Here is a 57,671-nt window from a genome sequence, read left to right as displayed (position 1 = left end):
TAAAAGATTAAAAAAGTTTAGGATAAAGATCATGGAATTAGTACAACGAAATACTTGTTTTGCGGGTGAACAGCGCATTTATCAATTGGATTCTTCAAGTCTAAAAACCCCAACAAAGTTTGGTATTTTTCTGCCAGAAACAGCCTTGCAAGGCCAAGCGTGTCCTGCATTGTTTTATTTGGCGGGATTAACCTGTACTGAAGAAACCTTTGCCATTAAAGCGCATGCTCAGCGTTTAGCTGCGCAGCTTGGCCTGATTTTAATCAGCCCTGATACTTCTCCACGTGGGGAACAGGTGGCGCAAGGCGATCATTGGGATATTGGGCAAGGCGCAGGCTTTTATATTAATGCAACGGAACAACCTTGGGCCGAGCATTATCAAATGGAACGTTTTATCACTGAAGAATTGTATTCGTTGGTACAGGCTAAATTTCCGGTACAAAAGGGTGCGATTGGCATATTCGGACATAGTATGGGCGGTCATGGTGCATTAACTTTAGCGTTGAAGCATCCTGACCTGTTTAAATCGGTTTCTGCTTTTGCACCGATTTGTGCGCCGAGTCAGTGTCCTTGGGGCGAAAAAGCCTTTAGTCAATATCTAGGTTCAGACCGTCAGCAGTGGCTTTCGCATGATGCTACGGCTTTAGTGCAAACTAAAGGGGCTTTGTTTAAAGCCATTTTGATTGACCAAGGCATTGATGATCAATTTTATAGCCAGTTAAATCCGATGTTGTTTCAGCAAGCGTGTGAGCAAGTTGGGCAGCCACTCGAACTGCGTGAACATGTTGGCTATGATCATGGGTATTATTTTATTCAAAGTTTTATGGACGATCATTTGCAATTTCACGCTGTCCAATTGCAAACAGTAGTTCATTAATTTAAAAGCCAGTGGTTAAAAAAAATATTGAGGCATAGCTTGCTTTGATATACGTATAAATAAAGCATGGTGATGTGCATTGCCATGCAAATGAATAAATTCGACATACCAAAAAAAATAATTTAGGGTACTTATGCAAAATTCACAAATGGAAACGCCGCTTCCGCCAGAGCTGCCCGTGATGAATCCACCGAGTCTATTTGGTGAGACAGAACAGGCTGATGTTTTGGGACGAAATTATCATTTTAGGTTTAAAGGTAATGCGTCTGAATATTTCGGTATTTGGATTGTGAATATCTTACTGACGATTGTCACGCTTGGACTTTATGCGCCTTGGGCAAAGGTCCGCCGTTTACGTTATTTTTACGGTAATACTTGGGTATTTCAGCGTCGTTTTGACTTTACTGGTTTGCCTACAAAAATTTTAGTTGGACGCATCATTGCGCTAGTGGTCTATGGTGGTTTCTCTTTTGCTGCAAAATATTCTTGGGAAGCTTTCTTAGCGGGCTTTGTCCTGATCTTTTTCGCAGTTCCTTGGCTCATTCGATCTACGATTCGTTTCCGTGCTCGCAACAGTAAGTTTAGTAATAGCCGATTCTTTTTTTCTGGGACAAATAAAAGCGCATATTGGTGCTTTGTTAAATGTCTTGCGGTAGTTGTCTTTACCCTCGGTTTGTTTACACCTGTTGCGGTTTGGCTATATAAACGTGAATGTCTGAATCATTTGTATCTTGGTCAGTTGAAATTTAATCTGAATAATACGTGGGGCGATTATATGCGCGCCATGTATGTGCCTTTATTTCTGTTTATGGGCTTTGGTGCATTGCTGGCAGTGATCTTTGCAATACTGTTTGGTAGTTCAGATGGTTTAAATGACGCATCTTATGTCTTCATTATTTTTGGGATGTATTTGATTGGCTATATGTTTATTTGGCCACTCACAGCTGCACGTATTTTTATTACCACTTGGAATAACACCACGTTGAGTCGCAGTCAGTTTCATACGGACTGTAATCAATGGCGTTATGCATGGATTGTCTTGAGTAATTGGTTGGCTAAAGTGATTAGCCTCGGTTTACTGACACCATGGGCAGTTGTACGACTATATAAATATCAGACTGAATCTTTGCACTTAATGTTGGTCGATGATCCTGACCAATTACAAAATCAAATGCAGCAAGATCACAATGCAATTGCTGAAGAATTATCCGATATTTTTGACCTAGATATTTCCTTATAACGCAGGTGAATTACATGAAAACATCAGTAGTGAATGCAACCTATTATGATGGGAAAGTGTCAAAACCCTTTGTTGCTCAAATCAGTGCAGATGGGGAACATGCTGTGATTGTGCGTTATGGTCAAGACCTAGAACAAACGCAGCACTACACCTATCAAGATATGACGCTGATCGGTGCTTTAGGTGATATTCAGCCAGTGATTGAGTTAAAGGATGATGCTCGTTTAGAGTTTCATCAACCTTTGCCAGAGTGGTTTAATCTCGACGTAAAGTCGCGTTGGCATTCGATTTGGAAGTTAGAACGGTCACCTTCTCTAATCATTTTTAGTGTGATTTTCGTGGTGGCGTTTGCTTTTGTATTGATTAAATGGGGTATACCTGCGGCGTCGCATGTGGTGGCCAATCAACTTCCTGAGACAGCGTTAAAGAGTTGGGGGGATCAGGCGGAAAAATATATTATCGATATGACTGAACCCACAAAATTACCACAAGCACGCCAAGACAAGTTGAAGCAAGAATATCAACAATTGGTGGCTGAAAATCGACCTGCGAAGTTGTTATTTCGTGGTGGTGGTAGCATCGGTGCAAATGCATTGGCGATACCCAATAACACCATTATCGTGACAGATGAGTTGGTTAAATTAGCGAAAAATGATTATGAGTTAATTGGTGTACTTGCACATGAGCAGGGGCATTTAGTTCAACGCCATAGTTTGCAGCAAAGTTTGTCAGGTTTAGGCATCAGTATTATTTTGTTGATGATAACAGGAGATGGTTCAGATATTCTCACCAGTTTACCGGTAGCTGCGGTGGGTGCGAGCTACTCACGAGACTTTGAATCTGAAGCAGATTTATATGCCTTAAAACAACTTTCAAAACATCAAATTCCAACGGCACATTTTGCAAACTTCTTACAACGTATGGAAGATGAAGCTGATGGTGAAACAACAAAAGAGAAAGGTACAAGGGATGAAACTGCCAAAGATCAGAGATCTTGGACAGACTTCTTTGAGTCACACCCAGCGACGAAAGCCCGTATTGATGCAGTTAGAAATTATCAATCACATCAGCATTGAGTAAAAGGCTTTAACAATATGGCCACGTAGACTACGGTTCACGTTGCCATGTTGCACTGAGTTCTTCTTGCCCCATGCGGATCAAATGATCTAAAACCACATGTTCCAATTGATCTAGATTTGCACTTGGATCTTGGGCTGAAATCACCACATCTAAAAATGCAACTTGTGGTAAAAGACTGACCTCTGCAGAGGGCAGTTGAATCTTGAATGCAGTATTTTCTCCAATGAGCTGTTCATTGACTTCAAATTTATGTTTCCAATGATTGACTAAGCGTTTAGCAACACGTGCTGCTTGGGCGGTGGTGATTTGTGTTGAACTTTTCATAAATGCAATTTTATTATTAAGCCGTCAGTCCTTTAACTTAGCAAAGTACATAGATGCTCGTTAAGTCTAAATATGCAACGCTGTGTTTCTATCCCTGAGATCTTTATCCATATTAATCACTGATGTTACGCACGCAAAAAATAATTTTGCATTTTTAAAATGATATTTAAGTCAATTCGACGGAGTCTTACATCTAGGGCTTAAATAAAGGGATTAGCCTTCGGCTGGAGGTACTCTTACGAAACGATGTTTCTCATTAGGCAAAATGAGATGCGAAGCTTCGCAAGGAAACCATCTTGCGGAGCAATGCTCCTCACCGCAAAACTCGCTCTCTAGCGTCTATTTATTTAGAGTATTGCAAAAAAAATTTGATGAGAAGTAGTGCTGTCTCAAACAAATGCGGATGACGTTACCGCGTATCTTTCTTTTATTTGAACCAATTACGCTTCTGATATTACTGCGTAACATCAGTTCATCCTAGGTTTTTTTATTATAGAGATCTCAATCATCAGTATCGAAAAAACGACTGAGGGCGTGGGCAGCGAATAGGGGGACAATTTGCTATAATGCGTCAATCACTCCCTTTTCAAAGCTAGGTTTTTCATGTCCAAGCCATTCTTAATCGCACCTTCAATTTTGTCAGCAGACTTTGCGCGCTTAGGTGAAGAAGTTGAAAACGTTCTAGAAGCCGGTGCAGATGTTGTTCATTTCGATGTCATGGATAATCATTATGTACCGAACTTAACTTTTGGTGCGGGCGTTTGTAAGGCATTGAAAAAATACGGCATTAAGGCGCCAATTGATGTGCATCTAATGGTTTCGCCGGTAGACCGTATGATTGGTGATTTCTTGGAAGCTGGCGCAGATATCATCACTTTCCACCCAGAAGCGACTGACCACATTGACCGCTCTTTACAGTTAATCAAATCTGGCGGTGCGCAAGCGGGCTTGGTGTTTAACCCTGCGACACCTCTGCATTATTTAGACTACGTTTTAGATAAAGTTGACCAAGTCTTGTTGATGAGTGTGAACCCAGGTTTTGGTGGTCAAAAGTTCATTCCAATGACCTTGGAAAAGCTGCGTCAAGCACGAAAAATTATTGATGCTTCAGGTCGTGATATTCGCTTAGAAGTGGATGGTGGTGTTACTCCAGCCAATATCCGTGACATTGCTGAAGCTGGTGCAGATATGTTTGTGGCTGGTTCAGCGATTTTTGGTAAGCCTGATTATAAAGCTGTAATTGATGACATGCGTTCAGAGTTGGCAAAAGTGCATGCTCAAGAGGCTTAAGTCTTTGGGTATAAGTTATTCCTTGCTTGTGGATAACTATATGGATAACTGTATGGATATCTGTGTAGATAACTATATGGATAACTTGGATAAATTATAAACGATTGTGCATCAATGGTTTAATAATTAGACGTATTAAGTATAAAAAGGACTCAATTGAGTCCTTTTTTTTATGGGGTAAAGTGTTTGAAGTGCTGTATGTTTATTAATCTATGGTAAATAATTAATCAGTTTAAAAAATAACTTTTATGTTTTAATTGGAAGATATGCGCTGATTTTTATGACAGCGCAATAAATTTAAAACTGTTGTGAATAACTGCACAATTAATTATGCTGTTAGCAACTATTGAGGTACGCTGCGACTGGCAAAACACATCATCGATCGCACTGGATAATGCTTTTAGATATTTCTGAATGTATCGTTCATGATGGATAAATCGGTCGAGCTGCATGTCATGTTGATACAAATGTCATGTGATTGCATTTGAATCGTAAATAATATCATCATGGTGTTTCATGCGGATTTCAGCTGAGCCGATTGCGTGATGTTTCTAAAGATGTGTTAATAGGGACATGTTGTCACATGTGCATCATTGGGTTGAATTAGGGTACTAAATTGTTCAATTTTTTGCGTAAGTATCTTGCCTTTGCTTGGCTCATGGCGTTTGTCATGGGGTGGAGCAGTGTGGTCGGTGCTCAGCAAAATTTTCAACATCAACAAATGATGAACGCAAATGCCCATCAGGCATCAGTTCATGCAGCACATGCTGATCCTTCGCATTTAAATATGACAAATTGCCATCAAAATCAGCGGCAAGCTGCTCCTGAGCATGCAGTACATCATGGCAAGCAAGCAACACCTGAAGTCATTTTAACGATGGATTGTCATCAATCTTCAGATGCGACATCTGCACTGCAAGATGGTCAGGCGCATCATTCAACAACACAAAGTACAGACTGTCAGGACTGTACACTCGCACATTGCCAAATCAGTACCTCTTATGTCGATAGCGCCTTGGTCGCATTGCAGACCTTCCATGTGCATCACTATGCAGAACCTCCTCGTTTCATTTTTGCTGGACAGCATTTAAAAGGCTTTTGGCAAGAAATTTTAAGACCTCCGCAAGCTTAACCTGAGTTTTAAATACGTTTTTTCGTTATTTTATAAAGGTTAAGTCATGTCTAGTTTATATAAATCATGCCTCGTGCTCGGGGTGTGTCTGCTGTCTCCAATGTGGGCGTTTGCAGCCATTAAAGAATATCATCTGAATATTGATGAAAAGACCATCAATTTGACAGGTAAAGCGGTCAAAAAAATCAGTGTCAATGGTCAGTTTCCAGCACCTTTACTGGAGTTTGAAGAAGGCGATGATGCGGTCATCCATGTGCATAATCAGCTCAAAAAACAAAATACCTCGGTGCATTGGCATGGTCTATTGCTGCCCGGTTTAATGGATGGTGTACCCGGTTTTAATGGTTTCAATGAAATTCAGCCGGATGGCAGCTTTACTTACAAATTTAAAGTCCGTCAAAGCGGAACCTATTGGTACCACGCTCATTCCAAAGGCCAAGAACAAGACGGATTGTATGGCGCTTTGGTAATTTATCCGAAAGGTAAACAAGCACTTGCCGCACATGAACAATCGCAACGTGATTATGTGGTCATGCTGTCGGATTTTCATGAATCATCTAGCGCTGAGATTATGGCAAATCTGAAAAAGTCTGCCGAATACTATCAAAATCAACGTGAAACAGTTTCAGATGTATGGACGCAAATTAAACGAACGGGTTTAAAAAACACTTGGCAAGATCGTTCGATGTGGAATCAGATGCGTATGCTGAAAACGGATTTGTCTGATGTCACGGGTTATACGTTTTTAGTGAATGGCAAAACACCACAGCAGAACTGGACGGGGATGTTTAAGCCCAATGAAAAAGTCAGACTTCGTTTTGTAAATGCTGCGGCTATGTCGTTTTTTGATGTGCGTATTCCTCAGCTCAAAATGACGGTGGTCAGTGCAGACGGTCAAGCGGTCAAACCAGTCGATGTTGATGAATTCCGTATTGGTGCAGCGGAAACCTACGATGTGATCGTAGAGCCTAAGTCTGCGCATTATCAGATTGAAGCTGAATCGATTGATCGGACAGGATTTGCGATAGGCACTTTACATGATGAAACGCAGCCTCAGCACTCAGGCATTCACATGCCAAAAGCTCGACCACGCGCTTTGTTGACCATGGAAGATATGGGCCATGGTTCAATGTCAGGTATGGATCATAGCAATATGGGACATACTACTACAGGCTCAACCCAAACTTCAGCAATCCAGCAAGCGAATGCTCATGAGCACAACGCGCATACTGAAAATCAGTCAAAGATTCAGCCGAATCAAGTACATGATCATGCCGCTATGGGGCATGACATGGACCATTCCCCAATGCCTGCGCATACTACTATGCAACATCCAGACATTCATAAACAGAACATGTCAGATACGGCGCATGCCAATATGGATCATAGTGTGATGGATCATTCATCAATGAACCACTCTTCAATGAACCACTCTTCAATGGATTCATCCATGAAACATGATACGCATGCAGCGATGGATCATGCACAGTCTAAAGGAGAGATGCATGCAGTTGAAAATTCAGCAACGGTTATGGGTTGGGCCAATGCTTCAACACCTGTCGGTGATAAGGCCTTGCAATATAGTGATTTAAAAGCGTTAACCCCGCAGCCTGATACACGTGAAGCGACGCAAGATTTGGTTATTCATTTGGGTGGAACGATGGAACGCTACATGTGGACCATGAATGGCAAAAAATTCAGTGAAGCCGAACCACTGCAGGTGAAATATGGTGAGCGAATTCGATTGAAATTTGTCAATGACAGCATGATGGCGCATCCGATGCATTTACATGGCATGTTTATGCAATTGGAAAATGGGCAAGTGTCTTCTGAAATGCCAAATAAACATACGGTGATTGTGCCGCCGGGGAAAACTGTCACGGCTCTGTTAACGGCCAATGAATTAGGGGAATGGGCGATTCATTGTCACTTGCTGTATCACATGTCTGCAGGGATGATGAATAAACTTGTGGTCGCAAATGTCGCGGAGAATACTAAAACAGCATCTGTGCCGAAAAAGGAGGTGTCTCATGCGCATCATTAAACCATGCACATATACGGTTCTAAGTTTAGCTTTGGCATCGGTCACTCAAATGACCATGGCGCAAGATGCACATCACAGCATGCCGATATCATCTCAACATGAATCGCATTCCTCACATGATTCGTCGCATCAAGTGATACAAACAAGGATCGAATCGAACAAGATGGAGCATACAGTAGAACATGTAGAACATGTAGAACATGCAAATACATCATCTATTGCGTCACGTGCTGCTTCTGCGCAGCATCCCATTGATCATAAGCGTGAACATGGTGGACAGATTTATCAAGCGACCGAAATAGACAATCGATGGCTCAATAATGCCGATGGCCGTGGAAGTTTAAAGACCGAAATTGAGAGTCGAATCGGGACCGATGAAAATAAGCTCTTCATCAAACTACATGCCGATAAAGCAGAATCTCAAGATGCAGATTATGCGGCTCAATTGATGTATAGCCGTATGATCTCCGACTTTTGGGATGCGCAAATTGGCGCACGTTATCGTGTCGATGAACATCAAGTGACGGACAAGGAACAGTTAGATGTTGTGGTGGGTCTGCATGGTCTGGCACCGTATTTCTTTGAAACTGATGCTTATCTATATCTTGGTGCAGATAAACAGGTGAGTTTTTCTTTGGAAACCGAACGTGATCTGCTGCTGACGCAAAAATTGATTTTAAAACCGTATCTAAACCTAGATGTGGTGCTGAGTGATGATTCTGCCTATGCACAAAAAACAGGACTCAGTTCTGTATGGCTAGGGCTAGAAACACGCTATGAAATCAATAAAAAGTTAATGCCCTTTATCGATGTTGCTTACAGCTATGAAAAAGGAAATCAGCATACGGCACGGCAAGCTGAAACTGGAAGTGAAAAACAATGGTGGTATGGCGCAGGACTTCGTCTGAAGTTCTAACAGTCAAATAGGCCAAATAAAGGGGGCATCATCAACAGGTTTTGGTGATGCCTTTTTTTATCTCTGAATTTGTCCTTTGAACAGACATGCTATGTTTTGGCGCAAATCATCTGCATAGAGTTTTACTCAACTGAATAACGCCCTGAATTTGGTCAAAAAATGTAAAGACTGCACTAAAATTCAGCATATTTGCTATACTGAGACAATATTCGGAGGAACGACCTCCCTTACATCTTTGATCAAAGCCAGTAAGAAAAATCGTCAGGACGACCTGACTCTACTAATATGGAGGAAGGCATCATGGCCTGGGTTGTTTTGGTATTCGCTGGTATTTTTGAAATCGTTTGGGCCTATTCGATGAAGCTCTCAGAAGGCTTTACAAAACTTGGCCCAAGTTTAATCACTTTATTTTTTATGATCCTGAGCTTTGGTTTATTGGCCTATGCCATGAAAACGTTGCCTCTGGGAACAGCTTATACCATTTGGACTGGAATCGGCGCGATTGGCTCTTTTCTCGTGGGTATTTTTATACTTGGTGAGCCTGCAACTGCTATGCGGATGTTAGCCGCGGTACTGATCATTTCTGGTCTAATTTTGATGAAGTTATCTTCAAGTTAATATGTTCTAAAGCACAGCGGTCATTGGCCCCTGTGCTTTTTTTTTGGGTAAAAATATGGCTTGGGTTTTATTAATTGTAGCGGGATTGCTTGAGGTGGTTTGGGCCTATTGTATGAAAGTCTCTGAAGGCTTTAGCAAACTGACGCCCAGTATTTTGACCATTGTTTTCATGATCGCAAGTTTCGCTTTGTTGTCTTATGCAATGAAATCCTTACAGCTAGGTACAGCCTATACGGTGTGGACAGGCATCGGTGCAGTGGGTTCATTTATCCTCGGCATCGTTGTATTGGGTGAGCCTGCCAATGCCATGCGCATGCTAGCTGCAGTACTGATTATTTCAGGACTGGTCTTGATGAAATTATCGTCCTCCTGAATAATGAAGTGTTGCGATTTTGAGCTTGGAGTATGTCATGCAACTTTCTTATCAGTTTTTAGATTCACCCGTTGGACAATTAAAACTTGTTGCACATGAAACCGCATTGGTGGCTGTTCTTTGGGAAAATGAAAACCCTAATCGTGTGCGATTGGCGGCTTTGGTTGAAGATCTGCAACACCCGATTTTGCTCAAAACCGCACAGCAATTAAATGAATATTTTGCAGGTAAAAGACAGCAATTTGACTTGCCGCTAGACTTTGAAGGCACCGCATTTCAGCAACAAGTTTGGCAAGCTTTACTGACGATTCCTTTTGGAGAAACTCGCAGCTATAAACAAATTGCAGAGCAGATCGGCAATGTCAAAGCCGTACGTGCTGTCGGTGCAGCCAATGGTAAAAATCCAATTTCAATTATTGCACCTTGTCATCGTGTCGTGGGCGCAAATGGAAAATTAGTGGGTTTTGCGGGTGGTCTAGAAAATAAAGAAATATTGTTAAAAATTGAGAAATTACAATAAAATAGAAAATATACTTATTTAAAATAATGAATCAAATTAATGAATATTTCTCAAATCTTTGCACCCTTCATTTCGACGTTGTGGTGGCTAATTCCATTGTTACTGATTGTGGGGGCAATCAAAGCATTTAAACCTTATTTAAAGGGGAAAATGGGGGAGTTTGCTGTCGCCGTTCATGTCAAACTTTATTTGAAAGACCATTATATATTGTTAAATGATTTGACCTTACCAGATGGCGAAGGAGCTACAACTCAAATTGATCATCTTCTTTTAAGCCCATTTGGTGTGTTTGTGATTGAAACTAAAAACTATAAGGGCTGGATTTTTGGGAGCGAGAGACAAAAACAATGGACGCAAAAGATTTATAAAAAAAGTTTTAAATTTCAAAATCCGATTCACCAAAATTATAAACATATGAAAGTGTTAGAACAGGTGTTGAGCGATATTGTGGATAAAGACAATATGCATTCTGTGATTGTTTTTATGCCTGAAGCGGTGTTTAAAACAGAGATGCCGTCGAATGTTTTTCGGGGTACAGCTTGGGTGGACTATGTTCAAACTTTTCAGCAACCCGTGCTCTCTGAAATGAAACTTAAACGAATTCAGTTGCGTTTAGAAAAAGAAATTTTAGAAAAATCGTGGAAAACAAATCGACAGCATGTTGAAGATTTAAATCAACGGCATAATTCATAAACTTCCTGTATGCTGTGGATTGTGAACAGTATCTGAATGATAAAAATAGACGGACAATAACAATGAACGACACGCTTCAACATCTTTATGAATCGACTTTAGATCATCCTGAGCAATACCAAGACTTTTATCAGCAACTTTTAGCCAGCCAAGTATATTGTTTGGGCGAGCGTGATGCTGAGCAGCATCTGCATTTTCAATTGATGGAAACGGAGCAGGGCGAGCAAGCCATTCCGTTCTTTCTGAGTCTTGCGATGCTTCAACAGGATGTTGGCGCAGATGCAGAGTTTGTCATGATCAGTGCGGAAAAATTATTTGCGATTACCAAAGGCGCAAGCTTGGTGATGAACCCGACTTCGGAACACCCAAAAGAGTTTTTGGCAGATGAGATCGATGCAATTTTAGAGTTTGCCAAACAACAAAGCCTTTGAACACTGTAGGCGTGTTCAAAGGCTTTGCGGCTACGCTGAGATATGTGTTTTAAAACTTACATACCGGCTTTGAGTTTTTCCACGATTTCATCGAGTGGTTTGACACGTTTTACTTCATCCCAAAGGACTTTGGCTTCTGGGTAATGTTTTGACATCATGCCGAGCCATTGTTTATAACGACCGACCATATTCATTTCTTTTTTATACGAACCATTTAAGAAACGAATTTGTAAGCCAAGTAGTTCATACCATGTAATCAGCGGCTCATCGGTATTACGACGAATACACTGTGTAATGTCAGGGGTGGTCACTGCAGCACGACCAATCATCAGGTCTTCACAACCCGATTCGAGTTGGCACTGTTTGGCATCGGCATTGTTCCAAATTTCACCGTTGGCAATCACGTTAATTTTCAATGCTTCACGAATGGGTTGCAACTGATCCCAAAAGGCAGGCGGGGTATAACCATCGGCTTTGGTTCGCGCATGGACTGTAACCCATGCAGCTCCTGCATCTTCGATGGCATGCGCATTTTCCATGGTGAAGTTACGGTCCATATAACCCAAACGCATTTTTGCCGATACAGGAATATGACTCGGAACAGCATCACGCACAGCTTTGACTAACTCATACACCACTTCTGGCTCATCTAGCAGAACTGAACCACCACGGTGGCGGTTGACGGTTTTTGCAGGGCAACCAAAGTTCATATCAATCGCAGGGGCACCAAGTTCTACCGCGCGTACAGCATTTGCCGCGAGCATAGTCGGATTGTTACCTAAGAACTGTACATGAACTGGTGTTCCTGCTGCAGTTTTGCCTGCATTGTTCAGTTCGGGACAATAGCTATGATAAATATGGTCGGGCAGGACAGAGTCCGTGACACGGATAAACTCGGTTACACACCAGTCAAAACTCCCCACATGCGTCAACACATCTCGCATAATTGGGTCGGTTAAGCCTTCCATCGGCGCAAGAACAAGTTTCACGGTCACACAGCCAAAAATTGAAAAACGGAGTTATACGTGGTTTTGAAAGGGATGTCTAGGTTTTGTGCTTTTGGTGACGCGGAATACGAAATCACAAGATTTTATGTAATTATTTGGTGAAATTAGGACCAAAGTCGTAATGTCTTGACTGACATAAAACTTAAACAATAAAATGAGTAAATACAGATGGATAGTAATAATAAGAAGATGGCTTTTACTGTTGTTTTTTAATGGAATCAACAACATATACTGTGCTTGAATCTTTTAAGATTTCATGTATGATGGCTGCAACTAGAAAAAAAGTATTGTTTCGTAAATTTTCTTTAAGTATCGCAGTGTTAGTCATAATCCTTCGTTTTTTACAGAAATGAAGTTCAATTCTTTATTATTTTCCAAGTTATAGTCAGTCATCATCCAATGGCTAAATCAACAAATTAATAGGTATTATTATGTCTAATACAGTTACTGGTACAGTTAAATGGTTCAACGAAACTAAAGGTTTCGGTTTTATTGCACAAGACAACGGTCCTGACGTTTTTGCTCACTTCAGCGAAATCACTGGTTCTGGCTTCAAAACTTTGCAAGAAGGCCAAAAGGTTTCTTTCAGCATCGCTCAAGGTCAAAAAGGCCCGAATGCTGTAAACATCGTTGCTCTATAATTTAGACGTAATGAAAAAAAAGCGCTGTATAGCGCTTTTTTTATGCCTGTTATTTCTGTGTGAATAATCAAGCTATAAAAAAGAGAGCCTTAGCTCCCTTCGTAATAAAACTTACTTCTTTATAAAACTTAAAATCATTTCATCGTCGACTTAGCGGCCCAAAACCATTTCTAAAATAAACTTAGAGCCAATAAAGCCAACTGCCAAGAGACAAAAACCAATAATGGTAAAGCGAATGGCTTTTTGACCACGCCAACCAAATCGATAGTGTCCAATGAGCAAAGCTCCATAGACGAACCATGAAATAATGCTAAAGGCTGTTTTATGCGCCAAATGCTGTGCAAAGAAGTTATCGATGGTGAAGAAACCAAACCCAAGCGCTACGGTCAGTAGTGCAAAACCAGCAATCAATAAATCAAATAGCAAAGATTCCATGGCTTGGAAGGATGGAAGCAAGCTCACCCATACACGTTTTTTCTGTTTGTTTTTCAGTTCACGATCTTGTAAGCGCAAAATGACCGCTTGAATAGTTGCCATCAGCAGGACGGCATACGCGGAAAGCGACAAAATAATATGGATGTCTAAACCCAGCGAATGTTGCTCTATAAATTGATTTTGTCGACTAAAAGCGAAGCCTAAAATCAACCCCGTCGCTGCCACAGGGATGCCTAACAGGTTCATTGCAAGCACAGGTCGATAGGTACTAAATAACACACTGAGCAATAGCATGAGACCTGAAGTAAATGACATCAGGTTGAACACGTCATAGTTCACACCCATAGGCGTCAACATGTCGTTATATAAAACACCTGCATGCAATAACATGCCTAAACCAAGTACAACACCAATAAACCAATGGTTCGGCGCACGTTTAGACATTAAATGGCTGAATAAATACCAAAAAGACGTGGTATAAGCGATTAATGCTAGGATCGTGTAAACCAAGGGGAGACTGATCATGTCAAACCTTTTTCAGGATGTTGAATATTCATTTATATAAATTCTGCAAGAACTAAAGTATCCTATAGCATTCTATGCATAAATTTTCTATTTTAAGAAACAATTTTTTGCTCATGGCTATTTTAAGCGGATTTTGCAATGTTTGATACCTTAACAGAACGACTCACGCAGAGTTTAAGAAATGTTACTGGCTCAGGGCAGCTAACCGAAGACAATATTAAAGATACGTTACGCGAAGTACGTATGGCACTTCTTGAAGCCGATGTTGCGTTACCTGTAACTCGTGAATTCATCGCGAAAGTTAAGGAAGAAGCATTGGGCCAAGAAGTGATGACTCAGTTATCACCGGGGCAGGCTTTCGTCAAAATCGTTCATGACGAATTGACCAAAATGATGGGTGAGGCGAATGAAAGCCTAGACCTAGCGGCAAAACCACCAGTTGTTGTGCTTCTTGCAGGTTTGCAAGGTGCGGGTAAAACAACCACTGCGGCAAAACTTGCACGTTTCTTACAAGAACGTCAAAAGAAAAAAGTAGCAATGGTGTCTGCCGATGTTTATCGTCCAGCGGCGATTAAACAGCTACAAACAGTTGCTGGTGAAGTTGGCGCGATTTTCTTTGAATCAAGCGCAGACGAAAAACCAATTACCATCGCAAATCGTGCGATTGAGCAAGCAAAAATTCAATTTGCTGATGTCTTGATTGTCGATACAGCAGGTCGTTTACATGTAGACGACGAAATGATGGATGAAATTAAAGAGCTGCATGCAGCGATTAAGCCGACTGAAACATTGTTCGTGGTTGATGCCATGACTGGTCAGGATGCGGCGAATACGGCAAAAGCCTTTAATGATGCCTTGCCTTTGACGGGTGTGATCCTGACAAAAACGGATGGTGATGCACGTGGTGGTGCAGCACTTTCTGTTCGTGCCATTACTGGTAAGCCAATCAAATTCTTGGGTATGGGGGAAAAACTCGATGCCCTAGAGCCATTCCATCCTGAACGTATCGCACAGCGTATTTTGGGTATGGGTGACGTACTTTCTTTGGTCGAAGAAGTTGAACGTAAAATCGACAAAGAAAAAGCCGAAAAAATGGCGAAAAAACTGCAAAAAGGCGGTAGCTTCAACTTTGAAGATATGCTGATGCAGTTTGAACAAATGAACAAAATGGGCGGCATGATGGGCTTCCTGGATAAACTTCCAGGCATGAGCAACTCAGGGATTCAAGATGCAATTGCACAAGCAAATCCTGAAAAGCAAGTGAAGAAAATGGAAGCGATTATTCAATCGATGACCATTAAAGAACGTCGTAACCCAGACTTGATGAATCCAAGCCGTAAAAAACGTATTGCAGCAGGCTGTGGTATGGATGTTGCGGAAGTGAATAAACTCATTAAGCAACATGCGCAAATGGCGAAAATGATGAAGAAGTTTGCCAACCCAACAGGTATGGCAAAAATGATGAAATCATTGGGCAATATGCAAAAACAATTTGGCGGCGGTGGCATGGGTCCATTGTTCGGCAGTAAAGATCCGAAGTAATTTGGACTTAAAAAAAGGCGCATTCAGCGCCTTTTTTTATGGCTGAAATTTAACGAGACTGTACGCTCAAGCAAAGTGATCGAGTGCATTTGATAGCAAGTACTGGATGAGGGAATCTGGCTATACGAGCCGATAGATACCGAACTGAGCTAAATCATTACAAAAAGATGCCAAATTGACATTGAGAGCGTGTAGGTGGCAGGTTTAAAACAGAGGTGAAAATTTGCCGAACTGCAAATTGAAAGCTTCACTAAAAATAATCACCTAGAATAAGAATCAAATCATGAATACACCGCATACGCCAGAAAGCCAAAAGATCTATATTGTTCATGGTCATGATACTTCGCCGAATGATCATTGGTTTCCTTGGTTGGGACGAAAGCTGCAAGAAGCAGGACATTATTCTCGACGCATCGTTATGGCAAATGCAGCACAACCTGATTTTGACCATTGGCAGAAATTTCTAGCGTTGCAAATGCCTGATTTGGATGAAAATACCATTGTGATTGCCCATGGTTTGGGGTGCTTAACTACGCTGCATTATCTCAATCAATATTTTGAACAGCATGGCACACGGATTAAAGCGGGCGTTTTTGTGTCAGGTTTTAAAAGTAGTTTACCGACACAACCTGAATTAACCGCATTTATTCAACGTGCAAAAATGGATAGCGGTGTTTTACAGACCTATATGCCGATTTGTATCAGCTTGATTTCATCCAATGATCCTATCGTGCCGCCACCGGTTGCGATCCAATTGGGCAATTTTATAAATGCACAAATTTATGAAGTGAAAGAAGCCGGGCATTTCACAGCAAAAGATGGCTTTTCTGAGATTCCACAACTGTGGCACGTGTTAGAGCCAATTTTAACGGCTTAGATAGGTTTTGTGCGCGTGTTTAATAGATCGCGTGTTTTGTAGATAAGGTAATAGTGAAAACTAAAATTGATCATGCAATAGGTGCAATTGAAGAGAAAAAAGGCGCAATCTGCGCCTTTTTGTTTGATCGATCTTTTGATAGATCAGTCGAGTTCTAAAGCAACACGTTCACGAATGTCGTCAATGTCATCATTGGCTTCGCGACCATCTTCCTGCCATGCTTTATAAGCACCAACATATTCACCATCGGTATCGACGACATATTCAGCCGCAATTTTTCCTGAGGCATACCATAAGCGATAGGCATCATTGCCATTTTCATCGACTTTATACGCTGCGCCACGTTGTCCTGTTGGATAAAACTCTTCACCTTGGATGCTCACGCCATCTTGATTCACAAAGGTTGATTCTACTTTGCCGTTTTTGCGATAAAGTGTTACTGGGCCTTCGATGTCACTGCCACTAAAACTAAATAGTTTCATCGGATCTTTGACCCAAGCAGGTGAGGATTGAGGGGTTTTGGTTTCTTGGTAAAAATCTTGAACTAAAAAATCTCCTGTGGCATTACGACCTAAAAGTACACGGTAATAGCCGTCTTTGACTGGGGTCATGTAATAACTTGAATCAATATACGATACGCAGCCGCAGTAATCGGGATTATCTTCATCTCCAAAATAGCCCAAAACTGCTTCAGAGGTGCTGAGCTGTGATTTGATTTCGGCAGGGATTTTAGAGTTGGCTAGATTTTGTGTCGTGGTACAACCGCCGAAGAATAATGTAGAGGTGAGCAGGCTTAAACCCAGTAAATTTTTAAATTTCATATCTATACTCTTCGTCTTATATTCTATCTTGAAAGACATTTTTAAATTATAAAGTTGCTGATGTATCTGTCGATCATCGCAGGCTATTGTAATTCGTTGGGCGAAAAAAGGTCATGAATCGCGATACAATTTGTAATTATGCTTGTATGAAATGATTGTAAAAAAAGCGTGATGATCATTGATCATCACGCTTTCACAGTTTGCTATCAAAAAATGGCTAAATTACACGCCATTTACATAACTTTGTAGGCCTCGAAGCAGCAAATCTGCTTCGACAGCTGGCTGATATTGTTCTAAATAGCGTGCAAATAGCGCAGCATCGCCACCGGTTAAAATCAACTGACTTGGATATTTGTCGAGAACCTTTTCAATGGTGCTGACCAAGCTGAGCAAGATGCCATGATGAACAGCATCTATGGTGTTTTTACCAGGAGACAGCTCATCAAAGGTGGCATCTGGAATTTTAATGCCTTTGGTGTTTTGGATGAGCGAATCACGTTGCAAATACAAATTTGGCAAAATATAGCCGCCTAAATGTTGTAAGCCATCCGTTAAGTCAATGGTGAGTGCCGTGCCACAGCTAATGACACAGTATTTTTGTGTAGGGTCTTTGACCACAGCCAGCATTTGCAGCCAACGGTCGATCCCGAATTTACTGGTGTCTTCATATGCACAGCGTAAGCCCGCATATTCGGCATGTACTTTGGCAATAGTGACAGGAACGGCTAAAAATTTAAGAATTTTTTGAATCCGATCATTATTTTTTTTGTCGAGTACCGAGGAAATCCCGACCTGACCTAAGTCCAAACTTTTAAAGTGCTGGATTAAACCGAGTAGGAGTTCGGCAGGCGACTGTAAATGCAGTTCCGCAGCATGCTCTATAATTTGATCGTGTTCGGTAATCCAGTATTTCAGCCGGGTATTACCGACATCGAGCCATAATTTTTTCATCAGTAGGCCTTTGCAATCCTGTTTTATGGTTGATCTGCTAAACGTAAGCGACCTTGGAAATGATTTTCTAAGTGCTGCGAAGTTTGGATGTTGATCGAACCATCATTTTCAATACCGAGAAAGCGGCCTTGGCTTTTGCCTTGCAGGTGTTCAAGTTCAACGGGCTGTTGCATAAATGCAGCATAATGGTTGAATCGTGCAGCGAGGTTATAGCAGTTATGATCGAACCATTCACCTGCAAGTTGAATCGCTGCATATAGTTCAGAAATTAACTGCAAACGGTTTGGCGAGGGAAGTCCGAGTTCAGATAACGAGGTTGCACGTTGCTCAATTCCTGCGGATGGAATCGGAAATAAGTTCATGCCAACGCCGACAATCGCTTGATGTGGCGAAATCGGCTCAATCAAGATCCCGCCCCATTTGCCTTGTGGGCTATACAGGTCATTGGGCCATTTCACTTGTAAAGCGAGATTTTGCAAACTTGGCATTTGTAAGATATTTAAGGCAATTTCGAGTGCAAGCCGTCCATCTATCGCTGTTTGTAAATTCAGCAATGTGCTTAAATAGATATTACCAACGGGTGAGACCCATTGATGATCGCGTTGCCCACGCCCCTGAGTTTGCTCTTCACTGCATACCAAAACATGTTGAATGCCTTTTTTGGCAATCTCACGAACATCGTCATTGGTCGATGTGGTAATGGGCTTCAGTAATAAAACTTCAGGCGGCTGAGGTACTGTGCTCAGCAATTGCTGTAAGTGTCTGGTCTCTAAATCCATTTGAATCTGAGAGTTGTGGAATAATATTGATGGAGTTAATCATATATTTACTGATTGGTGCAATCGCTGGTTTTGCTGCGGGGCTATTTGGTGTTGGCGGTGGCCTGATTATTGTGCCGATTTTATTCATTGTCTTTACCCAACTTCAATATGATCCCAGTGTGATTATGCACATGGCGGTGGGCACATCTTTAGCCACGATTATTGTGACCTCACTTAGCTCGGTTTCGGCGCATCATAAAAAAGGTGCCGTGCTGTGGAATGTCTTTCGGAATTTGTCACCGGGTTTGGTGATCGGTTCATTTCTCGGTGCAGGCATTGCAGATTATTTATCAGGGCAGGGTTTGCAACTGTTAATTGGCTTTTTTGCGGTCTGGGTGGCCTTTAAAATGTTTCGCGGTGCAGCGACACCAGTCGATCCGAATAAACATTTACCCTCACAAGCCATGCAAATGGCAGCAGGGGGGGGTATTGGGATTGCCTCTGCGATCTTCGGTATTGGTGGAGGTAGCTTAACCGTCCCGTATTTGAATAAAAACGGCGTCATTATGCAAAAAGCGGTCGCAACCTCTGCTGCATGTGGTTTACCGATTGCGATTGCAGGGGCACTCGGCTTTATGTGGTTTGGTCATCATGCCGATATCGAGGTTCCCAATACCATTGGTTATATCCATATTTATGCATTTATCGGGATTAGTGTAATGAGCTTCATCACTGCGAAATTGGGTGCGAAAGTGGCTCATATGTTGTCACCATTTATGCTAAAGCGTTGTTTTGCATGCTTATTAACAACAGTTGGTTGCTATTTTATTTATCAAGGTGTGCAAGCCTTTGGCGCTTGATTGTCCGTTTTGACTGACAAAATTGGCTTTGTTGACACAAGATTGTCAGACAATGTCATGTTCAATTAGGTTGCTTATCGTTTCTAATGCAAATAGATTGAGTGTAAATCTGAACATTGCATCTTATAAAAAAAAGATAGGAACAGTATGCAACAACAAGAAGCGGACAGTTTGTCAGAACAAATTGCCAAACACATCGGTGAACAAATCATTCGCGGTGAGTTGGTCGAAGGCGAGCGTATTCAGGAACTTAGAATTGCGGCCGAATTGGATGTGAGCCGTGGCTCTGTTCGTGAAGCTTTATTGATTTTAGAACGGACCCAGCTCATTGAAATCTACCCACGCCGTGGCGCCTTAGTCTCTGAAATGTCGGCTTTACAAGTGCGTTCATTATTTGATATTGCAGCATTATTGTTGGGTCAAATTGTGCATCGTATGGCGGAAACGTGGCGTAGCCATGAAGCTGAGCGTATTCAGTTATTACTTGAACAATTAGACGTAGAAACTCGCCAAGGCAATACCGAAAAGTTTTATGATCTGATTTTTCAGGGCATGGCTCGTCAGCATGAAATGGTGGGAAATACCTACCTGATGCGTTATTACCAAGAATTGTTGCCATCACTCAGACGTAGTTATTTCCTGACACTGAATATTTCACGACGTGAAATACAAGAATCTTTTGATTTGTTTAAATTAGTGACTGATGCAGTTTTAATCAGAAAATCACATCAAGCCACTTTATTTATGGAAGATTTTTGTCGACACTTACGCAACCTTGTGTTGGAATCACTAACACGGATGAAACAAATCGAATTAGCGTGGGCGAGACGTTCACGCCGCTGATCAGGACATTATGCGTTTAAGCAGTTTAAAACTTTCCGGCTTCAAATCTTTTGCCGATAGCACAACTCTAAAATTTGAAGGCAACCGTAGTGCGGTTGTTGGACCGAACGGCTGTGGTAAATCCAATGTGATTGATGCCATTCGTTGGGTTATGGGTGAATCCAGTGCCCGTCAATTGCGTGGTGGCACCATGCAAGATGTTATTTTTACCGGAACGGCAAAGCGTAAACCAGTCGGAATGGCGAGTGTTGAACTGCGTTTTGATAACACCTATGGCAAGTTAGGTGGTGCTTATAATGCCTATACTGAACTGGCAGTTCGCCGTCAGGTCAATCGTGATGGTAAATCCGAATATTTCCTCAACGGCACCAAATGCCGCCGTCGTGATATTACTGATATTTTCTTAGGTACCGGTTTAGGTCCGCGTTCGTATGCGATTATTGAACAGGGCATGATCAACCGTTTGGTCGATGCCAAACCTGAAGAAATGCGTGTGTATATTGAAGAAGCCGCTGGGGTTTCTCGCTATCAAGCTCGTCGTCGTGAAACTTTACAGCATCTAGAACACACCACTCAAAATTTAGAACGTCTCGAAGACATTGCATCAGAACTGAAGTCTCAGTTGAAAACCTTAAAGCGTCAGTCTGAAACGGCGGTGCAATATAAAGAATTAGAAACCCAAATTCGTACTATTAAGATCGAAGTGCTGTCTTTCCAATGTGAACAAAGCACGCGTTTACAGCAAGAATACACGCTTCAGATGAATGAGCTCGGGGAAACCTTCAAACTGGTGCGTTCTGAGCTGAATACTCTAGAGCATGACTTATCTTCCACCAGTGCTTTATTTCAACGGCTTATTCAACAGTCCACCCCATTACAAAGTGAATGGCAACAGGCGGAAAAGAAACTGTCTGAGTTGAAAATGACGCTGGAGCAAAAGCAGGGTTTATTTGCACAAAATTCGGCAAGTTTGGTGGAGCTTGAAAAGCAAAAAGCCCAAACCAAAGAACGTTTACAGCTATTAGAGTTACAACTGGAAACGCTGCAAGAACAGCAAGATGGATTTGTTGAGCAGTTACAGCGCCAAGAAAGCAGTAGTCAAGATCAGACTCAACAATTAGCCGATTTAAAAGCTCAGCATCAACAAGCGGTTCAACAATTTGAACAATGCCGTGGGCAAGTCGAAAAGCAGCAACAGCAAAAGCTACAGATGTTGGCGCAGAGTGAACAATTGACCAAAAATATTGGTCGTATTGAGCAACAACGTGAGACCCTGCAACAGCAAAGAGGTCAAATTCAGCATCAGGCGCAGCAAGATGAGTTGGAGCAGTATCAGCAAGATAAGCAACAGCTCGAACAACAAATTACGCAACAAGAGCAGGTGATTGCCGAAACGCAGACACAGCTTGCAGCTGCACAAGAACAGCAGGCACAGCACAAAAATACGGTGCTGCAGTTAAAGTCAGAAATACAGGTGCTGTTGTCCGAGCAGAAAAACCTAAATCAATTGATGATTAAAGCCAGTCCAAAGCAGCAAAGCCAGCGTCAACATTTAATGCAGCAGTTGCAGTTGAGCACGCAAGGTAAACAGCATGCGCAACTGGTCGAGAAATTTTTGTCTAAATGGCTGAGTGCTCAAGTCTTGGGACACAGTGATAATTTTCAAGACAGTATTGCACGTCAGGTCAAAGGCAGTTATCACACAGCAGCACAAATCGTTGGATTAGACGCTTTGGCGACGTGGATTGAAGCACCACAACTTTCGATCTGGCAGCAGGTCGCGATTGCTGAAACATTGACGATGGCATTGAGTCATCAGGCTAAACTGGCTGTTGGTCAGTCGATACTCACGCTCGATGGTTATCATGTCGGTGTGGATTGGGTGATTGGTCTAGACTATGACGAGGACAGCCAAGCAGGGCAAGGTGCATTGAGCCACCGTATTCGCTTGGATGAATTGATTGAATTACTTGCAGAGCAGCAGCCAAAGCTAACGCAACTAGAAGGCCAATTGCCTGAGTTGCAAAATGCCGTACAAGCTTTACAGCAAAATCTGCAACAGCAACATAGCCAATTAAAAAATTGGCAAAAAGACATTCAAAATGCTGATGTTGCGATTGCGAAGGTACAAAGTTCCCATCAGGCTTTTGCATTACAAAAGCAGCAGTTACAAGATCAATTGCAGCAACTTGAAGCACAGCTTGAAGAAGATGCCATGCAAAAAGATGATTTGGAAATAGATCTGCATGCGCTGACGATGAAGCTTGAGCAAGCCTTGCCCAATTATAAAACCTTGCAATTCCAAGTTGAGGAATTGAGTCTAGCGCTGGAAAGTGCTCAGCAAGTGGCACTACACAGTCAGCAAGAATTGGAAATCGTGCGTCGTCAGTCTGTACAGACGAAACAACAGATTGAATTATTAGAAAAAGACACGGTCTTTTTGAAAGCGCAAACTCAGCAAATTATTGGACAGATGGAACAAGCAAAGAAATTTGTCGATCCGGTACAGTTAGAATTGCCTGCGCTTGAGTCACAGTATTCAGAGCAAGCCCAAGTCACTGAACGTTTACAAAAAACCTGGAATGACTGGCAGCTTGAACTGAATAATGTTCAGAGTAAACAACAGACATTGACTGAACAACGCCATTCACATCAACAGCAAGATGAAAAATTGCGTACGCAATTGGAAGAAAAGCGTCTAGCTTGGCAATCCGCGCAGTCTGATTTGCAGCATTATTCAGAACAATTGAAAGAAATGAACAGCGAAATGCTGACAGGTTTAAGCATTGATGTGGTATCCCATCAGCAAAAACTCGAAAAAGCGCAGCAGCAGTTTGATAAATTGGGTGCAGTCAACTTGGCTGCGGCAGAAGAATATACTGAAGTTTCTAAACGCTTTGATGATTTAAGCCACCAAATTGATGACTTGCAAAAGACTGTTGAGCAACTGCAAGCCGCGATGAAAAGCATTGATCAGGAAACGCGAAAGCTGTTTATGACCACCTTTGATAAGGTTAATGCTGAACTTCAAGAGTTGTTTCCGAAAGTATTTAATGGTGGTGAAGCAAGTTTAAGCCTTGAAGATGGTTGGCAATCGGGTGTAAAACTGATGGCACGACCACCGGGTAAACGAAATAGCTCTTTGGCATTATTATCGGGTGGTGAAAAGGCATTGACCGCATTGGCTTTGGTTTTTGCGATTTTCCGCCTAAATCCTGCGCCATTTTGCGTTTTAGACGAAGTCGATGCACCTTTAGACGATGCAAATGTAGGAAGATTTTGTAATCTTGTAAAAGAGCTTTCAGAACAAGTGCAATTTATCTACATTACACACAATAAACTGGCAATGACAATGGCAACTGACTTACTTGGTGTGACCATGCCAGAACCAGGAACTTCAAAATTAGTGACTGTGAATATTGAGCAGGCCAAAGAATACGGTTTAGCTGCGGAGGCATAACATGGAAATCACCACTATAGCTGGGATTGTAATCGCTGTAATTATCATGGTTGTGGGCATTCGAATGATGTTTCGTAAACCTGCGGATGCAGCGCCATCACTCGACACCGAATTACATATTGACCCTGATAGTCAGCAACCTGTTATTCCGCGCCATGTACGAAATCAGTTAAATACACCTGAAACCACGCAACGTGTAGAGCCGACTTTGGCTGAGGAAAAAGTCACAGCGGTTGAAACGACTGAAGCTGTTCAAGCGAATGTAACTCCAGAAGCAACGGCAACGGAACAAGCAGAGCAGAGCGCTGAGGCGACGGCAAAGACTGAGACGACTACGACGGATCCCGTTTCAGTTGAAAAAGCTCAAACTGCAACAGAAGACAATACATTGTCTACAGAAACAACAGAATCTGCAACGGTTGCAACTGTAGCCACCGATGCCAATCACGCAGCGACTCCTGCGACGAATGTTCAGGCTGACGCTGTTCCTGCAGAAAAAGCACCAGAATTTAGTGTAAATAGTGCAATTGAAAAAGCTGAAATTAGCGATTTTGATGAAGAAAGCAGTATTTTGGATGCTCATTTACATGAACAAAAAATTGTTGATGAAGAAAGTGCTTTAGCAACTGCGGAAACTTATATCGCCTTAAATGTGTTCCCTGATAGCCGTGCCTTGTCGGGTGAAAAAGCATTAAAAGTGTTACTCAAATACGGCCTGCGTTTTGGCGAAATGGCCTGTTTCCATCGTTATGATGAAGAAGGCACAAAGTTATTATTCTCTGTATTACAAATGAATAATGATGGCGCTGCGCAAGGTTTTGATCTTGAAACTTTATCGACTGAAGAAGTAAAAGGTTTAGCTTTCTTCTTGGCGCTGCCACACAGCGATGTGCAAAATGCCTTTGATACCATGGACAGCATTTCACGTCTAATTGCACGTGAAATTGACGGTACTGTGTATGATCAAAATAACCAAGAATTTACACCGCAGATGCGTGAACATTGGCGTCATCAAGCGATTGATTATCGTCAAGGTCAAGCTATCGAAGTCTAAGCGTCTTTGATTGAAACTCACCGAGTGGGTTTCTATAATAGCAACAGATAATGAAATTTGAGGGCGGAGCATGAACCGCCCTTTTTTATGGTGAATGTATGACACAACAATCCACTGTCGTTGCACAGATGCGACAACTGATTCAACTCTTGGCGAAACATAACCATGCCTACTATGTCATGGACACGCCAGAAATTGAGGACAGTGAATATGATCAACTTTTTCACCAATTAAAAGCCTTAGAAGAGCAATACCCTGATTTAGTGCAACCTGATACACCAACCACAAAAGTGGGTGGAAAGGCCTTGTCTAAGTTTGAATCTGTAACCCATGCAGTACCCATGTTGTCATTGGGTAATGTATTTAATGCAGAAGATTTATTTGCCTTTGCCCGTCGTGCGGAAGAGCGCTTACCGAATCAAAAAATTGAATATGATGTCGAATTAAAATTTGATGGGCTGGCCATTTCTCTTTGGTATGAAAATGGCATTTTAGTCCGTGGTGTGACACGGGGTGATGGTGAAACAGGGGAAGACATTACCCAAAATGTAAAAACCATTCGAAATTTACCTAAAGTACTGACTTCTACGCAGACTGAAATTCCAAGTCTTCTTGAAGTTCGTGGTGAAGTCCTGATGCCAAAGTCAGGCTTTGAAAAGCTCAATGCTGAAAACGAAGCCAAAGGTGAAAAAACCTTTGCCAATCCACGAAATGCAGCAGCAGGAAGCTTACGTCAACTCGATCCTGCAATTGCGGCTTCACGTCCATTGGCTTTTTATGCTTATGGCATTGCACAGTGCGAACCACATCATGGTCAAACCACCATGTCTGCTAGCCTAGAATGGCTGACACAGTTTGGTTTTGCTGTCGGTGAACGTCACTTTATTTGTGACAGCATTCAGGACGTACAAGCTGCGTATGAGCAAATGATCATTGATCGACCAAGCCTGAGTGTTGAAATTGATGGCATGGTGATTAAGGTAAATAGCCTGAAGCAGCAGCAAACATTGGGTTTTTTAAGTCGTGAACCACGTTGGGCAACGGCATATAAATTCCCTGCAGTCGCAGCGCTCACGACAGTTGAAAATATTGATTGGCAAGTGGGGCGTACAGGGACTTTAACCCCAGTCGCGCGTTTAAACCCTGTTGCAGTCGGTGGGGTAACGGTTTCCAATGTCACTCTACATAATATTGGTGAAATTCACCGTTTAGATGTACGTGTAGGAGACACGGTCAGTGTTTACCGTAGCGGTGATGTGATTCCAAAAGTGGAAAAAGTATGGCCTGAATTCCGTCCTGTAGATACGGTAGAAGTTCAGTTACCTGCATGTTGTCCAGTCTGCGCATCTCCTGTCGTGATGCCAGAAGGTGAAGCCTTGGCACGTTGTTCAGGTGGATTGTATTGTGCTGCACAGCGTATTGAGGCGATTCGGCACTTTGTATCACGTAAAGCTATGGACATTGAGGGCTTAGGCGACCGTTGGGCGGAATCACTTTTACATTTGGATCTGCTCAAAGATGTTGCTGATATTTATAGCTTGCATGAGCATCGTGAAAAATTACTGACTATTGAAAAAATGGGTGAGAAGTCAGTTCAAAACCTTATCGATTCCATTGAAAATAGTAAGAAAACGACACTAGGTGCATTTATTTATGCACTCGGCATTCGAGGCGTGGGTGAAACCACGGCACGCATGCTCGCGAATACTTTCCAAACTTTTGATGCGATTCGTCATGCAGATCTAGAATCCTTGAAAAAAACGCCAGACGTTGGTGATATTACCGCAGAATGGATTGTCGACTTTTTCCAAGCGCCGCATAACCTCGAAGTGGTTGATCGTTTGTTGGCAGCAGGGATTCATTGGGATGCACCCGTTGCACCAAGTCGTCAGCCGCTGAATGGCGAGAGTTGGGTGATTACTGGGACATTGAGTACCATGGGTCGTGATGAAGCGACGCAAATGCTTCAAGCCTTAGGCGCACGTGTCAGTGGTAGTGTTTCGGGTAAAACCAAATGTGTAGTTGCAGGTGAAAAGGCAGGTTCTAAATTAGAAAAGGCTGAAAAGTTGGGTGTACCTGTGATGAGCGAAGAAGAGTTTATTAGATTTGTACAACAGCATAATGCTTCTTAAGTATTGAAAAATTTAACCTGAAAACGTAGTTACTTTTGAACAAACGCCTGATGCATTGCATTGGGCGTTTTTATTTTCGGTGCTTAACATGATTGCGTCAGCGTATCAGTTGTTGGTGATAGATCAGACATCATTCCTCAACATCACTCACGAAATATTTTGTTAAAGCGTGAATGTATTGAGATACAATTTTAGCCATAAAAAAAGCAGCTTAGGAGCTGCTTTTTTTATTCAGTGATCACATTATTCTTGATCAACTTTCATCGGTTTTACATCCATTTCTTGATATGAAACAAACTTAGTTTTGTGTTTCCACTTATAACCGAACCAAATGGCAAGGAATAAGAAAATACCAATATAGGTAGAAACAACGGCTAACCACTCACCATCTAAAACGGCTTGATAGTTCTGACCAAGGACCACGATGGCACACAAAATAAAGGCAAACCACGGTGCAAATGGGAAGAATTTTGCACGGTAAGCAAGATCTTCCAATTTATTGCCTTGAGCCAAGTAGCCTTTACGGAAGCGATAATGTGAAACTGCAATACCGAGCCACACAATAAAGCCACACATACCAGACATGTTCAGTAACCAATTAAAGACCGCTTGTTCACCGATAAAGGTGGTTAAGAAGCACAGTGCCGCAATCGCTGTTGTTGCATAAAGTGCATTCATCGGTACGCCACGTGCATCTAAGCGACCAAAGACTTTCGGCGCACTGCCTTTACGTGCCATATCAAACAGCATACGAGTAGAGGAGTACATACCAGAGTTACCCGCTGATAAAATCGCAGTCAAGATCACCGCATTCATCACCGATGCAGCAAAAGCAAAACCTGCTTTTTCATACAGTAAGGTAAATGGTGAAAGTGCAATATTTTCAGTAGATGCTGCTTGTAATAAACGTGGGTCATCATAGGCAATGAGAGTGCCGATAATGAAGATACACACGATATAAAACAACAAGATACGCCAGAAAATTTGCTTGATGGCAATAGGAATGGTCTTTTCAGGATCTTTCGATTCACCTGCAGCCACACCAACCATTTCAGTCCCTTGGAAAGAGAAACCGGCAATCATGGCCACACCAATCAAGGCAGATAAACCGCCGACAAATGGGGCTTCACCCTTGGTCCAGTTGGCAAATGTTTCTACGCCCGGTGTCAGCATGATTTTGCCAATCATAAACAGGCCGATAATGATAAAGGCAACAATTGCGAGCACTTTAACAAGCGAGAAGAAGAATTCTGATTCACCAAAGCCTTTTACGGTCAGTGCATTAATGGCAAAGACGATTGCGAGGAAAATCGCACTCCAGTAAAAGCCCGGAATATCTGGAAACCAGAATTTCATAATGAATTGGACAGCAACCAATTCAAATGCCACGGTAATCGCCCAGTTATACCAATAGTTCCAACCCAAAGCGAAGCCGAAACCACCCTCGACATACTTTGTGCCGTAGGTAAAGAATGCACCCGAAGTTGGATTATGTGTTGCAAGCTCACCTAGACTGGTCATCAAGAAGTAAATCATGATACCAATTAAGCAGTATGCAAGCAGGGCGCCACCCGGGCCTGCATTGGCAATGGTTGCTCCAGAGGCTAGAAATAAACCTGTACCAATTGAACCACCAATTGCAATCATGTTGAGATGGCGAGCACCCAACTTACGTTGAAGTTGAGCTGGTTTTTGAATTTCGCTCATCATTGTTCCTTAAGATTTTTTTGCGTGCTCGCAAACAAGACTTTAAATCCTTGTTGGTCGGCTTTGATTGTACATTGACCATAATGCTGCTCAATTAAAGTCGGATAATTGAGGAATCGGTTGGCAACAATCCAAAGCTCACCCCCAGACTTCAAATGTCTGCGCGAAGTTTTGCATAGATTTTCACTGGCATTGTAGTCGGTTTGAATCCCTTGATGGAAGGGTGGATTGCTGACTATGGCATGTAAAAATAAGGGAGCATCCTCGATTCCTGTGACCGCTTTAATCTCAAGTTGTTCAGGTTCAAGCAAATTTTGTTCAAATGTCATTTGTGTAGACGCTAGTGCAAAGGCATCTACATCCATGGCAAAGATACGATTTTTAGGATTCAGTTTGGCTAAATAAGCACTGATAACACCCGCACCACAGCCAAAATCTGCAATTTTGCCCGAAGTCATCTGTGATAAATAAGGCAATAAGGTAGCCGTACCCACATCTAAACGGTTCTGGCTAAATACGCCAGGCAGTGCGCAAATCGTAAGCTCACCATTTGGGGTTTCAACTGGATATTTTTGCACCCAATCTTGCAGTGGCTTCAGTGTGACAGTTTTTTCCAATAGGGTTTGCCACATTTGGCAGTGACGCGCGCTATCAATTTTTAGGGTTTTACCAAAGGGCTGTAATTGTTTTGCAGCGCGTTCAACACCGCCTTTTTTCTCACCCACGAGGAAAATAGACGCACCTTGAGCAAGATGACTTGCCACATTGTGTAATAAATAATTTAGCAGTTCTTTTGATTTCGGAACAAAAATAACCGCTTGATCAAACTGACCTTCAGGAAAATCGACACCAAAATGGACGTTTGACTGTTGATTTTGAAAGTACTGAAAATCATTAAAATTCCAGCACCAAATCGATGGCTTAATATTGTCATTCAATTGACTGAGTAAGTCATCTGTCGGTGCATTTACGAAAAGCACGCGATCTTGTAATAAATCGATCTGTCGTATAACGACTTCACTTGTGAGATCCATAGATTTCTCCATCATAAAAAACACTGCCTAGGGCGGAACCTAGGCAGTGTTCTTTGACAAATGAACTTACTTCTTCACTTCAGGAAGAACAATATTCAAAATAAGGGCAGCGATACCACCAGTGGCAACGCCTGAACTGAAGATATTACGGAACAATTCAGGAAGATGTTCAAGGATTTGTGGTACTTGTGCAACACCTAGACCCAATGCCAATGAAATCGCAATGATTAATAGTGCGCGGCGGTCTAAATGAATGCCTGACAAGATATTGATACCCGAGGCTGCTACAGCACCAAACATTACCATCACAGCACCACCAAGCACGGCTTGTGGAACCGCTTGAATGACACCTGCTACAGCAGGAAGTAAGCCTAAAATAACCAAAAGGGCAGCAATCCAAATGCCCACATAGCGGCTTGCAACACCTGTTAACTGAATGACACCGTTGTTTTGCGCAAATACAGAACTTGGGAACGTGTTAAAGATACCGGCAAGGAATGAGTTTGCACCATTCACCAATACACCACCTTTAATACGCTTCATCCATTCAGGACCATCTACAGCTTGATTTGAAAGCTTAGAAGTCGCGGTAATATCACCAATCGCTTCCAAGGATGTCACAAGGTAGATAAATGCCATTGGAATGAACAAGCTCCAAGAGAAGCTTAAGCCAAAGTGCATCGGTGTTGGAATTTGAACCAGTGGCGCATCTTTTAAACCATCAAAGTTTAAATGACCCATAAAGCCTGCAAGGATGTAACCCACGACTAAGGCAATCAGGATGGCAGAACTCTTTACCCATGTAATACGTACACGGTTCAGTAAAATGATAAGTGCCAAAACGGTACAAGACATGATGAGGTTGTCTGCATTGGCAAATGTTTTATCGCCCATGGCTTGATAACCACCACCCATGCTGATCAGGCCTTCTTTAATTAAAGTCAGACCAATCAATAACACCACGATACCTGTTACCAATGGAGTGATCAGTTTTTTCACCCACGGTAAGATCCGTGACACACCCATTTCAATGAATGAACCCGCGATCACCACACCAAAGATAGATGCCATAACTGCTTCTACAGGTGTACCTGCCGCAACCATTGCAGAACCAATACCGATAATAGGACCAATAAAGTTAAAGCTGGTTCCTTGTACAATCAGGAGACCTGCACCAAATGGACCGACTTTTTTACATTGTAAAAAGGTTGCGATACCAGAGATCACCAATGACATCGACAGAATCATATTGGTGTCTTCTTTTGACACACCAAGTGCCAAACAGATCAGCAGACCCGGCGTCACAATTGGGACAATAATGGCCAATAAATGTTGAAACGCAGCGAGAAAAGCAATAAAAGGTTTTGGTCGATCATTCAATCCATAGACTAAATCGAGTTGATCTTTTGCTTCGGGAGATTGGTTTAAATCAGACATGCGGCACTGAAAATTAAGGCTAGGTGGCGCTATTCTAATCTGTTTACACAGCTTTACAAAACCAAAAGCGTGCCAGTCGTCAAAAAAAATGCGATTGTCAATAAACTGTCACTACTAAAATCTATATTTTTTCTGTATAATTTGCCCTCAAACTTTAGGCGTATCGAATTCACATGTCAGATATTAAAACTCTCCGTAACATTGCCATCATCGCGCACGTCGACCATGGTAAAACTACTCTTGTAGACAAACTTTTACAGCAATCAGGTGCTCTTGGCGATCGCGCAGGCGAGATCGAACGTGTAATGGATTCTGGCGCTATTGAAAGTGAACGTGGTATTACCATTCTTGCAAAAAACACTGCAATCAAATGGTTAGACAAGCGTACTAACACTGAATACCGTATCAATATCGTGGATACCCCGGGACACGCCGACTTCGGTGGTGAAGTAGAACGTGTAATGTCAATGGTTGACTGCGTACTTCTTCTTGTTGACTCTCAAGAAGGCCCAATGCCACAAACTCGTTTTGTAACGCAAAAAGCGTTCGCACGTGGTTTGAAACCAATCGTAATTATTAACAAAGTCGACAAGCCAAACGCTCGTCCAGACTGGGTAATTGACCAAGTATTCGATTTGTTCGACAACCTTGGTGGTTCTGACGAACAGTTAGACTTCCCAGTTGTATATGCTTCAGGTCTTCGTGGTGTGGCTGGTCCATCTCCAGAAGAACTTGCTGAAGACATGACTCCATTGTTCGAAACAATTGTAGACATCGTTGAACCACCAGCAGTTGACGTTGACGGTCCATTCCAAATGCAAGTGTCTTCACTTGACTATAATAGCTTCGTAGGTGTTATCGGTGTTGGTCGTATTCAACGTGGTTCAGTGAAATTAAACACTCCTGTAACTGTAATCGACAAAGACGGTAAAACACGTAACGGTCGTATCTTAAAAATCATGGGTTACCATGGTTTAGAGCGTATCGATGTTGAATCAGCTTCTGCTGGTGACATCGTTTGTGTAACGGGTATTGATGAACTTCATATCTCTGACACAATCTGTGATCCAAAAGCAGTTGAAGCTTTACCTGCACTTTCTGTAGACGAACCTACAGTATCGATGACTTTCCAAGTAAACAACTCACCGTTTGCTGGTAAAGAAGGTAAATTCGTAACTTCACGTAATATCCGTGAACGTCTAGATCGCGAATTGATTCACAACGTAGCATTACGTGTTGAAGATACTGACAGTCCTGACCGTTTCAAAGTATCTGGTCGTGGTGAGCTTCACCTTTCAGTTCTTATTGAAAACATGCGTCGTGAAGGCTTCGAAATGGGCGTATCACGTCCACAAGTAATCATCAAAGAAATTGATGGTGAAAAACAAGAGCCATACGAAAACGTAACGTTTGACGTTGAAGAGCAGCACCAAGGCGCTGTAATGGAACAAATGGGTCACCGTAAAGGTGAAATGACCAATATGGAAGTTGACGGTAAAGGCCGTATCCGTATTGAAGCAACAGTTCCTTCACGTGGTTTGATTGGTTTCCGTTCTGAATTCTTAACTATGACTTCAGGTACAGGTATCATGACTTCAAGCTTCTCGCACTACGGTCCTATGAAACAAGGTACTGTTGCGAAACGTCAAAATGGTGTGTTGATTTCTATGGTTCAAGGTACTTGCTTGGGCTATGCACTTTTCAGCTTACAAGACCGTGGCCGTCTATTTGCTAAACCTCAGTTAGAAGTTTATGAAGGTATGATCGTTGGTATTAACTCGCGTTCAGATGACATGACTGTTAACCCAACTAAAGCGAAACAGTTAACTAACGTACGTGCTTCTGGTACTGATGATGCGTTGACTCTCGTTCCGCACATTGAATTTACGCTTGAACAAGCGCTTGAATTTATTGAAGACGACGAATTAGTTGAAGTAACGCCTAAGTCAATCCGTATCCGTAAACGCTGGTTGACTGAAAACGAACGTAAACGTAACCGTAACGGTTAATTTTACAGTTTCAAAAAAACCGCTGACTTAGGTTAGCGGTTTTTTTATGCATGGGTGTTTTGAATAAAAATGCAAAAATTGAATGACTTTATTCATTTAATTCGACATGTATAATTTTGATAAATCCCTTTTAATAGAATGTATTACCAAAATCAAAAATGTTTTGTGTGAATTTTTATACATGGTATTTAGAATCTAATATAAACCAAGTAAATTAGGTGGAAATAGTTATACAGATATAATGTATACTTCGTCACAAAATTAAAGCTGAAAAAATTTCTGGAGATCACATGAGTATTATTCAAGAATTTAGAGAATTTGCCGTAAAAGGCAACGTGATGGACTTGGCTGTAGGTGTCATCATTGGTGGTGCTTTCGGTAAAATCATCGATTCCATGGTAAAAGACATTATCATGCCTTTTATTTCTTGGATCCTTGGTGGTGACGTTGATTATTCAAATTGGTTCTTAGTATTGGGCGATAATCCAAATAACCTCACCACGCTCAAAGCAGCACAGGATGCAGGCCTTAATGTGTTGGCTTACGGTAACTTCTTAACTATCTTAATCAACTTCTTGCTTTTGGCATGGGTCGTATTCTGGTTAGTGAAATTGATGAACAAATTGCGCCGTCAAAAAGTTGAAGAGCCAGCTCCAGAGGCGACTCCAGAAGATATCGAATTACTTCGTGAAATTCGTGATGAATTAAAACGTAAAGGTTAATCCTTTAGCATTTAAAATGGCACTTTGAAGTGCCGTTTTTTATTGAATCCCTTCCGACCTCCATTTTAAAAAGGGAGGAGAATTCCTTCTTTTCAAAGGGGGGATTTAGGAGATTAAAAATCCATCCGAAACTTAATTTCTAACAAATGCCAGCCAAACTGGCTTTTGATCGGGCCATGCAGTTCACGTTCGGGCAAAGTAAAAACTGCCTTATCAATTGGACCAACCAGTTGGCCTTTTTTAATGTCGCCAAGCTCACCGCCTTTTTTACCCGAAGGGCATGTCGAATGCTGCTTTGCAATTTTGGCAAAGTCCGCACCGCCTTTGATTTTCTTTTTCAGTTGCTCACATAGTTCTTTATCTTTAACTAATATGTGGCGAACAATCGCAGACTTCATGCGTTATTTCCTTTCACGGTTTTCTTACTCAGCATTTTAACCTTTTTTAAAGGCTGACACTCTGGGCAAAACACCGATGCACGTTGCCCTAGTTTGATATTTTGCAAGATGGTTTCACAGTTGATGCACATTTCACCGGCACGTCCGTAGGCGAGCAGAGTTTGTTGGAAATAACCATTTTCGCCCATCGCATTGGTGTAATCACGTAACGTCGAACCGCCTAAATCAATTGCCTGTTTTAAAATGCGTTTGATTTCGATGACCATTTTTTCAACTTGTTCAAAACTCAAACTTGATGCAGGCTGCGCAGGGTGTATGCCTAAGTTAAATAAGCTTTCCGTTGCATAGATATTGCCGACACCAACCACAATATGATTGTCCATGATCGACACTTTGATACCGGTCTGTTTATTTTTAAATTTTTGGAATAAGTATTCAGCATTAAACGCATCACTCAGCGGTTCAGGGCCAAGCGTGTCAATCAGTTTGCTTTGAGATGATGCATCTAACCATAAAATACAGCCAAAACGGCGCGGATCATGATAGCGTAATTGCATATCTTCAAAATGAATCACCAGATGATCATGCTTTCGTAATGCTTCATGACCTTCACAAATCCGAAAACTGCCAGACATGCCCAAATGCCATAGCATGCTGTCCTGTTCAAATTCAGCCAAAATATATTTTGATCGACGGCTGAGCTGAAGCAGCTTTTGTCCGACGAGTTTTTGAATGTCGTCAGGAATAGGCCAACGCAGGCTCGACTGAAAAACCTCAACTTTGAGAACCTTTTCATTTAATAATGGCAATAAACTGGTTTTAGTGGTTTCTACTTCTGGTAATTCAGGCATATAGGTCGAAGCAATGGGTCATTCAAGTTATGCATACTATTGGGCCTAGCCCTACAGAATGCAAGTTTCATGGCGGTCTGAGTAAAAGGTTAAACAGGTTGTAGGTTATTTATTGTGAGAATAATAAACCAATAAGTCACGATAATGAGTTTAAGTAAGCGATCAGAATTTTAAAATTTAATTTTTCAAAAATATAAGGTGTTGAAAAATAACAATTAAAATAATTATATAACAATAGATTTATTTAAAATCATTTATCGATAAATTAAAGTTTTGTGAATGATAAAAATAATGCTGAGATAGAACGTGAAAAATTATGTAATTTTTGTGACATTAGATTTCAAGCCTTGTGGCTTGTCTAGAGACTCTCTCCAGATTTAGGTTTTACCATGAAAAAATACAGTCTAGCTTTTCTACCTGCATTTGTTGCAGCAGCCATGACACATGTTCACGCCGCAGAAGCATTCGACACTAAAGGTCAGTACATGCTCGGGGATTGGGATGGTAAACGTACCGAACTTGCACAACAAGGTGTGAAGTTTGAGGCCAATATTGCTGCTGATGCTGCCTATCTTGCCGATGGCGGTCGTAATCCGGGACATTCAGCAACGGTAGCCAGCCAATTGTGGTTAGGTACACAGCTTGATATGGAAAAACTCGCAGGTTGGGGTGGTGTGACTGTGCGTGCTGTAATGACTGCTCGTCAAGGTCAAAGTACCTCAGTTCGTGATTTGCAAGGAGATGTTCCTCAATTGGCAAATGCACAAGCCAATTTTGGTCGTGGTAATCAGAAAACTCGCTTATCTGAACTGTCTATTGAAAAGCAATTTAAACAGCAAGGCTTAAGCATTAAAGCAGGCCGTTTAGGTTTGGGCATGGACTTTAACGTGACGGGCTGTGACTTTGCCAGTACTGCATTTTGCGCTGCGCAAATGGGTAAATGGCAAGGCAATATTTGGATGAATACCCCAGTTTCACAGTGGGGCGCACGTGTGAAGCAAGAGCTTAGCCCAGAACTTGCTGTACAAGCGGGTGTGTATGAATACAACCCTGAAAATGCTTTGGAACGCCATGGTTGGAATTTGGATACCGATGATGCCGATGGTGTAACTATTCCTGTAGAAATCATTTGGACACCGAAAGCATTGGTGAATGGCTTACCGGGCAGCTACCGCTTTGGTGCGATGTACAACACTGCAGATAATGTAAAAAATCAAAAAGACATTATTTCGGGTGAAGCTGAAGATCGTACCTTTGGTGGTTGGGTAGCGATTGAGCAACAGTTAACGTCTACAGGTGAAGGCAAACGTGGTTTGCATAGCTTTGCCAATTTTACTTGGCATGATCGTGTCACCACAAAAGTTGATAACTCACAGCAGTTGGGTTTGAAATACATTGGATTGGCCGATCGTTTACCTAACGATATGGTTGGCTTGGGCGTGAACCGTGTACATGTCAATGATCGACTTTCTGCTGAGAAATTTGATGCAAGTGCAGAATATAATGTCGAGTTGAACTATAGCCATAACCCGACGAAATGGTTGATGATTCGCCCTAGTTTACAATATGTGATTAACCCAGGCTCAACAAATCGAGTTGATGATGCTTTCCTAATTGGTTTAAGCTCTAAGGTAATCTTCTAATGTCAAAATAGGTGCTCTATGCAAAGTAAATTTAACGTCACATCATTTAAGACACATTTACTTTGCCTGACGGCATGTATTAGCCAACAGCTGTATGCAGAAACAGGTTCTACGGAACCTGTTTTACTTCCTGAGATTACCATTGAAGCACCACGAACCAATACCACGTGGTTAAAAACACCTGCATCGGTATACCGTGTACAGCAGGCTGAAAATAATAACAATACGGGTGTAAATCTGTCCGAAACCTTAAAAGGTGTGCCCGGCCTGCAACTGAATAACCGTGAAAACTACGCACAAGACTTGCAACTGTCTATGCGAGGCTTTGGCGCACGTTCAACATTTGGTGTGCGTGGTATCCGTTTATATGTTGATGGAATCCCTGCGACCATGCCGGATGGTCAGGGACAGACGTCAAATATCGATATGAGTAGCTTAAATCATATCGAGGTATTGGGCGGGCCATTTTCCTCTTTATATGGTAACTCTTCGGGTGGGGCGATTTTAACAACGACCAAGCAAGGTACTGGAAAAGACTCCATCGAACTCGGCTATTCAGGCGGCAGTCATAATAAAAGCCGTGCTGATATTGTGCTGCAAGGTGGCTCAGAACAGGCCAATGAACCTAGCTATGTTGTGAGTTCTTCTTATTTTGAAACCGATGGCTACCGTGATCATAGTGCTGCAAATAAGGTACTCAGCAATGCAAAACTGACGTGGGATTTGGATGATGGTTCCAAGGTCAATTGGATTGTGAATCATGTGGATATCAATGCCGATGATCCACAAGGTCTGAATCGGGAGCAATTGCGTCAAAATCCGAAACAAGTTAATGATGCCAATAATACCTATGATGTACGTAAGGAAATTAGCCAAACTCAAACTGGGTTGACGTGGAAAAAACCATTGAATGAGCAGCATGAACTCAATGCAATGGTGTATATGGGGCAACGTGATGTGGTGCAGTATCAGTCCATCCCCAAAAATCCACAAAATAATGCGCGCCATGCAGGTGGTGTGATTGATTTTAGCCGTGATTATTATGGAACAGATATTCGCTGGACAGGCAAAGACCTTTTGCCGAATACGCGTTTTACTGCAGGCCTTGCCTTTGATTATATGGATGAAGACCGTAAGGGCTATGAAAATTTTGATGCCAATGGAAATTTTGGCAAGAATGGCAATATTCGTCGAAATGAAAATAACACCTTGTGGAATTTAGATCCCTATGTCCAAGCTTCGTGGAATTTTTTACCCAATTGGACTTTAGATACAGGGCTACGATATAGCAATGTTCATTATGAATCTGACGATAAATATGTCGTGGGTTTAAATAAGGATGACAGCGGTAAAACCGACTATGACAAAGTTTTACCTTCAGCAGCATTAAGTTGGAATATTGCGCCTCAACTGAATGCCTATGCCAGTTATGCCAAAGGTTTTGAAACACCGACCTTTACAGAAATGGCCTATTCTAAAGATGACGGTATGAATTTTGATTTAAAACCGGCCAGTAGCGATAACTACGAGCTTGGGCTTAAATCACAAAATGCATTGGGGAATTTCACTGCAGCGGTGTTCCAAAGCAAAACTCAAGATGACATCGTCTCTGCAGGAAGTATCAATGGTCGTGCAACCTATAAAAATGCCGATAAAACCTTACGTGAAGGTGTGGAGCTTTCGTGGAATAAACAGCTATGGCGAGATTTAAGCGCGCAAGCAAGTTACAGTTATATCGATGCCACTTTTGATGCCGCAATTCCTGACAGTGATGTCGTCAAAGGCACCTATATTCCGGGTATTGCCAAAAACCAAGCGTTTGCCGCACTGAATTGGCTGCCAGATATTGGCTTTAATGCCGGCCTAGATGTTCGCTATATGGATAAAGTCTATGTCGATGATGCCAACAGTGATGCTGCGTCGAGCTATACCGTGGTTTCTGCCAACGCTGGTTATGTGTGGAAACAAGCAGATTGGAAAGTTAAAACCTATGTACGTGTAGATAATTTGTTTGATGAAAACTATGTCGGTTCAGTGATCGTCAATGATGGAAATGGACGCTTCTTTGAACCCGCGGATGGTTTGAATTGGAGTGCAGGATTAAGTGTGACCAAAGCCTTCTAAAAGGAGAGTAATGTGGCGTTGTTATTTCAACCAATTCAGTTTGGAACATTGGGGCTGACTAATCGAATCGTGATTGCACCCATGTGTCAATATTCTGCCAATGAGCAAGGGGAGTTAAGCTATTGGCATGAGCAACAATGGGCGAATTATGCCTTGTCAGGTGCCGGACTATGTATCATCGAGGCAACGGCCGTACAGGCAGAGGGGCGCATTAGCTATGCAGACCTCGGCCTTTGGAATGATATGCAACGTGCACAGATGAAGGCACTATTGGCCAAGGTGAAATCACTTTCACCTATGCCATTTGCTATCCAACTGGCACATGCGGGTCGTAAGGCATCGACAGATAAACCGTGGGCAGGACGTGGACAATTACCTCCAAATCATCCTCAAGGATGGCAAACTGTGTCAGCCAGTGATTTGCCCTTTAATGCCACAGATCATGCACCCCATGCTTTAAGCCGAGATGAAATCCAGCAGATCATTCAAGACTTTGCCGATTCAGCAAAACGTGCGGTAGATGCAGGCTTTGACTTAATTGAGCTACATGCTGCACATGGTTATTTGCTGCATCAATTTATGTCACCATTGTCGAATCGGCGTAGCGATGAATATGGTGGCAGTCTGGAAAATCGCATTCGGCTGACGCTTGAAGTGTTCCAAGCCATGAAAAATGCCGTTCCTGAAGATTATCCAATTGGGGTACGTATTTCCGCAACTGACTGGATGGAATATACTGAAGCACCGAGTTGGGATCTAGACTCGGCAATTGGCTTGTCAAAAGCGCTTGCACAACTAGGAACAGCCTATATTCATGTTTCTAGTGGCGGCTTAGATGTTGCGCAAAAAATTCAATTACAAGCCAGTTATCAAGTGCCTTTTGCTGAAGCCATTAAGCAAGCCGTTCAGGTTCCCGTAATTGCTGTGGGTTTAATTACCGAAGCAATGCAAGCCGAAGGCATCTTACAATATGGTATGGCAGATGCGATTGGTCTAGCTCGTGCAATTCAATATGACCCGCGTTGGCCATGGCATGCTGCTGCAGAACTCGGTGAAAATTTAAAAATTTCTCCGCAGTACTTACGCTGTCAGCCGCATGCACAAAGAAGTCAATTTACGGCTTTCTAATTTTCAAAATAGAGGTCCGATCCACACTCTCAGGTTGAGGGTGTGGATGGAAGAGTCTATTACACAGGATATTTCGTATGGTCTTTGAGGTGATTGGTCCAATCTTTTTTCTTTTGGCCTTGGGATATCTGTCGGTAAAATGCAGTTTATTGAGTAAAGAACAGGTCGGAACCATTGGTGCATTTGTGATTAAGATTGCACTGCCGGCTTTGTTTTTTCAGTCATTAGCTTCTAAAGATTTGCATCAAATTTGGTATCCCGGCTATTTTTTTGTTTATACCGGAGTCACGTTTTTACTGTATGGTATGGCCTATTGGCTATTGTCGACACATTTTAAAAATAATATGTCGCAAACTGCGGTACTGTCATTAGGCGCTGGCATGTCAAATACAGGCTTAATTGGCACTGCAGTCCTAAGCTTATTGGTCGGTCAAAATGCGATGACCTATACCTCATTAATCGTCATCATTGAAAGTGTGCTGCTGATTCCAACGGTGCTGGTCCTTGCGCAATTAGGAAGTTCACAGCAAAAAGCCAATATTGGCGACATCATCAAAAATACCTTATTAACCCTGTTAAAAAATCCACTCTTTGCAGGGGTAATGCTAGGGATTGGGTTTGCAATTTTCCAAATTCGTTTGCCTCATCAAATCAATGATGTACTAGCGATGTTAGGTCAAACGGCTTCACCACTGGCACTGTTTGCAATTGGTGGAGGGATTGTCGGTATGAGCTTAAAGTATGTGAATGCTCAGAGCTTCTATTTGGTGATTTCAAGCAACTTGGTGATGCCTTTACTGACTTATTTAGGCTTACGTTATTTGACCGATGTCAGCCAAGAGATGTTATATGCAGGGACGATTATTGCCGCATTACCGATGCCGACGATTTTTGCCATGCTAGGACAAGTGTATGGCTTAAATGAAAAGACCTTAACGCCTTTGTTGATGAGTACTATCTTGGGCTTTGTCGTAACAGGTGTATTAATCAGTCTGTGGTGGGCGTGATTTTGATCAGCTCAAGATTTGCTTAAACCCATGAAAAAGCCCTGCATGTGCAGGGCTTTTTTTAATGCTCAATTAACTCTTTTTCGCATTGGCTTTAGGTGCTTTGGCTTGTTCAGCAATCATTTTATCCACGGTTGCCAAAGATTCTTTGGCTTGCGGAATATTTTCTTTGGCTAATGCGCTAAATATTTTTTTAGCTTCAGGCAAATTTTGCGGGATGATATTGCCATTTACAAACATATTGCCCACTGCCATCAATGCAGGGACATAACCTTTTTTCGCTAACTCTTGAATGCTATTTAGACCTTGCTGAATAGGCTTTTCATTTTTAGCTTTAAAGCCAGCACTGATGTCATAAAGCGCTTTGGCATGAATCGCAGGGTAGTTGCCTTTTTTAATCAGCGGATCAAGTTTGCTGAGTGCCAATTTATCTGACTCAGGCTTATTTTCTGCAAAAAGTAAAATGGCATAGTCGATGGAGGCATCGTCAAACCCTGCCGAAGATGCGCGTTCTAAATATTGTTTGGCCTTATTGGTATCTTGTTTTAAGCTCAGTGTGCCCGTTGCATAATTTTTACCTAAAACATAGTTAGCAACTGGGTAACCTTTGGCTGCAGCCTGTTCATAGAGTTGGATGGCTTTTTTCTCATCCTTCGCTACGCCTTGACCTGTTTGAGTAAGATAGCCCAAATTATAAATGGCCTGAGCATTACCTTTTGCTGCAAGCTTGCTCAGTGTCTGGTAGGCACCATTCATATCTTTGGCCTTGACCATAGCTTCCACTTTAGCAAATTCAGGATCGACGGCATCTGTTTTAGTTTCAGCAAAAGCCAATTGAGCGCTCATTGCTATAATGCTTGCGAGTAGGATTTTTTTCATCTTGAAACCTTTTGTAAATCATACACATAATTCCGTTTATGTGTTTTGGTGGTTATTTTTGTCGGTTTTTACATCATAGGTAGATTTACGTAAATGTAAAGTGAGGAATTGTGATTTAAAGCGTTTTTATAAAATAATGTTGATTGCCCTTAGCGCTTTAAATGCCATGACTTTATTGCATCAAAAGCCTTTGCAAAAAAGCAGGACTCTGATTTAATCGCGCATTGTTATTTTCTCAGAGGCAGCGCGATGTTTATTAAAGGCATTAAACGCAATTACGATAAAATCAATGCAGATGAATCGATTGCAGATGAAGATAAAATAGATGCGCTTTTGATGAAACTGGGTGCAGAGTTTTTAGTCAGTAAAGAGGATCGGGTTTATATTTTCAAAAAAGGCGATTTAGAAGCTAAATTTGATGCCAAACATGCGCGCGCCTATCATTTTAAAGAATATGTATGCAAAGATATGAATAAGTTATTTCATGGATTTTGATTAAAATCATGATTTAAAAACGAAGACGTGAGGGGGGAATAAAGTTCCTCCTTATTTTAACTGTTGTGTACTGTAACAGCGTATGTGATTAAAAAAACTTTAATTTTCAAAAGTATAATATTTTCTAAAAATATAAATTGAATAAAATAGATACAAGGCATCTATGATGAATACAGATATACATGATTCATTGAGATGTATTTAAATATGATAAAAATAAGCGCCATCTTGATCCTTGGTTTCGTCTGTTCAATGACCAGTTGGGCTCAACAACCCAAGCTTGTACCTCATCCAATCCATTTAAAAAATGGCAAGCAGTTTTCATTAAATTTGCCTGCAAATTTCGAGATCATTCCTGCTGCTGAAGGTCTCAAACGGGTACGCTTTTTTGCGCAAGCGCCTGATCGCAGAATGTTTGTCACGGATATGTATGATCTAACAGATAATAAAAAAGGTACTGTCTATATATTGGATGATTGGAATGCTGACACAGGTAAATTTGGCAAAATCATTCCTTATTTGACTGGTTTGAGAAATCCAAATTCAGTTCAGTTTTATACCGATGCTCAAGGACAGGATTGGCTCTATTTGGCGGAAACGCACCAACTGACACGGCAAAAATTCAACAAAGGAGAAACTCAGCCTTCGAGTAAGGCTGAAGTTTTAGCGACATTTCCCGATTATGGTTTGAGTTATAAATACGGCGGTTGGCATCTGACGCGGACGATTGCAGTCGGTGGAAATGGAAAGATTTATGTGTCGGTTGGCTCGAGTTGTAACGCCTGTGTAGGAAAAGAAAAAGTGCGAGCCTCAGTCATCGAGATGAATCCTGATGGTTCAGAGCAACGGATGTATGCGACAGGTTTGCGTAATGCAGTTGGATTAAAATGGATCGGTAGATTTCTATTTGCGACCAATCAAGGTTCTGATCATTTGGGAAGTAAAAAGCCTGATGAAACTTTTTATGCGTTAAAGCGGGATGCCGATTATGGCTGGCCCGCATGTTATTCATGGCTGGGCAAAGTCTTAGCTGATCCGAAATTTAAACGTGCATCTGGCTGTAAAAATGTTCCATCGCCCTATGCTTATTTTTCTTCACATTCCTCTGCATTGGGTTTTGATTATTTTGATGATCCAAACACGGACGATACGATTAAAAATGCTTTTTTAGTGGCTTTGCATGGTTCTACCGACGCAGCCATTGGTCATGGCTATCAAATTACAATTATGCGCAAAGGACAAAAGCTAGAAACCTTTATGGATGGTTTTTTAGTCGGTAAAACGGTGCATGGGCGACCTGCGGATATTTAGCGAATTGATGCAAATTCCTTTTATTTTTCGGATGATCGGGGTGGGGTGGTTTATTTTGTGAGGGAAAAAAATGAGTGATATAAAAGCCAAAATTTTTAGGCTTTGGCTTTAAATGATTGGATTTTAAAAATTACGATTTAATCGCAACTTCGTTTTAGGTATTACCATGAACCCGAGGCGCCACCACCACCTGAGCTTCCTCCTGATTCTCTTGAAGAAGAGGAAGAACTACTTGAGCTGCTTCCTGATGAAGAACTGCTGCTTGACGATGAAGAGCTGTAACTAGAGGAAGAAGACTGACTTGATTCGTTCGTTCTATTGAAAGGATTTAAACGCTCATATTGTTCATCCAACATTTTTTGACGTGCTTTTTCTTGTAAATATTGATTATAAAAAGCAGTGAGATAGGTATTTTCAGTACCTGCTCTGAATCGATATAAAAACACTGCATATCTTAATAAAAGCAAAATAAAACAAGTGGTTATGGTTGTTAATATAATGAATGATATTTGAGGATAGAATTCGATGAAGTAAAAAATGCCGAAGCCAAATAAAGCAAAAATCTGAAGTGGTAAGCTGTATAAAATAGTTTTAAGTAACCTGTATTGTTCATTGAAGGGAAGAAATATAGTCAACATAAAAGGGGCATAAAGAGGAATAGATGCGCAAAGTAAAAATGCAATTTTTTCAAAATTTAAATAACCAAAAATCAAAAGATGAATAAAAATTTCAAAGATAAGGAGTCCAATAAAAGCACCTAAGGCACCATTAGTACCAAATTTAATAATCACTTTTGTGTAACACCAATAGAGTGGGATACACAATAAGAATGATAGAAATATTCCAGCTGTTGTTTTTAGAATGTGATCTATTTTTTGATCTTCGTTTTTAGGTTTACCAAGAGTAATTGATTTATCTAGTAACTTTTTTTGTGTTTCTTTAAAGCCATTAAAATAGTCATTATTTTGGAAATTTGGAGCGAGGGTGTGTCGAATTATGCGCCCAGCTTCTATATCAGTTAAATCTCCCTCTAAACCATAACCTACCTCGAACCGTATTTTACGATCATCTTTTGCAACCAAAAGTAGTAAGCCGTTATCGAGCTTTTCATTGCCAATTTTAAGTTTATTGAATATCTCAAGTGCATATTGATCAATAGCTTTTCCATTGGTCGAGGGAATCATCAAAATTTTAAAGTCGACATGCTTTTGCTGATAAAGCTGCTCGTTTTGATTTTTTAACTGGGCAATTTCATCGCGGGAAAGCGAATTGGTTTGATCGACCACATTGCTATTTTGTAGCTCTTCCAATACCGCTGAATTTATCTCGGCATAAATATTTGGCGATATAAAACAACTAATGAGAATGAGGCAATTCAATAAGAAAAAGCGAAATGGAAAAGGGATAAGCATTTTTATAAATCTTTATATTTTGTTGTAATTTTAAATAGTAATCAGAATAAGAGCCAAACAGCTTTTGTAATTTGGCTCTTATTTTAAAAATTAAGATGTTTAAGCAGGTCTCGCCACATCACCATTCAATGCTTCAGGCAAGGCTAAAACTGTCACATCTAACTCTTCCAAAGCTTCTGGACGTGCCACCACTAAAGCTACATAACCATTTTCTACAGCCGCGCTATTGACCACTTGTACGCCTTTATTCAGCTGTTCGCCTTGTGCAGGCGCAGTTCCTGTGCCTTGAATTGCATGCAACCAAGCTTTTGGTTTGGCTTTAAACCATAAACGTGCAATCACTTCCTGACCCAAATAACAGCCTTTGTCATAGTGGACGCCTTCACGCTGATGTAGACGTAACTCTTGCGGTTGGAACACATGTTCAATCGCTTGGTCAATATAGGCTTGGCCTGCTTGAATGGCTTGAATTTCCCAAGCGGCGATATCTGTTGCTTCAGTTGCGAAGGTTGTTGTGTTTTCAGTCAAGGCCGGGAAAACTGCACCGGCTTCTTCCAGTTTCATTTTTGAAAAAGCGCCGAATTTTTTAATGTGTTTGGCAAATTCTTCGGCTTGATCTGCCGTTGTGACAATCTCAAAACTTTCAGGACTGTGTTTGGTCAGCCACAGGCCAAAATGAATGCGGCCTTTCAGGTCGCAGATCACGGTATAGCGGGTTTGATTTTCTTCCAGACGCTCCGCATGCAAAGTGACTTGGCCTTGCAGGAATTTTTGTGCGTCTACACCGTTTAAGGTGAATTTTTGGAAGCTGAGGGAAGCGTCAGTCATAAGATCGCCTATGCAAAATGCTGAAATATATATGGACTGAAATATAGCACATAGTCAGGCTGCGCTGAGGCAGGCCAGCGCTGAAAATAAGCTTTAAATAAGAAGAAAACGCTGCGCAGAAATCTGCTGCAGCGTGTGATGTAAAAACGAGCATTGCCCCATCAAAAGCACAAACAGGCCTGCGGTGCAGGAATACGCCCCGCGCAATGCAGCGGGACTGAAAATCTAGAGCGGCTATGCAGAGTTTAAATATGAATACAGCGCAGAAATATCCCTAAATAGAGAGAAGTAATCAAAATATTACGTTTAACACCATGATGCGGCAGAGCCGAATAAAGCGCGCGCAGCCAGCGAACCGGCAGGAAAATACTGTTTGAATGCTGATATAAGACTAAAGAAGGGGCTTAAAATCGGATGAATTTTCGGCAAATGCGGAATTTAGAGTGAATATTCCAAAGTTAATGTAACTAAATATTTCCAAAACCCCTGTTTTTATAATTAACTATATGAAATATATAAGATTTGGGAAATGGGTTTTCGGCAGTGTAGTATGCCTATCGAACAAAGATGAATTGTCTATGAAAAAGACAACGCAAAAATGAAAGACTGAGGGCAGGAACGCTATGAACAACAACTACCGTAAACCGCTGCAAGGCACCCAGCTAGAATACTTCGATGTGCGCCAAGCCGTAGAAGATATTCAGCCAGGCGCATACGCAAAACTCCCATATACATCTAAAGTCCTTGCAGAGCAGCTGGTGCGTAAATGCGACCCTGCAATCTTAGAACAGTCATTAAAAGAACTGATTAACCGCAAACAAGACCACGATTTCCCTTGGTACCCTGCGCGTGTGGTGTGCCATGACATCCTTGGTCAAACCGCCTTGGTTGACCTTGCAGGCTTGCGTGATGCGATTGCAGACCAAGGCGGCGACCCGTCAAAAGTCAATCCTGTAGTGCCGACTCAGCTGATTGTTGACCATTCTCTAGCTGTAGAGTTTGGCGGTTTTGACCCTGACGCATTTGAGAAAAACCGCGCGATTGAAGACCGCCGTAACGAAGACCGTTTCCATTTCATTGAATGGACCAAAACAGCCTTTGAAAATGTTGATGTGATCCCTGCGGGCAACGGTATCATGCACCAAATCAACTTGGAAAAAATGTCTCCAGTGATTCAAAACCGTGATGGTCTGGCATTCCCAGACACTTGCGTGGGCACAGACTCACATACGCCGCATACTGATGCCTTGGGCGTAATTTCTGTCGGTGTCGGCGGTTTAGAAGCTGAAAATGTGATGCTGGGACGTGCATCTTGGATGCGTCTGCCTGACATCATTGGTGTAGAACTTGTAGGTCAGCGTCAAGCAGGCATTACCGCAACCGATATCGTATTAGCGCTCACAGAATTCTTACGTAAAGAACGTGTGGTCGGTGCTTATTTAGAGTTCTTCGGTGAAGGTGCTGACAGCATGTCAGTGGGTGACCGTGCAACGATCTCGAATATGACCCCTGAATACGGCGCAACGGCTGCAATGTTCTACATCGATCAAAACACCATTGATTACCTAACGCTGACAGGCCGTGAAGCGGATCAAGTGAAATTGGTTGAAGGCTATGCCAAAGAAATCGGTCTTTGGGCGTCAGATATGACCGCAGCGGAATATCCGCGTGTACTGCGTTTCGATTTGTCGAAAGTGACTCGTAATATAGCAGGGCCATCGAACCCGCATGCGCGTGTATCAACAGCAGACTTAAAAGCCAAAGGTATTGCAGGTAACTTAGACGCAGCGCGTGCGCAAGAAGCGGAAGGTTTAATTCCAGATGGCGCGGTGATCATCGCTGCAATTACTTCATGTACCAATACCTCTAACCCGCGTAATACCGTTGCGGCAGGCTTACTAGCACGTAAAGCCAATGAATTGGGCTTAGTACGTAAACCGTGGGTGAAATCATCTTTTGCACCGGGTTCTAAAGCCGCTGCTTTATATCTCGAAGAAGCAGGTGTACTCGGTGATTTAGAGAAACTTGGCTTTGGTATCGTAGCCTACGCATGTACCACATGTAACGGTATGTCAGGCGCTCTAGACCCTGTGATTCAGCAAGAAATTATTGACCGTGATGTGTACGCAACGGCGGTACTTTCAGGTAACCGTAACTTTGACGGCCGTATCCACCCATACGCAAAACAAGCATTCTTGGCGTCTCCGCCTTTAGTTGTGGCGTATGCCATTGCAGGAACGATTCGTTTTGATATCGAAACTGATTCACTCGGCAATGACAAAGACGGTAATCCAATTTACTTGAAAGATATTTGGCCGTCTGATGCTGAAATTGATGCACTGGTAAAAGAAGCGGTGAAGCCTGAACAGTTTAAGAAAGTGTATATACCAATGTTTGATTTGGGTGAGCGTGAAAAAGCGGCAAGCCCACTATACGACTGGCGTCCGCAAAGTACTTATATCCGCCGTCCGCCGTATTGGGAAGGGGCTTTGGCTGCACCACGTACACTTGCAAATATGCGTCCGCTTGCGATCTTGCCTGACAATATCACCACTGACCATTTATCGCCTTCAAATGCGATCATGATGGATTCGGCAGCGGGTGAGTACCTGCATAAAATGGGCGTGCCTGAAGAAGACTTTAACTCATACGCAACCCACCGTGGCGACCATTTGACTGCACAACGTGCAACATTTGCGAACCCGAAATTGTTTAATGAAATGGTGGTTCGTTCTGACGGTACGATCAAGCAAGGTTCAAAAGCGCGCGTAGAGCCAGAAGGCGAAGTGATGCGTATGTGGGAAGCGATCGAAACTTATATGAATCGTAAGCAGCCGCTGATCATCATTGCAGGTAAGGACTACGGTCAAGGTTCGAGCCGTGACTGGGCTGCTAAAGGTGTGCGCCTTGCAGGTGTAGAAGTGATCGTGGCAGAAGGTTTTGAGCGTATTCACCGTACTAACTTAGTAGGTATGGGCGTGCTGCCGCTTGAGTTTAAAACGGGTACAGACCGTAAAACTTTGAAGCTGGATGGTACTGAGCTGTATAGCGTGATTGGCAATATCGCGCCGCGTTCTGACCTGACTTTGGTGGTTGAGCGTTCGACGGCAGACGGCAAAAATGAAATTATTAAAGTGCCTGTGACTTGCCGTTTAGACACTGAAGAAGAAGTGCATGTGTATGAAGCGGGTGGTGTATTGCAGCGCTTTGCACAGGATTTCTTGGAAGGAAATGTGGCGTAATTTAAAATAAGTCCTTTTAATACTTGAAATAATTCAATAAAGCCATATGTCAGATATGGCTTTATTTTTTGGAAAATGAAAAATGTCTCTTTTAAGAGAAATTCAGAACGATGCAGTAAACTCTAATATTAAAGTTTCTGATTTATTAAGAAGATGTAAAGTTTTAGCTTATCGATTGGGAAATGAAGATTTTAAAACATGGGTTGATTCAGAGCTTAATGGATATGAATCGTTGGATGGTATTCCTTCTTATCGAATTTATAACGATGTTAATTCAAAAGGTCATTTTTCAGGTGCATTTGGATCTGGGCTAAGAAATGCTGACATTCCATCAAATTGCTTTCCTAAAGAATTTCGAAAGAATTTAACAACGGTTTCATTAACTGCTCCAATTGCTGAATTTGAGTCACTAGTAATAAATGCTAAAAAGGGTAAACTGTTACAACAACCGTGGGACGCAAATTTTGTGGCTATGTTTAGCAATAAAATTTATAAGAATATGGTGTGTGTACAGGCTTGGAAAGTTATACCTTCTACAAAATTAGAGGGGATTATTGATATTGTAAAAACAAAAATATTAAATTTCGTATTAGAAATAGAAGTTATTAATCCTGAAGCTGGAGAAGCAAAATTGAATACGAATCCTATCCCACAAGATAAGGTGAGTCAGATTTTTAATATAAATATTTCAGGAAATGTTGGGAATTTAGCTTCAGGGAATAGCAACAGCGGTATTCAACAATCTACAAATAATGAAATTCCAAAAGAATTCTTGGAGATAATTACTAAGATTCAGGAAGAAAATAGTGATGAAAACTCTGTTTTACAAGAGCTAGAGAATAAAGTAGAAGAGCTAGGACGGAATGTTGGAACTGTAAAATATAGTGAAAAATATAAGGAATTAATAAGTTTTATGTCTGATCATGCAACTGTTGTTAGTGGATTAATTTTGCCTGTTTTGCCATATTTAAGTTCATTATTAAATATATAGTATTGATTGAAAAATATTCAAAAAATACCCATCATAAGGTATATATCAAAACTTATGGAGTCGCTTTATGACTACAGCAAAAGTTTTTATGACAGGTCGCAGTCAAGCTATTCGGTTACCTAAAGAATTTCGCTTTGAAGGCAAGGAAGTTGAAATCTTCCGCCGTGGTGACGAAGTCATATTGCGTGAAAAACCGGTCACAGCAGATCAATTATTTAAAGTTTTGGCACAAATGCCAGACGACTTTTATGCAGAAACAAGAGTGGATGAACCACCGCAAGAACGAGAAGAGTTCTAATGCCAACACAATATTTATTAGATACCAATATTTGTATTTACATCACCAAGCATCAACCCGAAATTGTCCGTCAGCATTTTGAAAAACATTTACCTGACGGCAATATTTTTATTTCAGTGATTACTTTGGGGGAACTTCGCTTTGGTGCGGAAAAAAGCCAATGGAAAGACAAAGCTTTCAAAGTTATCGATGAATTAACTTCAATCATTCCTGTTATAGAGTTAGATGAACACACCGCCGTACACTATGCTCAAATTCGAAAACAGTTAGCGCTTCAGGGGCAAATAATTGGCAATAACGATTTATGGCTAGCTGCTCATGCACGATCAAATAATTGGGTCATGGTCACAAACAATGAAAAAGAATTTCTGCGTGTAGACGAACTGCAAGTAGAAAACTGGCTCAGCAAATCTCTGTAAACCCACCAAAATTTCCATTCGAAATTATGCTTTGCCTAAATGCCATTATCAATTGTCGAAATGACCAATAGACATTCATCACAAGAGGGTTATACTGAATCTACCATTTCTAAAAACACATGGAGAACAAAAATGGTTACTGCTGGTCAAAAACCCGGAACAGGCTTCTATTTTTGTGTTCAATGCGGACACCGCGTCTACTTAGAAATTGGTACTGATCGTTTACCACCGTGTACCAAATGCCAAGGCAATCAATTTAACAATAAGAATGCTTAAGCTGCAAAACACTAACAGTTATCCGCTGTTTAGAAAGAAAAGCCCTATCACTCGATAGGGCTTTTTGCTAACGTATAACACAGCATATATAAAAACAAATTGTACGTTTGACCATTCGGAGAAGCCCATGGAAACAATATTAGGACTGTGTATTGGTATTGGCTTAAGTGCTGCCTGTGGTTTCCGTGTCTTTGTACCTTTATTGGTGATGAGTGTTGCTTCCATTTTAGGACTATTCGAACCGATGAAAGGATTCGAATGGTTGTCTATGCCTGCGGTTTGTATTGGCTTAGCAATTGCGACGGTTTGTGAAATTGCAGCTTACTATATTCCTTGGGTAGATAATGCGCTCGACACCATTTCAACACCTGCAGCCATGATTGCAGGGACCATTGCCACAATGGCAGTCAGCTCAGGTGAAATGTCACAGTTTGCCAGTTGGGCTGCAGCAATTATCGTGGGTGGTGGTACAGCAACAGCAGTGCAAATGAGTACTGTCGCTGCGCGTGGTGTATCTACCGCAACCACAGGTGGCGTTGCAAACCCCATCTTATCTACAGGAGAATGGATTGGTGCTGCAGTCTTGTCAGTATTGGCCTTTTTAGTTCCATTTTTTGTTGTGATCTTAGTGATTGCAATCGTGATCTGGCTGGTTCGCCGCATTCGTCAGAAACGAACTGTACAGGTCGACACCCCTTTATAAACCAATCAACATTTCACTCTAAAATGAATCCATCTTTTAGAGTGAGTGATCTGCGTTATGCTTAATAAATATAGAAATAAAAATCCGAAACTGAGTTTTTCAGCGTTTGATAAAGATTATTAAAATTATGAGAAGTGATACAAAAAAAAGAACAATCAGAGGAATTTAAAAGGTTTGGGCGGGTGGCTTATTGTGTTGGGGATAAAAATTGTCCTATCACTACTATTGCTTTCATTTGATATTTATAGCCTATATCAACTTTTTCAAAATGAGGCGTTAAGTCAAATAAGTGATCAAAAATCGGAACTTTATTATCCAACTCTGATGTATTTACTCTATATAGAAAGCATCTTAAATATTGTATTTTTCTTACTTTCAGTTTGTGCTGTCTACTTATTTTTTAGTAAGCATCTTTACTTTCCAACATTCTATATTACGTTTATGGCAAGTTTTTTATTGGTACAGTTATGTGATAGTGCCATTTTGAGTGTGCTATTCAGTGATAAAAATGCATTTGATACAGAGACCATCATGCAGTTAGCGACGAGTACTATGGGTTGTCTGATTTGGACGCCGTATTTGTTGATGTCAGTTCGAGTGAAAAATACCTTTACTCAACATTCAAAGCACTCGGCTTAAGCACATAAATTTGATCAAACAATTGCAACTATCTGTCCTAAAAGAGCACATCATTCTGCGTTTAAGTCATCCAAGAGACGCCTAAAAATATCTTTAAAATATGGTTGATTTTTGAACAATAAAGGCATAATTTTATTATGTGATTATAAATCACATAATTTTTATATGGATTTATTAATCATTTGAATTTTATAAAAAATAATGAGGGGAATGGTAGATGATTAAATTTATAGTGGATGAAAATGCCTTAACGAATGGCTCGCATTTAATTCACAATGGTACGCAAGGATGTGTAGACATGCCGCAATTTGACCAGCAAATATTGATTGGTTATTTTGCCAATTTCGAACTCGCTTATAAGCGTGCACGAATGAGCTGGCCAACAGAAAAAGTTGTCGGTTGCGATAAATGCTGTAGTCAAAGCTAGAAATTCAACATGCATTAACCTTGAAATAAAGCTGTATATCCAAGAAAAATGGCGCAGAAATTGCTAACTAAAAAAGGTAATCGCGTTATTAATAGGATATACAGCATGACCACAGAAACCATCCGTTCTACAAAATATCCAGCAGAGGCGCATGCCTATGCAGCATGGCCTTTGATCCTGATCATCATTGGTGGTGCGATTGGACTGGTATATGCCGTGATTGCATATCTGATCAATCTCAAAATATATGCATCAGACCTCAGTCGAATGAATAAAATTTTGGCCAATTTACTCTGTGGCATGGCGGCATGTAGTGGTTGGTGGTTTAGCGCACACTGGGTACAAAGCTATTTAGCTCATTGACCAATACCTCGTTGAATAGATCAACCCTAATATCGGCAGAACATGGATAGGCTTAGATCTCTACTCAGAGGACGATACTTTGTGAGTCGTGTTCAACCTAGATGTATGAAGTTAAGGGGGATGAATGCTCAGTGGCTATACATTTTAAGTTTGACGCTGTATTTGCACGTTTGAGCTGTTGTAAAAGAAAATTTTCTTATAATTGGACAAATCTGCAGATAAAAAACGCTGAAATGAGCTGAAAAGATAAAATATCCTGCTAAATCTAAAATGGCTGAAAAAATTTGCTGAATTTGTGGAAAATTAGAAAAACTTAGGAAATTAATCCCGATGCCCTTTGGTTAAAGTATATCTCAAGGGTGTGATAGAGATTGAAAAGAGTAGCATGCTGTCAGTGGTGCAAAACACGCGTACAGTACTCACCCAAAAGGTCTCGATTCAGCTTAGGACGCTATAAACCAGAAGTTTATAGGCTATAAGATCATGACTTATAAAGTGATGATAGTTGAAGTAAACAACATTGTTTTCTCTTATACCACCCCAAAAATTTAAGCCAAAATAAAAAAGAATAATAAATCATTACTCCTTTAATCCGCACAAAACAAACCACACCAGTTAAATCAGCACAAGCTCAAAGATCGTCAGGCATCTCTCTTAAAAATAGTCCAAATCTAAGCGGAAATTTAAAAGCAATATTCAATTGCTCGAAAGGGGCATAAACTAAGGATAAAAATACGCTTAGGAGATTTGCCATGAACTTGAGTCATTTAAGCGATTTCTTGCTGTATAGCTTAGTGATTAACTATCTGATTTTAATCATTTGGTTTGTGGTATTTGTCTTTGCTAAAGATTGGATGAAACGCCTGCATGGGCAGTGGTTTAAGCTGAGCGATCAGCAGTTTGACGCTATTCATTATGGTGGAATGGCTGTCTATAAAATTGGTATTTTACTTTTGAATTTAACCCCCTATATTGCATTGCACTATCTAAAATAGGCTTAACCATAAAAAATACTGAGTGTAAAAGCACAAGCTGCTTGCATTAAATTTAGGCAAAACAGTATGCTCAAAAGAACATAAAATTCAATTGGGCAAGGCAAGAATGAACGGGAAAGTAGAATGCCGTACTTGTTTGGTGTGCAAAAAAAGTTTCCCACTGAAAAATATGATTCCAATGGGAATCGTGCGTAAAGTCATTACAGAAGAAATTGCACAGGATTTTCCTGAATCTGGTGCTCAGGACTATATATGCCAAACTGATTTGACCAAATACCGTATGCAATATGTACAGTCAATTCTGAACTCCGAACAAGGCGAAGTCTCCAATTTAGAATATGAAGTGCTGAACAGCATGCAGCAGCATGATCTGATTAGCAAAAATGTTGAAGAAAAGCTGGATCAGCAGTGGAGTTTTGGCGAAAGGCTAGCGGATAAAATTGCAACATTCGGCGGTAGCTGGGCATTTCTTATTTGTTTTACATTGTTTTTAGCAGTGTGGATTTTAGTCAATACGGTGGTAATGGTGAAGCATCCTGCTGATCCTTATCCTTTTATTTTGCTGAATTTGATGTTGTCTTGCCTCGCTGCCATACAAGCGCCCATTATTATGATGAGCCAAAACCGTCAAGAAGCTAAAGACCGCATGCGTTCGGAAAATGATTATCAAGTGAATTTAAAAGCTGAATTAGAAATTCGCCATTTACATGAAAAGATAGATCATTTGTTGATGCATCAATGGGATCGTCTTGCCAAGATTCAGGAAATTCAGTTGGATTTACTGTCCGAAATGAGTAAAAAGAAGCAATAGTGTGCTTTGAACAGCATAAATAATTGTTATTTGAGTACTAAGTCTTGGCGAAAATTCTCGGGAAAAGTCATTTATCAGATGGAAAAAATGCTAAAACATGATACAAGAAGAAAATATTTTCAATATATCTTTAAATGTGAAAAATATTTTTAAAATAAGTCAAAAATAGTAATTTTCAGGGAAACAATCCCTCATCGATACCACTACTATATATCTCAAGGGTGTGATAGAGATTGAAAAGAGTAGCATGCTGTCAGTGGTGCAAAACACGAGTACAGTACTCACCCAAAAGGTCTCGATTCAGCTTAGGACGCTATAAACCAGAAGTTTATAGGCTATAAGATCATGACTTACAAAGTGATGATAGTTGAAGTAAACAATACTGTTTTCTCTTACACCCTAAAAAATTTTCAAGAATTCAATCGAATAATAAATCTTTCTATCTTTTTCAAAATTCCAAACTTCGCATTCATTCCCAACAAACTTTGAGCATTGCTGATGTAATAAATATCACGCAGAACAACTCAAACTTAATCTAAGCTTCAGATTGTCCTTTTTCACAAAGTTGTTATGCTTAACTGTCTAAATTTTAAATAATTTTGTTATGGGTTATCTGGATCAATTAATACAGGATTGTCTGCAGGCACAGCAGACTAAAGCTGAGCGTATATTTGAGTTTTCAAGCTTTGATGATCTTGCTCAACATACACTTTATATTTATGTTATAGAGCTAGTCGGTGGCGATATACAGCAGACATATCAAGACTATGCCGCATTTAAGGCATTGAAAACCCATGCCTGTGCCAAGTTAAATCAACCCAATCACATTCTGTATGTTGGATCATCACGAACAGGTATAAAGAGCCGTTTAAAACAACATCTAGGTTTCGGGCCTAAACAAACCTATGCATTGCATTTATCGCAGTGGTTTCAGGGCGAATATCGCATCACACTACATCAGTATCCATCGACCACGAGTGCAAGCATCTTACAGTTACTGGAGGATGATTTATCTCATTCATTAGCGCCAGCCTTTGGTAAATTGGGGACCAATAATCGTTAGGGTTAGACCTGATCGGCCAAAGTCGATTGACAGCGAATTAGTCAGTTGTTATTTTGCCGACATTCTCCCAGTACACAGTCTATCCATGCCTTTAGATCCCAACTTTGTCTATGCGCCGCCTCAAGGTCCTCTACGTATTTTGTATGAAGATGCAGACTTGGTTGTTATCGAAAAACCGGCGGAATTGTTGTCGGTTCCGGGACGTTTGCCTGAGCATCATGACAGTGCCTACCTTCGTGTTTTGGAGCAGTATCCTGCTGCAAAAATTACCCATCGTTTAGACATGGCAACATCAGGCATTTTGATGTTTGCGAAACACCGCGATGCAGAAGTGGCAGTGAGTAAAATGTTCCAAGCGCGGACGGTTCAAAAGCAATATGTGGCTTTAGTTCAGGGCAAACTTGAAGGTGAGGGCAGTGTTGAAGTGCCCCTCATTACGGACTGGGAAAATCGCCCACGTCAGATGGTGCATTTTAAATTGGGCAAACCCTCAAAAACCTTGTATCAAGCCATTAGCTATGACGCAAGCAAGGACATTAGCCGAGTATTATTAACACCAGTGACAGGGCGTTCTCATCAGCTACGTGTACACATGATGCATATTGGGCACCCAATTACAGGGGATCAACTGTATCACCCGAATGCAAAACAGAGCTCACTCGGACGGATGGCGTTACATGCTTGCGATCTGGCATTTACCCAGCCCTTAACCCAACAAGCTGTTCATATTCATTGCGCAGCAGAATTTTAAAGCATATTCATGTGAATGCTCATTGTTCATAAAAACTGCTGCATTGAATTAAAACCTTTGGGACTCGTAAAAAGCGCAGAATATCTACAGCTTTAAATAGGTTTTTCTGCTTAAAAATGATTCATGATATACACTAGATCTCTTTCATAAATCAAAAAACGATCTTCTTTTTGGTTAATATTTGCACTCCGGATTTCTTAGCATTCGTGCATAATCTGCGGATGAAATACATCGATTCAAACAAGCTTTCTGATCCTCAGT

The 57,671-nt window shown here is 41.3% G+C and carries 55 protein-coding genes and 1 pseudogene (1 of these 56 running past the window's edge); 42 read left to right on the top strand and 14 right to left on the bottom strand.

Going from position 1 to position 57,671, the window contains the following annotated elements:
- The 4 genes from FTT77_RS14225 to FTT77_RS14210 form a co-directional block, all read left to right on the top strand.
- On the top strand, positions 1 to 3 hold the final stretch of the coding sequence (locus tag FTT77_RS14225; protein ID WP_168378508.1) for a C13 family peptidase. The gene continues 1,389 nt to the left of window position 1, outside the view; 3 of the gene's 1,392 nt are visible here — the last part of the coding sequence; its start codon lies beyond the left edge, outside the window; its stop codon occupies positions 1 to 3.
- A gap of 28 nt (positions 4 to 31) precedes the next feature.
- On the top strand, positions 32 to 877 hold the full coding sequence (fghA, locus tag FTT77_RS14220; RefSeq protein WP_180109465.1) for an S-formylglutathione hydrolase: 846 nt from the start codon (positions 32 to 34) through the stop codon (positions 875 to 877).
- A gap of 133 nt (positions 878 to 1,010) precedes the next feature.
- Entirely contained in the window at positions 1,011 to 2,117 is a 1,107-nt protein-coding gene (locus FTT77_RS14215; RefSeq protein ID WP_180109464.1) for a YjgN family protein, read from the top strand.
- Positions 2,118 to 2,131: 14 nt separating this feature from the next.
- Positions 2,132 to 3,193 carry a M48 family metallopeptidase gene (locus FTT77_RS14210; protein WP_180109463.1) on the top strand — a complete coding sequence of 354 codons (1,062 nt, stop codon included), beginning with the start codon at positions 2,132 to 2,134 and terminating at the stop codon, positions 3,191 to 3,193.
- A 31-nt stretch (positions 3,194 to 3,224) separates the two neighbouring features.
- Here FTT77_RS14210 and FTT77_RS14205 read toward each other — a convergent pair whose 3' ends face one another.
- The gene (locus FTT77_RS14205; RefSeq protein ID WP_180109462.1) at positions 3,225 to 3,521 is read right to left on the bottom strand and encodes a DUF2218 domain-containing protein; all 297 of its coding nucleotides are present in this window, start codon (positions 3,519 to 3,521) and stop codon (positions 3,225 to 3,227) included.
- Positions 3,522 to 4,124: 603 nt separating this feature from the next.
- On the opposite strand from FTT77_RS14205, the gene rpe reads away from it, so the two are divergent.
- The 9 genes from rpe to FTT77_RS14160 all read left to right on the top strand — a co-directional run bounded on the left by rpe (position 4,125) and on the right by FTT77_RS14160 (position 11,538).
- Positions 4,125 to 4,811, top strand: coding sequence for a ribulose-phosphate 3-epimerase (gene rpe, locus FTT77_RS14200; RefSeq protein ID WP_078192356.1), 687 nt, complete (start codon positions 4,125 to 4,127; stop codon positions 4,809 to 4,811).
- Between the two features lie 616 nt (positions 4,812 to 5,427).
- Positions 5,428 to 5,943, top strand: coding sequence for a hypothetical protein (locus FTT77_RS14195; RefSeq protein ID WP_180109461.1), 516 nt, complete (start codon positions 5,428 to 5,430; stop codon positions 5,941 to 5,943).
- A gap of 46 nt (positions 5,944 to 5,989) precedes the next feature.
- Positions 5,990 to 7,987, top strand: coding sequence for a multicopper oxidase domain-containing protein (locus tag FTT77_RS14190; RefSeq protein ID WP_180109460.1), 1,998 nt, complete (start codon positions 5,990 to 5,992; stop codon positions 7,985 to 7,987).
- Entirely contained in the window at positions 7,974 to 8,903 is a 930-nt protein-coding gene (locus tag FTT77_RS14185; protein ID WP_180109459.1) for a copper resistance protein B, read from the top strand. Before FTT77_RS14190 ends, FTT77_RS14185 begins: the two co-directional genes overlap by 14 nt.
- Before the next feature lie 300 nt (positions 8,904 to 9,203).
- On the top strand, positions 9,204 to 9,521 hold the full coding sequence (locus FTT77_RS14180; protein WP_086178605.1) for a multidrug efflux SMR transporter: 318 nt from the start codon (positions 9,204 to 9,206) through the stop codon (positions 9,519 to 9,521).
- A gap of 55 nt (positions 9,522 to 9,576) precedes the next feature.
- Positions 9,577 to 9,894: a quaternary ammonium compound efflux SMR transporter SugE gene (sugE, locus tag FTT77_RS14175; RefSeq protein WP_180109458.1), complete on the top strand. Its 318-nt coding sequence runs from the start codon at positions 9,577 to 9,579 to the stop codon at positions 9,892 to 9,894.
- Positions 9,895 to 9,931: 37 nt separating this feature from the next.
- Positions 9,932 to 10,414, top strand: a complete 483-nt coding sequence (locus FTT77_RS14170) for a methylated-DNA--[protein]-cysteine S-methyltransferase (RefSeq protein ID WP_168378519.1) — start codon at positions 9,932 to 9,934, stop codon at positions 10,412 to 10,414.
- A 39-nt stretch (positions 10,415 to 10,453) separates the two neighbouring features.
- Positions 10,454 to 11,107 carry a nuclease-related domain-containing protein gene (locus tag FTT77_RS14165; protein WP_180109457.1) on the top strand — a complete coding sequence of 218 codons (654 nt, stop codon included), beginning with the start codon at positions 10,454 to 10,456 and terminating at the stop codon, positions 11,105 to 11,107.
- Positions 11,108 to 11,169: 62 nt separating this feature from the next.
- Positions 11,170 to 11,538: an SseB family protein gene (locus FTT77_RS14160; RefSeq protein ID WP_078191165.1), complete on the top strand. Its 369-nt coding sequence runs from the start codon at positions 11,170 to 11,172 to the stop codon at positions 11,536 to 11,538.
- A 56-nt stretch (positions 11,539 to 11,594) separates the two neighbouring features.
- Here FTT77_RS14160 and FTT77_RS14155 read toward each other — a convergent pair whose 3' ends face one another.
- Positions 11,595 to 12,527, bottom strand: a complete 933-nt coding sequence (locus FTT77_RS14155) for a tRNA-dihydrouridine synthase (RefSeq protein ID WP_180109456.1) — start codon at positions 12,525 to 12,527, stop codon at positions 11,595 to 11,597.
- 449 nt (positions 12,528 to 12,976) lie between these two features.
- Here FTT77_RS14155 and FTT77_RS14150 point away from each other — a divergent pair, with 449 nt between their 5' ends.
- Positions 12,977 to 13,186 (top strand): cold-shock protein, encoded by a 210-nt coding sequence (locus FTT77_RS14150; protein ID WP_067761877.1) that lies wholly within the window; start codon positions 12,977 to 12,979, stop codon positions 13,184 to 13,186.
- A 150-nt stretch (positions 13,187 to 13,336) separates the two neighbouring features.
- Here FTT77_RS14150 and FTT77_RS14145 read toward each other — a convergent pair whose 3' ends face one another.
- Positions 13,337 to 14,146 carry an inner membrane protein YpjD gene (locus FTT77_RS14145; protein ID WP_078191164.1) on the bottom strand — a complete coding sequence of 270 codons (810 nt, stop codon included), beginning with the start codon at positions 14,144 to 14,146 and terminating at the stop codon, positions 13,337 to 13,339.
- A 138-nt stretch (positions 14,147 to 14,284) separates the two neighbouring features.
- On the opposite strand from FTT77_RS14145, the gene ffh reads away from it, so the two are divergent.
- On the top strand, positions 14,285 to 15,688 hold the full coding sequence (ffh, locus tag FTT77_RS14140) for a signal recognition particle protein (RefSeq protein WP_078191163.1): 1,404 nt from the start codon (positions 14,285 to 14,287) through the stop codon (positions 15,686 to 15,688).
- A 283-nt stretch (positions 15,689 to 15,971) separates the two neighbouring features.
- The gene (locus tag FTT77_RS14135; protein ID WP_168378521.1) at positions 15,972 to 16,565 is read left to right on the top strand and encodes an alpha/beta hydrolase; all 594 of its coding nucleotides are present in this window, start codon (positions 15,972 to 15,974) and stop codon (positions 16,563 to 16,565) included.
- 143 nt (positions 16,566 to 16,708) lie between these two features.
- Here the strand turns inward: FTT77_RS14135 and FTT77_RS14130 are convergent, their stop codons facing one another.
- The 3 genes from FTT77_RS14130 to FTT77_RS14120 form a co-directional block, all read right to left on the bottom strand.
- On the bottom strand, positions 16,709 to 17,386 hold the full coding sequence (locus tag FTT77_RS14130; RefSeq protein WP_180048989.1) for a hypothetical protein: 678 nt from the start codon (positions 17,384 to 17,386) through the stop codon (positions 16,709 to 16,711).
- Positions 17,387 to 17,608: 222 nt separating this feature from the next.
- Positions 17,609 to 18,337 (bottom strand): type III pantothenate kinase, encoded by a 729-nt coding sequence (locus FTT77_RS14125; RefSeq protein WP_180048988.1) that lies wholly within the window; start codon positions 18,335 to 18,337, stop codon positions 17,609 to 17,611.
- A 23-nt stretch (positions 18,338 to 18,360) separates the two neighbouring features.
- Positions 18,361 to 19,116: a biotin--[acetyl-CoA-carboxylase] ligase gene (locus tag FTT77_RS14120; RefSeq protein WP_180048987.1), complete on the bottom strand. Its 756-nt coding sequence runs from the start codon at positions 19,114 to 19,116 to the stop codon at positions 18,361 to 18,363.
- Positions 19,117 to 19,145: 29 nt separating this feature from the next.
- Between FTT77_RS14120 and FTT77_RS14115 the strand changes: the two genes are divergently transcribed.
- From FTT77_RS14115 to ligA, 5 genes are all read left to right on the top strand, one after another.
- A complete protein-coding gene (locus FTT77_RS14115; RefSeq protein WP_180106357.1) occupies positions 19,146 to 19,958 on the top strand; it encodes a sulfite exporter TauE/SafE family protein in 813 nt (270 codons plus the stop codon).
- 147 nt (positions 19,959 to 20,105) lie between these two features.
- Complete coding sequence (locus FTT77_RS14110; protein WP_180021411.1) at positions 20,106 to 20,801, top strand: GntR family transcriptional regulator; 696 nt, start codon at positions 20,106 to 20,108, stop codon at positions 20,799 to 20,801.
- Positions 20,802 to 20,811: 10 nt separating this feature from the next.
- Positions 20,812 to 24,261 (top strand): chromosome segregation protein SMC, encoded by a 3,450-nt coding sequence (gene smc / locus FTT77_RS14105; protein ID WP_180109455.1) that lies wholly within the window; start codon positions 20,812 to 20,814, stop codon positions 24,259 to 24,261.
- Position 24,262: 1 nt separating this feature from the next.
- A complete protein-coding gene (locus FTT77_RS14100) occupies positions 24,263 to 25,315 on the top strand; it encodes a cell division protein ZipA C-terminal FtsZ-binding domain-containing protein (protein ID WP_180021407.1) in 1,053 nt (350 codons plus the stop codon).
- A gap of 98 nt (positions 25,316 to 25,413) precedes the next feature.
- Positions 25,414 to 27,447 carry an NAD-dependent DNA ligase LigA gene (ligA, locus tag FTT77_RS14095; protein WP_180109454.1) on the top strand — a complete coding sequence of 678 codons (2,034 nt, stop codon included), beginning with the start codon at positions 25,414 to 25,416 and terminating at the stop codon, positions 27,445 to 27,447.
- A 243-nt stretch (positions 27,448 to 27,690) separates the two neighbouring features.
- Here ligA and FTT77_RS14090 read toward each other — a convergent pair whose 3' ends face one another.
- The 3 genes from FTT77_RS14090 to FTT77_RS14080 all read right to left on the bottom strand — a co-directional run bounded on the left by FTT77_RS14090 (position 27,691) and on the right by FTT77_RS14080 (position 31,625).
- Positions 27,691 to 29,154, bottom strand: a complete 1,464-nt coding sequence (locus FTT77_RS14090) for an amino acid permease (protein ID WP_180109453.1) — start codon at positions 29,152 to 29,154, stop codon at positions 27,691 to 27,693.
- Positions 29,154 to 30,188, bottom strand: a complete 1,035-nt coding sequence (locus FTT77_RS14085; RefSeq protein WP_168378529.1) for a methyltransferase — start codon at positions 30,186 to 30,188, stop codon at positions 29,154 to 29,156. The genes FTT77_RS14090 and FTT77_RS14085 overlap by 1 nt, the downstream gene beginning before the upstream one ends.
- Before the next feature lie 66 nt (positions 30,189 to 30,254).
- Complete coding sequence (locus FTT77_RS14080; protein WP_078191151.1) at positions 30,255 to 31,625, bottom strand: uracil-xanthine permease family protein; 1,371 nt, start codon at positions 31,623 to 31,625, stop codon at positions 30,255 to 30,257.
- Positions 31,626 to 31,798: 173 nt separating this feature from the next.
- On the opposite strand from FTT77_RS14080, the gene typA reads away from it, so the two are divergent.
- Positions 31,799 to 33,634 carry a translational GTPase TypA gene (gene typA, locus FTT77_RS14075; protein WP_111884800.1) on the top strand — a complete coding sequence of 612 codons (1,836 nt, stop codon included), beginning with the start codon at positions 31,799 to 31,801 and terminating at the stop codon, positions 33,632 to 33,634.
- Between the two features lie 290 nt (positions 33,635 to 33,924).
- Positions 33,925 to 34,356: a large conductance mechanosensitive channel protein MscL gene (gene mscL, locus FTT77_RS14070; RefSeq protein WP_078192339.1), complete on the top strand. Its 432-nt coding sequence runs from the start codon at positions 33,925 to 33,927 to the stop codon at positions 34,354 to 34,356.
- Positions 34,357 to 34,469: 113 nt separating this feature from the next.
- Here mscL and FTT77_RS14065 read toward each other — a convergent pair whose 3' ends face one another.
- Positions 34,470 to 34,754 (bottom strand): peptidylprolyl isomerase, encoded by a 285-nt coding sequence (locus FTT77_RS14065; RefSeq protein WP_086198859.1) that lies wholly within the window; start codon positions 34,752 to 34,754, stop codon positions 34,470 to 34,472.
- Positions 34,751 to 35,605, bottom strand: a complete 855-nt coding sequence (gene mutM, locus FTT77_RS14060; protein ID WP_180059797.1) for a bifunctional DNA-formamidopyrimidine glycosylase/DNA-(apurinic or apyrimidinic site) lyase — start codon at positions 35,603 to 35,605, stop codon at positions 34,751 to 34,753. The genes FTT77_RS14065 and mutM overlap by 4 nt, the downstream gene beginning before the upstream one ends.
- 389 nt (positions 35,606 to 35,994) lie before the next feature.
- Here mutM and FTT77_RS14055 point away from each other — a divergent pair, with 389 nt between their 5' ends.
- The 4 genes from FTT77_RS14055 to FTT77_RS14040 all read left to right on the top strand — a co-directional run bounded on the left by FTT77_RS14055 (position 35,995) and on the right by FTT77_RS14040 (position 41,507).
- A complete protein-coding gene (locus FTT77_RS14055; RefSeq protein ID WP_180109452.1) occupies positions 35,995 to 37,248 on the top strand; it encodes a carbohydrate porin in 1,254 nt (417 codons plus the stop codon).
- Positions 37,249 to 37,266: 18 nt separating this feature from the next.
- Complete coding sequence (locus FTT77_RS14050; RefSeq protein WP_180109451.1) at positions 37,267 to 39,372, top strand: TonB-dependent receptor; 2,106 nt, start codon at positions 37,267 to 37,269, stop codon at positions 39,370 to 39,372.
- 12 nt (positions 39,373 to 39,384) lie between these two features.
- Positions 39,385 to 40,500: an NADH:flavin oxidoreductase/NADH oxidase gene (locus tag FTT77_RS14045; protein ID WP_180066340.1), complete on the top strand. Its 1,116-nt coding sequence runs from the start codon at positions 39,385 to 39,387 to the stop codon at positions 40,498 to 40,500.
- 77 nt (positions 40,501 to 40,577) lie between these two features.
- Entirely contained in the window at positions 40,578 to 41,507 is a 930-nt protein-coding gene (locus tag FTT77_RS14040; RefSeq protein ID WP_180055562.1) for an AEC family transporter, read from the top strand.
- Positions 41,508 to 41,579: 72 nt separating this feature from the next.
- Here the strand turns inward: FTT77_RS14040 and FTT77_RS14035 are convergent, their stop codons facing one another.
- The gene (locus FTT77_RS14035; RefSeq protein WP_180027264.1) at positions 41,580 to 42,386 is read right to left on the bottom strand and encodes a tetratricopeptide repeat protein; all 807 of its coding nucleotides are present in this window, start codon (positions 42,384 to 42,386) and stop codon (positions 41,580 to 41,582) included.
- 249 nt (positions 42,387 to 42,635) lie between these two features.
- Between FTT77_RS14035 and FTT77_RS14030 the strand changes: the two genes are divergently transcribed.
- Together FTT77_RS14030 and FTT77_RS14025 are read left to right on the top strand one after the other, a co-directional pair.
- Positions 42,636 to 42,881: a hypothetical protein gene (locus FTT77_RS14030; protein ID WP_078191141.1), complete on the top strand. Its 246-nt coding sequence runs from the start codon at positions 42,636 to 42,638 to the stop codon at positions 42,879 to 42,881.
- A gap of 207 nt (positions 42,882 to 43,088) precedes the next feature.
- Positions 43,089 to 44,270 (top strand): annotated as a pseudogene (locus FTT77_RS14025) (sorbosone dehydrogenase family protein).
- Between the two features lie 83 nt (positions 44,271 to 44,353).
- Here FTT77_RS14025 and FTT77_RS14020 read toward each other — a convergent pair.
- Positions 44,354 to 45,604: a YgcG family protein gene (locus FTT77_RS14020; RefSeq protein ID WP_180027262.1), complete on the bottom strand. Its 1,251-nt coding sequence runs from the start codon at positions 45,602 to 45,604 to the stop codon at positions 44,354 to 44,356.
- Between the two features lie 99 nt (positions 45,605 to 45,703).
- Positions 45,704 to 46,432: a folate-binding protein YgfZ gene (locus tag FTT77_RS14015; protein WP_180027261.1), complete on the bottom strand. Its 729-nt coding sequence runs from the start codon at positions 46,430 to 46,432 to the stop codon at positions 45,704 to 45,706.
- A 623-nt stretch (positions 46,433 to 47,055) separates the two neighbouring features.
- Between FTT77_RS14015 and acnD the strand changes: the two genes are divergently transcribed.
- The 13 genes from acnD to FTT77_RS13950 all read left to right on the top strand — a co-directional run bounded on the left by acnD (position 47,056) and on the right by FTT77_RS13950 (position 57,410).
- Positions 47,056 to 49,674 (top strand): Fe/S-dependent 2-methylisocitrate dehydratase AcnD, encoded by a 2,619-nt coding sequence (gene acnD, locus FTT77_RS14010; protein WP_180027260.1) that lies wholly within the window; start codon positions 47,056 to 47,058, stop codon positions 49,672 to 49,674.
- Positions 49,675 to 49,756: 82 nt separating this feature from the next.
- The gene (locus tag FTT77_RS14005) at positions 49,757 to 50,665 is read left to right on the top strand and encodes a hypothetical protein (protein ID WP_180027259.1); all 909 of its coding nucleotides are present in this window, start codon (positions 49,757 to 49,759) and stop codon (positions 50,663 to 50,665) included.
- A 67-nt stretch (positions 50,666 to 50,732) separates the two neighbouring features.
- Positions 50,733 to 50,963: an antitoxin gene (locus FTT77_RS14000; protein ID WP_078191134.1), complete on the top strand. Its 231-nt coding sequence runs from the start codon at positions 50,733 to 50,735 to the stop codon at positions 50,961 to 50,963.
- Positions 50,963 to 51,382: a type II toxin-antitoxin system VapC family toxin gene (locus FTT77_RS13995; RefSeq protein ID WP_078192327.1), complete on the top strand. Its 420-nt coding sequence runs from the start codon at positions 50,963 to 50,965 to the stop codon at positions 51,380 to 51,382. The genes FTT77_RS14000 and FTT77_RS13995 overlap by 1 nt, the downstream gene beginning before the upstream one ends.
- 39 nt (positions 51,383 to 51,421) lie before the next feature.
- Complete coding sequence (locus FTT77_RS13990; protein ID WP_143221616.1) at positions 51,422 to 51,658, top strand: hypothetical protein; 237 nt, start codon at positions 51,422 to 51,424, stop codon at positions 51,656 to 51,658.
- Between the two features lie 127 nt (positions 51,659 to 51,785).
- The gene (locus FTT77_RS13985; protein ID WP_111884815.1) at positions 51,786 to 52,361 is read left to right on the top strand and encodes a DUF4126 domain-containing protein; all 576 of its coding nucleotides are present in this window, start codon (positions 51,786 to 51,788) and stop codon (positions 52,359 to 52,361) included.
- A gap of 174 nt (positions 52,362 to 52,535) precedes the next feature.
- Positions 52,536 to 53,000, top strand: a complete 465-nt coding sequence (locus tag FTT77_RS13980; RefSeq protein WP_180082307.1) for a DUF2569 domain-containing protein — start codon at positions 52,536 to 52,538, stop codon at positions 52,998 to 53,000.
- A 217-nt stretch (positions 53,001 to 53,217) separates the two neighbouring features.
- Positions 53,218 to 53,427, top strand: coding sequence for a hypothetical protein (locus tag FTT77_RS13975; protein WP_078191130.1), 210 nt, complete (start codon positions 53,218 to 53,220; stop codon positions 53,425 to 53,427).
- A gap of 105 nt (positions 53,428 to 53,532) precedes the next feature.
- On the top strand, positions 53,533 to 53,790 hold the full coding sequence (locus tag FTT77_RS13970; RefSeq protein ID WP_180027257.1) for a hypothetical protein: 258 nt from the start codon (positions 53,533 to 53,535) through the stop codon (positions 53,788 to 53,790).
- A 752-nt stretch (positions 53,791 to 54,542) separates the two neighbouring features.
- Entirely contained in the window at positions 54,543 to 54,785 is a 243-nt protein-coding gene (locus FTT77_RS13965; RefSeq protein ID WP_078191128.1) for a DUF6868 family protein, read from the top strand.
- A gap of 106 nt (positions 54,786 to 54,891) precedes the next feature.
- On the top strand, positions 54,892 to 55,596 hold the full coding sequence (locus FTT77_RS13960) for a DUF1003 domain-containing protein (protein WP_180027256.1): 705 nt from the start codon (positions 54,892 to 54,894) through the stop codon (positions 55,594 to 55,596).
- A gap of 604 nt (positions 55,597 to 56,200) precedes the next feature.
- Positions 56,201 to 56,659, top strand: coding sequence for a GIY-YIG nuclease family protein (locus FTT77_RS13955; RefSeq protein WP_180055553.1), 459 nt, complete (start codon positions 56,201 to 56,203; stop codon positions 56,657 to 56,659).
- 85 nt (positions 56,660 to 56,744) lie between these two features.
- Complete coding sequence (locus FTT77_RS13950; RefSeq protein ID WP_180109450.1) at positions 56,745 to 57,410, top strand: pseudouridine synthase; 666 nt, start codon at positions 56,745 to 56,747, stop codon at positions 57,408 to 57,410.
- Positions 57,411 to 57,671 lie beyond the last annotated feature (261 nt).

The organism is Acinetobacter sp. YH01010 (assembly GCF_013420775.1).
Taxonomy (GTDB): Bacteria; Pseudomonadota; Gammaproteobacteria; order Pseudomonadales; family Moraxellaceae; genus Acinetobacter; species Acinetobacter amyesii.
The sequence above is the reverse complement of the archived record's forward strand: the minus strand, read 5'-3'. Positions and strand labels throughout refer to the sequence as shown.

Bases quoted from the DNA above. Each gene is read 5' to 3' on its own strand.
- FTT77_RS14170 (WP_168378519.1), top strand. From the start codon at position 9,932: ATGCAACTTTCTTATCAGTTTTTAGATTCACCCGTTGGACAATTAAAA.
- FTT77_RS14185 (WP_180109459.1), top strand. From the start codon at position 7,974: ATGCGCATCATTAAACCATGCACATATACGGTTCTAAGTTTAGCTTTG.
- FTT77_RS14210 (WP_180109463.1), top strand. From the start codon at position 2,132: ATGAAAACATCAGTAGTGAATGCAACCTATTATGATGGGAAAGTGTCA.
- FTT77_RS14055 (WP_180109452.1), top strand. From the start codon at position 35,995: ATGAAAAAATACAGTCTAGCTTTTCTACCTGCATTTGTTGCAGCAGCC.
- FTT77_RS14160 (WP_078191165.1), top strand. From the start codon at position 11,170: ATGAACGACACGCTTCAACATCTTTATGAATCGACTTTAGATCATCCT.
- FTT77_RS13990 (WP_143221616.1), top strand. From the start codon at position 51,422: ATGCCATTATCAATTGTCGAAATGACCAATAGACATTCATCACAAGAG.
- FTT77_RS13995 (WP_078192327.1), top strand. From the start codon at position 50,963: ATGCCAACACAATATTTATTAGATACCAATATTTGTATTTACATCACC.
- FTT77_RS14130 (WP_180048989.1), bottom strand. From the start codon at position 17,386: ATGAAATTTAAAAATTTACTGGGTTTAAGCCTGCTCACCTCTACATTA.
- FTT77_RS13985 (WP_111884815.1), top strand. From the start codon at position 51,786: ATGGAAACAATATTAGGACTGTGTATTGGTATTGGCTTAAGTGCTGCC.
- FTT77_RS14150 (WP_067761877.1), top strand. From the start codon at position 12,977: ATGTCTAATACAGTTACTGGTACAGTTAAATGGTTCAACGAAACTAAA.
- FTT77_RS14090 (WP_180109453.1), bottom strand. From the start codon at position 29,154: ATGAGCGAAATTCAAAAACCAGCTCAACTTCAACGTAAGTTGGGTGCT.
- FTT77_RS14050 (WP_180109451.1), top strand. From the start codon at position 37,267: ATGCAAAGTAAATTTAACGTCACATCATTTAAGACACATTTACTTTGC.
- FTT77_RS14180 (WP_086178605.1), top strand. From the start codon at position 9,204: ATGGCCTGGGTTGTTTTGGTATTCGCTGGTATTTTTGAAATCGTTTGG.
- acnD (WP_180027260.1), top strand. From the start codon at position 47,056: ATGAACAACAACTACCGTAAACCGCTGCAAGGCACCCAGCTAGAATAC.
- FTT77_RS13950 (WP_180109450.1), top strand. From the start codon at position 56,745: ATGCCTTTAGATCCCAACTTTGTCTATGCGCCGCCTCAAGGTCCTCTA.
- FTT77_RS14000 (WP_078191134.1), top strand. From the start codon at position 50,733: ATGACTACAGCAAAAGTTTTTATGACAGGTCGCAGTCAAGCTATTCGG.
- fghA (WP_180109465.1), top strand. From the start codon at position 32: ATGGAATTAGTACAACGAAATACTTGTTTTGCGGGTGAACAGCGCATT.
- FTT77_RS14020 (WP_180027262.1), bottom strand. From the start codon at position 45,604: ATGCTTATCCCTTTTCCATTTCGCTTTTTCTTATTGAATTGCCTCATT.
- mutM (WP_180059797.1), bottom strand. From the start codon at position 35,605: ATGCCTGAATTACCAGAAGTAGAAACCACTAAAACCAGTTTATTGCCA.
- smc (WP_180109455.1), top strand. From the start codon at position 20,812: ATGCGTTTAAGCAGTTTAAAACTTTCCGGCTTCAAATCTTTTGCCGAT.
- sugE (WP_180109458.1), top strand. From the start codon at position 9,577: ATGGCTTGGGTTTTATTAATTGTAGCGGGATTGCTTGAGGTGGTTTGG.
- FTT77_RS14125 (WP_180048988.1), bottom strand. From the start codon at position 18,337: ATGAAAAAATTATGGCTCGATGTCGGTAATACCCGGCTGAAATACTGG.
- FTT77_RS13960 (WP_180027256.1), top strand. From the start codon at position 54,892: ATGAACGGGAAAGTAGAATGCCGTACTTGTTTGGTGTGCAAAAAAAGT.
- FTT77_RS14190 (WP_180109460.1), top strand. From the start codon at position 5,990: ATGTCTAGTTTATATAAATCATGCCTCGTGCTCGGGGTGTGTCTGCTG.
- FTT77_RS13975 (WP_078191130.1), top strand. From the start codon at position 53,218: ATGATTAAATTTATAGTGGATGAAAATGCCTTAACGAATGGCTCGCAT.
- FTT77_RS14030 (WP_078191141.1), top strand. From the start codon at position 42,636: ATGTTTATTAAAGGCATTAAACGCAATTACGATAAAATCAATGCAGAT.
- FTT77_RS14215 (WP_180109464.1), top strand. From the start codon at position 1,011: ATGCAAAATTCACAAATGGAAACGCCGCTTCCGCCAGAGCTGCCCGTG.
- FTT77_RS14110 (WP_180021411.1), top strand. From the start codon at position 20,106: ATGCAACAACAAGAAGCGGACAGTTTGTCAGAACAAATTGCCAAACAC.
- FTT77_RS14165 (WP_180109457.1), top strand. From the start codon at position 10,454: ATGAATATTTCTCAAATCTTTGCACCCTTCATTTCGACGTTGTGGTGG.
- FTT77_RS14120 (WP_180048987.1), bottom strand. From the start codon at position 19,116: ATGGATTTAGAGACCAGACACTTACAGCAATTGCTGAGCACAGTACCT.
- rpe (WP_078192356.1), top strand. From the start codon at position 4,125: ATGTCCAAGCCATTCTTAATCGCACCTTCAATTTTGTCAGCAGACTTT.
- ffh (WP_078191163.1), top strand. From the start codon at position 14,285: ATGTTTGATACCTTAACAGAACGACTCACGCAGAGTTTAAGAAATGTT.
- FTT77_RS14085 (WP_168378529.1), bottom strand. From the start codon at position 30,188: ATGGATCTCACAAGTGAAGTCGTTATACGACAGATCGATTTATTACAA.
- FTT77_RS14065 (WP_086198859.1), bottom strand. From the start codon at position 34,754: ATGAAGTCTGCGATTGTTCGCCACATATTAGTTAAAGATAAAGAACTA.
- FTT77_RS14035 (WP_180027264.1), bottom strand. From the start codon at position 42,386: ATGAAAAAAATCCTACTCGCAAGCATTATAGCAATGAGCGCTCAATTG.
- FTT77_RS13970 (WP_180027257.1), top strand. From the start codon at position 53,533: ATGACCACAGAAACCATCCGTTCTACAAAATATCCAGCAGAGGCGCAT.
- FTT77_RS14100 (WP_180021407.1), top strand. From the start codon at position 24,263: ATGGAAATCACCACTATAGCTGGGATTGTAATCGCTGTAATTATCATG.
- FTT77_RS14015 (WP_180027261.1), bottom strand. From the start codon at position 46,432: ATGACTGACGCTTCCCTCAGCTTCCAAAAATTCACCTTAAACGGTGTA.
- FTT77_RS13965 (WP_078191128.1), top strand. From the start codon at position 54,543: ATGAACTTGAGTCATTTAAGCGATTTCTTGCTGTATAGCTTAGTGATT.
- FTT77_RS14205 (WP_180109462.1), bottom strand. From the start codon at position 3,521: ATGAAAAGTTCAACACAAATCACCACCGCCCAAGCAGCACGTGTTGCT.
- typA (WP_111884800.1), top strand. From the start codon at position 31,799: ATGTCAGATATTAAAACTCTCCGTAACATTGCCATCATCGCGCACGTC.
- ligA (WP_180109454.1), top strand. From the start codon at position 25,414: ATGACACAACAATCCACTGTCGTTGCACAGATGCGACAACTGATTCAA.
- FTT77_RS14135 (WP_168378521.1), top strand. From the start codon at position 15,972: ATGAATACACCGCATACGCCAGAAAGCCAAAAGATCTATATTGTTCAT.
- FTT77_RS14145 (WP_078191164.1), bottom strand. From the start codon at position 14,146: ATGATCAGTCTCCCCTTGGTTTACACGATCCTAGCATTAATCGCTTAT.
- FTT77_RS14080 (WP_078191151.1), bottom strand. From the start codon at position 31,625: ATGTCTGATTTAAACCAATCTCCCGAAGCAAAAGATCAACTCGATTTA.
- mscL (WP_078192339.1), top strand. From the start codon at position 33,925: ATGAGTATTATTCAAGAATTTAGAGAATTTGCCGTAAAAGGCAACGTG.
- FTT77_RS14040 (WP_180055562.1), top strand. From the start codon at position 40,578: ATGGTCTTTGAGGTGATTGGTCCAATCTTTTTTCTTTTGGCCTTGGGA.
- FTT77_RS14115 (WP_180106357.1), top strand. From the start codon at position 19,146: ATGGAGTTAATCATATATTTACTGATTGGTGCAATCGCTGGTTTTGCT.
- FTT77_RS13955 (WP_180055553.1), top strand. From the start codon at position 56,201: ATGGGTTATCTGGATCAATTAATACAGGATTGTCTGCAGGCACAGCAG.
- FTT77_RS14005 (WP_180027259.1), top strand. From the start codon at position 49,757: ATGTCTCTTTTAAGAGAAATTCAGAACGATGCAGTAAACTCTAATATT.